Annotated in this window: 52 protein-coding genes and 1 pseudogene (2 of these 53 only partly in view); 28 read left to right on the top strand and 25 right to left on the bottom strand. The window is 56.0% G+C overall.

Features of this window, described 5'->3' with window-relative positions:
- The 8 genes in view from AC2TCY_RS10005 to AC2TCY_RS09970 are tightly spaced (at most 52 nt apart) and all read right to left on the bottom strand, a layout consistent with a single transcriptional unit that may run on beyond the window.
- Positions 1–675, bottom strand: partial view of an aldolase/citrate lyase family protein gene (locus AC2TCY_RS10005; protein WP_480847191.1) — the 5' portion only. The gene continues 381 nt to the left of window position 1, outside the view; only the first 675 of its 1056 coding nucleotides appear in the window; its start codon is at positions 673–675; its stop codon lies off the left edge, out of view.
- A 12-nt stretch (positions 676–687) separates the two neighbouring features.
- Positions 688–1488 carry a 2-oxo-hept-4-ene-1,7-dioate hydratase gene (gene hpaH / locus AC2TCY_RS10000; protein WP_480847189.1) on the bottom strand — a complete coding sequence of 267 codons (801 nt, stop codon included), beginning with the start codon at positions 1486–1488 and terminating at the stop codon, positions 688–690.
- Positions 1485–2339 carry a fumarylacetoacetate hydrolase family protein gene (locus AC2TCY_RS09995; RefSeq protein ID WP_480847188.1) on the bottom strand — a complete coding sequence of 285 codons (855 nt, stop codon included), beginning with the start codon at positions 2337–2339 and terminating at the stop codon, positions 1485–1487. Before AC2TCY_RS09995 ends, hpaH begins: the two co-directional genes overlap by 4 nt.
- Positions 2339–3811, bottom strand: coding sequence for an NAD-dependent succinate-semialdehyde dehydrogenase (locus AC2TCY_RS09990; RefSeq protein ID WP_480847186.1), 1473 nt, complete (start codon positions 3809–3811; stop codon positions 2339–2341). Before AC2TCY_RS09990 ends, AC2TCY_RS09995 begins: the two co-directional genes overlap by 1 nt.
- A 9-nt stretch (positions 3812–3820) precedes the next feature.
- Positions 3821–4804, bottom strand: a complete 984-nt coding sequence (gene hpaD / locus AC2TCY_RS09985) for a 3,4-dihydroxyphenylacetate 2,3-dioxygenase (RefSeq protein WP_480847185.1) — start codon at positions 4802–4804, stop codon at positions 3821–3823.
- Between the two features lie 12 nt (positions 4805–4816).
- Positions 4817–5668: a 3,4-dihydroxyphenylacetate 2,3-dioxygenase gene (gene hpaD / locus AC2TCY_RS09980; RefSeq protein ID WP_480847184.1), complete on the bottom strand. Its 852-nt coding sequence runs from the start codon at positions 5666–5668 to the stop codon at positions 4817–4819.
- Between the two features lie 52 nt (positions 5669–5720).
- The gene (gene hpaE / locus AC2TCY_RS09975; RefSeq protein ID WP_480847183.1) at positions 5721–7232 is read right to left on the bottom strand and encodes a 5-carboxymethyl-2-hydroxymuconate semialdehyde dehydrogenase; all 1512 of its coding nucleotides are present in this window, start codon (positions 7230–7232) and stop codon (positions 5721–5723) included.
- Between the two features lie 3 nt (positions 7233–7235).
- Entirely contained in the window at positions 7236–7634 is a 399-nt protein-coding gene (locus AC2TCY_RS09970) for a 5-carboxymethyl-2-hydroxymuconate Delta-isomerase (RefSeq protein ID WP_480847182.1), read from the bottom strand.
- A gap of 105 nt (positions 7635–7739) precedes the next feature.
- Here AC2TCY_RS09970 and hpaR point away from each other — a divergent pair, with 105 nt between their 5' ends.
- A complete protein-coding gene (gene hpaR, locus AC2TCY_RS09965) occupies positions 7740–8180 on the top strand; it encodes a homoprotocatechuate degradation operon regulator HpaR (RefSeq protein ID WP_480847180.1) in 441 nt (146 codons plus the stop codon).
- A gap of 33 nt (positions 8181–8213) precedes the next feature.
- Here the strand turns inward: hpaR and AC2TCY_RS09960 are convergent, their stop codons facing one another.
- Positions 8214–9566, bottom strand: a complete 1353-nt coding sequence (locus tag AC2TCY_RS09960; protein WP_480847179.1) for an aminotransferase class III-fold pyridoxal phosphate-dependent enzyme — start codon at positions 9564–9566, stop codon at positions 8214–8216.
- Positions 9567–9601: 35 nt separating this feature from the next.
- Complete coding sequence (locus AC2TCY_RS09955) at positions 9602–10381, bottom strand: IclR family transcriptional regulator (protein WP_480847178.1); 780 nt, start codon at positions 10379–10381, stop codon at positions 9602–9604.
- 106 nt (positions 10382–10487) lie between these two features.
- Between AC2TCY_RS09955 and AC2TCY_RS09950 the strand changes: the two genes are divergently transcribed.
- The 7 genes from AC2TCY_RS09950 to AC2TCY_RS09920 are packed head-to-tail and all read left to right on the top strand — an operon-like array spanning position 10488 to position 18523.
- On the top strand, positions 10488–11417 hold the full coding sequence (locus AC2TCY_RS09950) for a tripartite tricarboxylate transporter substrate binding protein (protein WP_480847177.1): 930 nt from the start codon (positions 10488–10490) through the stop codon (positions 11415–11417).
- Between the two features lie 59 nt (positions 11418–11476).
- Complete coding sequence (locus tag AC2TCY_RS09945; RefSeq protein ID WP_480847176.1) at positions 11477–12013, top strand: tripartite tricarboxylate transporter TctB family protein; 537 nt, start codon at positions 11477–11479, stop codon at positions 12011–12013.
- A 7-nt stretch (positions 12014–12020) separates the two neighbouring features.
- The gene (locus tag AC2TCY_RS09940; RefSeq protein ID WP_480847174.1) at positions 12021–13541 is read left to right on the top strand and encodes a tripartite tricarboxylate transporter permease; all 1521 of its coding nucleotides are present in this window, start codon (positions 12021–12023) and stop codon (positions 13539–13541) included.
- A 5-nt stretch (positions 13542–13546) separates the two neighbouring features.
- Positions 13547–15031 carry an aldehyde dehydrogenase gene (locus AC2TCY_RS09935; protein WP_480847173.1) on the top strand — a complete coding sequence of 495 codons (1485 nt, stop codon included), beginning with the start codon at positions 13547–13549 and terminating at the stop codon, positions 15029–15031.
- A gap of 13 nt (positions 15032–15044) precedes the next feature.
- Positions 15045–16340 (top strand): aspartate aminotransferase family protein, encoded by a 1296-nt coding sequence (locus AC2TCY_RS09930; protein ID WP_480847172.1) that lies wholly within the window; start codon positions 15045–15047, stop codon positions 16338–16340.
- Positions 16337–17269, top strand: a complete 933-nt coding sequence (locus AC2TCY_RS09925) for a phosphotransferase enzyme family protein (RefSeq protein WP_480847170.1) — start codon at positions 16337–16339, stop codon at positions 17267–17269. The genes AC2TCY_RS09930 and AC2TCY_RS09925 overlap by 4 nt, the downstream gene beginning before the upstream one ends.
- 21 nt (positions 17270–17290) lie before the next feature.
- A complete protein-coding gene (locus tag AC2TCY_RS09920) occupies positions 17291–18523 on the top strand; it encodes a Tm-1-like ATP-binding domain-containing protein (RefSeq protein ID WP_480847169.1) in 1233 nt (410 codons plus the stop codon).
- A 667-nt stretch (positions 18524–19190) separates the two neighbouring features.
- Here AC2TCY_RS09920 and AC2TCY_RS09915 read toward each other — a convergent pair.
- Positions 19191–19454: a LysR substrate-binding domain-containing protein gene (locus AC2TCY_RS09915; protein WP_480847167.1), complete on the bottom strand. Its 264-nt coding sequence runs from the start codon at positions 19452–19454 to the stop codon at positions 19191–19193.
- A 419-nt stretch (positions 19455–19873) separates the two neighbouring features.
- Here AC2TCY_RS09915 and AC2TCY_RS09910 point away from each other — a divergent pair, with 419 nt between their 5' ends.
- From AC2TCY_RS09910 to AC2TCY_RS09895, 4 genes are all read left to right on the top strand, one after another.
- Complete coding sequence (locus tag AC2TCY_RS09910; protein WP_480847165.1) at positions 19874–20230, top strand: sulfatase-like hydrolase/transferase; 357 nt, start codon at positions 19874–19876, stop codon at positions 20228–20230.
- Between the two features lie 5 nt (positions 20231–20235).
- Positions 20236–20361: a hypothetical protein gene (locus AC2TCY_RS09905; protein WP_480847164.1), complete on the top strand. Its 126-nt coding sequence runs from the start codon at positions 20236–20238 to the stop codon at positions 20359–20361.
- Positions 20362–20468: 107 nt separating this feature from the next.
- Positions 20469–20924 (top strand): sulfatase-like hydrolase/transferase, encoded by a 456-nt coding sequence (locus tag AC2TCY_RS09900; protein WP_480847163.1) that lies wholly within the window; start codon positions 20469–20471, stop codon positions 20922–20924.
- 36 nt (positions 20925–20960) lie between these two features.
- Positions 20961–21293: a hypothetical protein gene (locus tag AC2TCY_RS09895; protein WP_480847161.1), complete on the top strand. Its 333-nt coding sequence runs from the start codon at positions 20961–20963 to the stop codon at positions 21291–21293.
- A 169-nt stretch (positions 21294–21462) separates the two neighbouring features.
- On the opposite strand, the gene AC2TCY_RS09890 is transcribed toward AC2TCY_RS09895, so the two are convergent.
- The 5 genes from AC2TCY_RS09890 to AC2TCY_RS09870 form a co-directional block, all read right to left on the bottom strand.
- Positions 21463–23493, bottom strand: a complete 2031-nt coding sequence (locus AC2TCY_RS09890; protein ID WP_480847160.1) for a DEAD/DEAH box helicase — start codon at positions 23491–23493, stop codon at positions 21463–21465.
- Positions 23494–23994: 501 nt separating this feature from the next.
- Positions 23995–24240, bottom strand: a complete 246-nt coding sequence (locus AC2TCY_RS09885) for a hypothetical protein (RefSeq protein WP_480847159.1) — start codon at positions 24238–24240, stop codon at positions 23995–23997.
- Positions 24237–24794, bottom strand: coding sequence for a Gfo/Idh/MocA family protein (locus tag AC2TCY_RS09880; RefSeq protein ID WP_480847158.1), 558 nt, complete (start codon positions 24792–24794; stop codon positions 24237–24239). Before AC2TCY_RS09880 ends, AC2TCY_RS09885 begins: the two co-directional genes overlap by 4 nt.
- A gap of 59 nt (positions 24795–24853) precedes the next feature.
- Complete coding sequence (locus AC2TCY_RS09875; protein WP_480847157.1) at positions 24854–24985, bottom strand: hypothetical protein; 132 nt, start codon at positions 24983–24985, stop codon at positions 24854–24856.
- A gap of 119 nt (positions 24986–25104) precedes the next feature.
- A complete protein-coding gene (locus AC2TCY_RS09870; RefSeq protein ID WP_480847156.1) occupies positions 25105–25407 on the bottom strand; it encodes an ATP-binding cassette domain-containing protein in 303 nt (100 codons plus the stop codon).
- A gap of 369 nt (positions 25408–25776) precedes the next feature.
- Here AC2TCY_RS09870 and AC2TCY_RS09865 point away from each other — a divergent pair, with 369 nt between their 5' ends.
- Positions 25777–26067 (top strand): LacI family DNA-binding transcriptional regulator, encoded by a 291-nt coding sequence (locus AC2TCY_RS09865; protein ID WP_480847154.1) that lies wholly within the window; start codon positions 25777–25779, stop codon positions 26065–26067.
- Positions 25953–26759, top strand: a pseudogene (locus AC2TCY_RS09860) (substrate-binding domain-containing protein); the annotation flags it as partial. The gene AC2TCY_RS09865 and the pseudogene AC2TCY_RS09860, both read left to right, overlap by 115 nt.
- A gap of 116 nt (positions 26760–26875) precedes the next feature.
- On the opposite strand, the gene AC2TCY_RS09855 reads toward AC2TCY_RS09860, so the two are convergent.
- From AC2TCY_RS09855 to AC2TCY_RS09845, 3 genes are read right to left on the bottom strand one after another with little or no spacing between them, the layout of a single operon-like run.
- A complete protein-coding gene (locus tag AC2TCY_RS09855) occupies positions 26876–27607 on the bottom strand; it encodes an amino acid ABC transporter ATP-binding protein (RefSeq protein WP_480847153.1) in 732 nt (243 codons plus the stop codon).
- Positions 27607–28440 carry an amino acid ABC transporter permease gene (locus tag AC2TCY_RS09850; RefSeq protein ID WP_480847151.1) on the bottom strand — a complete coding sequence of 278 codons (834 nt, stop codon included), beginning with the start codon at positions 28438–28440 and terminating at the stop codon, positions 27607–27609. The genes AC2TCY_RS09855 and AC2TCY_RS09850 overlap by 1 nt, the downstream gene beginning before the upstream one ends.
- A 1-nt stretch (position 28441) precedes the next feature.
- The gene (locus tag AC2TCY_RS09845) at positions 28442–29254 is read right to left on the bottom strand and encodes an ABC transporter substrate-binding protein (protein WP_480847150.1); all 813 of its coding nucleotides are present in this window, start codon (positions 29252–29254) and stop codon (positions 28442–28444) included.
- A 645-nt stretch (positions 29255–29899) separates the two neighbouring features.
- Here AC2TCY_RS09845 and AC2TCY_RS09840 point away from each other — a divergent pair.
- Complete coding sequence (locus tag AC2TCY_RS09840) at positions 29900–31624, top strand: type I secretion system permease/ATPase (protein ID WP_480847148.1); 1725 nt, start codon at positions 29900–29902, stop codon at positions 31622–31624.
- Positions 31621–32931 carry an HlyD family type I secretion periplasmic adaptor subunit gene (locus AC2TCY_RS09835; RefSeq protein WP_480847146.1) on the top strand — a complete coding sequence of 437 codons (1311 nt, stop codon included), beginning with the start codon at positions 31621–31623 and terminating at the stop codon, positions 32929–32931. Before AC2TCY_RS09840 ends, AC2TCY_RS09835 begins: the two co-directional genes overlap by 4 nt.
- 18 nt (positions 32932–32949) lie before the next feature.
- On the opposite strand, the gene AC2TCY_RS09830 is transcribed toward AC2TCY_RS09835, so the two are convergent.
- Positions 32950–34995 (bottom strand): dockerin type I domain-containing protein, encoded by a 2046-nt coding sequence (locus AC2TCY_RS09830; protein ID WP_480847144.1) that lies wholly within the window; start codon positions 34993–34995, stop codon positions 32950–32952.
- Between the two features lie 222 nt (positions 34996–35217).
- On the opposite strand from AC2TCY_RS09830, the gene AC2TCY_RS09825 reads away from it, so the two are divergent.
- The 6 genes from AC2TCY_RS09825 (at position 35218) to AC2TCY_RS09800 (ending at position 44708) form a co-directional block, all read left to right on the top strand.
- Positions 35218–36363, top strand: coding sequence for a hypothetical protein (locus AC2TCY_RS09825; protein WP_480847143.1), 1146 nt, complete (start codon positions 35218–35220; stop codon positions 36361–36363).
- 23 nt (positions 36364–36386) lie between these two features.
- Positions 36387–39074, top strand: a complete 2688-nt coding sequence (locus AC2TCY_RS09820) for a beta strand repeat-containing protein (protein ID WP_480847142.1) — start codon at positions 36387–36389, stop codon at positions 39072–39074.
- 65 nt (positions 39075–39139) lie between these two features.
- Positions 39140–39961 (top strand): SapC family protein, encoded by an 822-nt coding sequence (locus tag AC2TCY_RS09815; RefSeq protein ID WP_480847140.1) that lies wholly within the window; start codon positions 39140–39142, stop codon positions 39959–39961.
- Positions 39962–39977: 16 nt separating this feature from the next.
- Positions 39978–41291 carry a TolC family protein gene (locus tag AC2TCY_RS09810; RefSeq protein ID WP_480847139.1) on the top strand — a complete coding sequence of 438 codons (1314 nt, stop codon included), beginning with the start codon at positions 39978–39980 and terminating at the stop codon, positions 41289–41291.
- Entirely contained in the window at positions 41288–43414 is a 2127-nt protein-coding gene (locus AC2TCY_RS09805) for a type I secretion system permease/ATPase (protein ID WP_480847137.1), read from the top strand. The genes AC2TCY_RS09810 and AC2TCY_RS09805 overlap by 4 nt, the downstream gene beginning before the upstream one ends.
- Entirely contained in the window at positions 43398–44708 is a 1311-nt protein-coding gene (locus tag AC2TCY_RS09800) for an HlyD family type I secretion periplasmic adaptor subunit (RefSeq protein ID WP_480847136.1), read from the top strand. Before AC2TCY_RS09805 ends, AC2TCY_RS09800 begins: the two co-directional genes overlap by 17 nt.
- A gap of 86 nt (positions 44709–44794) precedes the next feature.
- Here the strand turns inward: AC2TCY_RS09800 and AC2TCY_RS09795 are convergent, their stop codons facing one another.
- From AC2TCY_RS09795 to aspT, 4 genes are read right to left on the bottom strand one after another with little or no spacing between them, the layout of a single operon-like run.
- Complete coding sequence (locus tag AC2TCY_RS09795; protein ID WP_480847135.1) at positions 44795–45499, bottom strand: response regulator transcription factor; 705 nt, start codon at positions 45497–45499, stop codon at positions 44795–44797.
- Positions 45499–47415, bottom strand: a complete 1917-nt coding sequence (locus AC2TCY_RS09790; RefSeq protein ID WP_480847133.1) for a PAS-domain containing protein — start codon at positions 47413–47415, stop codon at positions 45499–45501. Before AC2TCY_RS09790 ends, AC2TCY_RS09795 begins: the two co-directional genes overlap by 1 nt.
- Before the next feature lie 38 nt (positions 47416–47453).
- Positions 47454–49070: a bifunctional aspartate transaminase/aspartate 4-decarboxylase gene (locus AC2TCY_RS09785; protein WP_480847132.1), complete on the bottom strand. Its 1617-nt coding sequence runs from the start codon at positions 49068–49070 to the stop codon at positions 47454–47456.
- An 18-nt stretch (positions 49071–49088) separates the two neighbouring features.
- Positions 49089–50774 carry an aspartate-alanine antiporter gene (aspT, locus tag AC2TCY_RS09780; protein ID WP_480847130.1) on the bottom strand — a complete coding sequence of 562 codons (1686 nt, stop codon included), beginning with the start codon at positions 50772–50774 and terminating at the stop codon, positions 49089–49091.
- A gap of 276 nt (positions 50775–51050) precedes the next feature.
- Here aspT and AC2TCY_RS09775 point away from each other — a divergent pair, with 276 nt between their 5' ends.
- From AC2TCY_RS09775 to AC2TCY_RS09760, 4 genes are read left to right on the top strand one after another with little or no spacing between them, the layout of a single operon-like run.
- Positions 51051–52175, top strand: a complete 1125-nt coding sequence (locus tag AC2TCY_RS09775) for an MlaE family lipid ABC transporter permease subunit (RefSeq protein ID WP_480847129.1) — start codon at positions 51051–51053, stop codon at positions 52173–52175.
- A 1-nt stretch (position 52176) separates the two neighbouring features.
- Complete coding sequence (locus AC2TCY_RS09770) at positions 52177–52992, top strand: ABC transporter ATP-binding protein (RefSeq protein WP_480847127.1); 816 nt, start codon at positions 52177–52179, stop codon at positions 52990–52992.
- Between the two features lie 5 nt (positions 52993–52997).
- Entirely contained in the window at positions 52998–54314 is a 1317-nt protein-coding gene (locus AC2TCY_RS09765; protein WP_480847126.1) for an MlaD family protein, read from the top strand.
- The gene (locus AC2TCY_RS09760) at positions 54311–54967 is read left to right on the top strand and encodes an ABC-type transport auxiliary lipoprotein family protein (RefSeq protein WP_480847124.1); all 657 of its coding nucleotides are present in this window, start codon (positions 54311–54313) and stop codon (positions 54965–54967) included. The genes AC2TCY_RS09765 and AC2TCY_RS09760 overlap by 4 nt, the downstream gene beginning before the upstream one ends.
- Positions 54968–55019: 52 nt before the next feature.
- Here AC2TCY_RS09760 and AC2TCY_RS09755 read toward each other — a convergent pair whose 3' ends face one another.
- Positions 55020–56600 carry an FMN-binding glutamate synthase family protein gene (locus AC2TCY_RS09755; protein ID WP_480847123.1) on the bottom strand — a complete coding sequence of 527 codons (1581 nt, stop codon included), beginning with the start codon at positions 56598–56600 and terminating at the stop codon, positions 55020–55022.
- A gap of 224 nt (positions 56601–56824) precedes the next feature.
- Between AC2TCY_RS09755 and AC2TCY_RS09750 the strand changes: the two genes are divergently transcribed.
- Both AC2TCY_RS09750 and crcB read left to right on the top strand, forming a co-directional pair.
- Complete coding sequence (locus AC2TCY_RS09750; RefSeq protein WP_480847121.1) at positions 56825–57232, top strand: fluoride efflux transporter FluC; 408 nt, start codon at positions 56825–56827, stop codon at positions 57230–57232.
- Positions 57229–57519: the 5' portion of a fluoride efflux transporter CrcB gene (gene crcB, locus AC2TCY_RS09745; RefSeq protein ID WP_480847120.1), read on the top strand. The gene runs 81 nt beyond the window's last position; the window shows 291 of its 372 coding nt (coding positions 1–291); it begins with the start codon at positions 57229–57231; its stop codon lies beyond the right edge, outside the window. Before AC2TCY_RS09750 ends, crcB begins: the two co-directional genes overlap by 4 nt.

Genomic DNA, 57519 nt, shown 5'->3' with positions numbered 1-57519 from the left:
CAGACATTTCCGCTGCATTGCAGGGTCCAGCGTCAGGATACCCGCCGCTTTGCCGGCAGCGACGATCCGTGTCAGCGCTTCTAATACCGCTTCGACCACTTCGGGGTGACCAGCATTACCGATGTGACCCATATCTGCGGCCAGATCTGACGGCCCGATAAAAACACCATCCACATCGGTGGCAAGAATATCATCCAGGGCTTCCAGTCCCAGCCTGTTTTCAACCTGAACCAGTAAACAGACTTCTTTATCCGCCGTAGTCAGATAATCCGGAATCGCCGCGAAACGCGAGGCGCGCGCCAAGGCAGATCCTACTCCGCGTACGCCATGTGGCGGATACTGAACAGCCCGGACCAAATCCCGCGCCTGATCCCCGCTTTCGACCATGGGGACCAAAATGCTCTGAACGCCAGCGTCAAGGTATTGCTTGATCATCCACGTCTCGCCGATGGGCAGGCGCGCAACCGGATGACTGCCGGTGCCTTCGATAACCCGTACCTGTTCCAGAATCGAACGCAGATCGTTCGGCGCATGTTCACCATCGACCAGCAGCCAATCGAACCCAGAGGTCGAGGCTATTTCAGCCGCATAGGCGTCGGCCATTCCGATCCAGCAACCAACCTGAGGCTTCCCGGCTTTCAACGCAGCCTTGAACGCGTTTATGGGGGCGGGCATGGGCACGCTCCTTTAAGCAAATTTGATATTGACCGATCCGAACGATCCGAAATCAGTGTGGATTTGGGTGCCCGAAGGGCATTCGATGGGCCGGATAAAACTGCCCGACAGGATCACCTGACCCGGTTCGATACTCTGACCATACTGCGCCATGCGGCGGGCTAGCCAGACGACGCTCTCAACCGGGTCGTTCAGCACACCTGCTCCCAGGCCTGTTTCCTCAATCTCGCCATTGCGGAAAGTCATTGCACCGACCCATCGTAAATCGAAGGCATCGACCGCATGACGGTCTGCGCCCAGCACGATGCCGGCATTGGCGGCATTATCGCTGATCGTGTCAAAAACGGTACGCGCCTTGCCGGTTTCAGGGTCAACCCGTTGAATACGGGTATCAAGGATTTCGATGGCCGGAGCAACGTAATCCGTAGCTCCGATGATATCCTCGCGGGTGACATTTTCACCACCCACCGGCGCCTTCATGACAAAGGCAATCTCAGCCTCAATCCGCGGTTGGATAAAGCGGCCTGCCGGAACGGTACCTCCGTTGTCAAAGACCATGTCATCAAACAATATCCCGCTGTCAGGAATGTCGATGTTCAGCGCATATTGCATTGCCTTCGAAGTCAACCCGATCTTCCATCCGATCACTTGGCGTCCCTCGGCCAGCTTCTGGCGGTAGATGGCATTCTGCACCTCATACGCGTCATCCATTCCAATTTCGGGATGGCGCAGGGTTAGCAACCCGATCTGTTTCCGCGAGCGTTCAGCCTGAAGCAAGTCGGCCGCGGCGCGTGCGTGATCCTCGGGTGTCATACCTGTTCATCCTGGATGCTGTTGCGCAAGGTCCCGATACCTTCAACCGATATTTCCACCACGTCTCCCGGAACCAGATATTTTGGCGGATCGAACCGCGCACCTGCGCCTGTCGGCGTACCCGTGACGATGATGTCCCCGGGCTGAAGGGTCATGAAGGTTGAGATGTATTCGATCTCGCGCCGGATCGGGAACATCATGCGGTTGAGCGTGTCGTCCTGGCGAAGTTCACCGTTCACACGGGTCTGAATGCGGGCGTCATCCAATTGTGCTGCATTGGTGAAGGGCACCAGCCATGGGCCGATCGCACCCGAATTGTCCCAGTTTTTGCCTTGTGTGACGTTGAACTTGGCGTGGCGCACCCAATCGCGGATCGTGCCTTCATTGCATAAGGTCAGCGCGGCAATATGGTCATAAGCGTCAGCCTGCGAAATTCGGCGACCTGCCTTGCCGATAACGATGGCCACCTCTCCTTCGTAATCCAATGTGTGGTTTTCCGGAGGGCGGATCAGTGGGCAGTCATGGCCTGTGAAACCACTGGCAAAGCGCGGAAACAGAGACATGTATTTTGGCTGCGCACTGCCATCCTTATATTCCGCATTACGGTCCGGAAAATTCACGCCGACGCATAGAATGCGGCGGGCATCCGGCATCACCATCTCGTAGGTGAAGTCCGTATGCGATATGGGCTTTCCGTTGGCGACCTTGGTCAGCTGGTCGAACTTACCGGCAGCAATCACCTCAAACAGGGTGTCGTGATCCGGGAAATCGCCGTTCAGTGCAATCGCGCCCTCGTCGGTGATCGCACCGAAAAAGGATTCACCATTGGCGTTGAATGTTGCAAAGCGCATTATGCCTCCTCGTCGGCGTTTATACCGCCCATGCACAGGTATTTGAGTTCCATGAAGTCATCGAGCCCGTAGCGCGAGCCTTCGCGGCCGAGGCCGGACATCTTGACGCCGCCAAATGGCGCCTCGGCGGTTGAGATCAGCCCGGTGTTGATGCCGACCATGCCATAATCCAACGCCTCGGATACCCGCCAGACCCGCGCCATGTCGCGCGAGTAGAAGTATGAGGCGAGGCCGAACTCGGTATCGTTGGCGGCGGCCACAACCTCGCTTTCGGTGTCGAACCGGAACAACGGGGCGACGGGGCCAAAGGTTTCCTCGGTCGCCACCGCCATCTTCGAGGTGACCCCGGTCAGGATGGTTGGCTCGAAGAACGTGCCGCCCAGTTCGTGTGCCTTGCCGCCCAGAGTGACCTCGGCCCCTTTGGAGGTGGCGTCCGAGATATGTTCGGCCACTTTCTCCACCGCCGCCTGGTCGATCAGCGGGCCAAAGACGATGCCCTCGTCAAAGCCGTTGCCGGCGGGCAGCGTTGCCACCTTGTCGCGCAGCCTGGCCGCAAAAGCGTCATAGACCCCGGACTGCACATAGATCCGGTTGGCGCAGACGCAGGTCTGGCCGTTGTTGCGGAACTTGGCGATCACCGCGCCTTCGACAGCGGCGTCCAGATCAGCATCTTCGAACACGATGAAGGGCGCGTTGCCGCCCAACTCCAGGCCCAGCTTCTTGATCGTCGGTGCGCATTGCGCATAAAGCAGCGCGCCGATCTCGGTCGAGCCGGTAAAGGTCAGCTTCTGTACCGTCGGGTTGCCGGTCATCTCGCCGCCAATGCCGCGGGCCGAGCCGGTCACAACCGAGAACAAGCCCGCAGGCAATCCGGCGCGTTCGGCCAGAACCGCCAGCGCGATGGCCGAGAACGGTGTCTGGCTGGCCGGTTTCAGAACCATCGAGCAACCCGCCGCCAATGCAGGGCCCGCCTTGCGGGTAATCATCGCGTTGGGGAAGTTCCACGGTGTGATCGCGGCAACAACGCCGATCGGTTGCTTGATCGTCACGATCCGCTTGTCTGGCGCGTGGCCAGGGGTGACGTCACCATAGGCGCGGCGGGCCTCTTCAGCAAACCACTCGATGAAGCTGGCGCCATAGGCGATCTCGCCCTTGGCCTCGGCCAGCGGCTTGCCCTGTTCGGCGGTCAGGATGGTGCCCAGATCGTCCTGGTTCTCCATCATCAGCTCATACCAGCGGCGCAGAATCTGGCTGCGCTCTTTCGCGGTGCGTTTGGCCCAGCTGTGGCGCGCGGTCTCGGCGGCGGCAATGGCCTCGGCGGTCTCGGTGGCGCCCAGATTGGGCACATAGCCAATGACCTCCCCCGTGGCCGGGTTGGTGACGGCCAGACCAGAGGCCGGATCAGCTTCAATCCAGCGCTTACCCACCAGCGCGGCCTCGCGCAGCAATCCAGGGTCTTTTAGTGTGATCATGTCCACCCCTTACGGTGCAATGATGGGTGAAGCAGCCAATTCGGCCTCATTCACGTCAACACCTACAAAGGATGTGCCGTGTTCGAACCAGCTGCGTGGCGCAGGCGCGCCCCAAAGTGTCTGGCGCTGCGGGTCTTTGAGATCCCATTTGATCGGCTCCAGATCAGGGTCAACAGTCTGGTAATCCGAGCAATAGATCTCGATCCGGTGACCGTCGGGATCAAGGATATACAGGAAGAATGCATTGGAAATACCATGCCGCCCGGGCCCGCGTTCGATGTTGTCGACATATCCAGTGGTCGACATCAAATCGAGCAGGTCGATGATGTTCAGCGGTGTTGGCACCCAGAAGGCTACGTGATGCATGCGCGGGCCTTTGCCATTGGTAAAGGCCATGTCATGCACGCCACCTTTTCGGTGCATCCAAGCAGCCCACAGGCGCTTACTGTCTTCGTCTTCGGTGTATTCCGTCACGCGGAAGCCAAAGTCGCTGTAGAAGGCCACACTGTCATCAACACTGGTCGAAAAACAGTTGAAATGGTCGATCCGCAGCGGCTTTACCCCGCGATAGAGCGCGTATTTCTGATGGATCGGCTCAAGCCGATCCATCTTGTGATAGAATTCCAACGGAATCCCCATGTTATCCGAGGTCAGCAGCGTTCGTCCCTGATAGGGGCGCTCGACCCATTCGGTTGAGCGTCCTTTAGACTGGAAATATGCCTCGGCCCGGTCCAGGTCCCCTTCGTCGAAGGTCTTGAACCCCATCACCTCAACAGTGCCCGGCTGATCGGATTTCTGCAGGATAACGCAGTGGTGGCCGCGTTCCTCCATCGCGCGCAAATAGACATGACTGTCACTTTCATCCGAAACCTGAAGGCCCAGTACGTCGGAATAGAATTTGCGCGAGGCAGCCAGGTCACTTACATTCAGACAGACATGGCTCAGCCGGATGGTATTGAAATCGGGGTACAAATTGGGAGCTGGAACGGGCATCTAAGCCTCCTGCTATACTGGGAAAATGACGTTGGTCTGGCCAGTGCCCGAGCTGGGAAAATACTCGGTCACGACCTCGCATTTCTTGTTGTAGGCGTCCCAACCCAGCGCTCCGTACAGCATCGACGTGTCATGCATCGAGCCTTCGCCGCAGCAGAAGTTGGCATAATCGCCCAGCATCTTGAGAAAGGTAGCATGATCGCCGTTCTTCCACATCTCAAGCACATGCAGATCCATCTGGCGATTGAATTCAGAGCTGATGGTGAAGGTGCCGTTATTGGCGGCATAGTCCTTATTCGCCCAGATCTTGTGCGACAGCGAGCCTGAGGCAACCAAGAGCACCTTTTCATCGCTGGCTTCAACCGCCTCGCGTATCGCCTCACCCACAATGCGACTTTCATCGTGGCTGTGCACTGTGGCCCAGGCAGCAATCGAGACGACCTTCATGTCGTGCTCGCGGCTCATGAACCGCATCGGAACCAACGTGCCGTATTCCAGTTCCAGACTGTCGAGGTGATGCGCCAGAGTATGAACGCCCTTATCCGACGCGATTTTCGCAATCGCGTCGCCCATGTCCGGATTGCCCTGATAGGAATAAGGCAAATCCTGAATGAACTGCGGGAATTCGTTTGAGGTGAACAGACCTTCGAATTTTTTATTGGCGTTGATGTGAAAGCCTGCGTTGATCACCCAGTGTGTGTCGCAGATGATCACCGTTGTGGCACCCAGCTCTTTCGCACGGCGGGCAATTTCCCGATGGCCATCAATGGCCGGTTGGCGCGTGCCTTTGATCGGTCCCTCCTGCTCGGACATGAGCAGGGTGGGCACGTGGGTCATCTTGGCAGCAAGGACGATTTCTCCCATGGTCTCCTCCTGGAGTTAGAGTTTCTCGCGCGTTTTTTCGAAGGGTCAGCAGTTATAGCTTGCCCAATTGCATGATCTTGTGCTGACCGGTGGCAAAGCCGATGTGCTTTTGCTCCATGTAGAACTCAAAGCTCCAGTCACCGCCGTCGCGACCGATGCCCGAGGCTTTGACGCCGCCAAACGGTGTCGGCAGGTGACGAACGTTTTCCGAGTTTACCCAGATCATCCCGGCCTCAAGCTTTTCGGTGAAGCGCAACGCTCGCGTTAGGTCGTTGGTCCAGACATAGCCGGTCAGGCCATAAGGTGTGTCATTGGCAACCTGCAACGCCTCCTCCTCGGTCGAGAACGGTATGGCGGTCAGAACCGGGCCAAAAATCTCTTCACGCGCGATGCGCATGTCGTTGTTGGCATTGGTGAACAGGGTCGGACGAATGAAGTAGCCTTCATCGCCAATGTTTACACCACCAGCCGCGATGGTCGCGCCATCCTCTTTGGCGATGTCGAAATAACTGGTGACCTTGTTGTAATGCTCTTCGGTCACCAGCGGGCCAATCTCTGTGGCAGGATCCAGAGGGTGGCCAACTTTAATGTTGTTCACACGCTCGATCAGCTTAGTCTCGAACTCTTCCTTGATCGTGTCTTGAACCAACAGGCGCGAGGACGAGGTACAGCGTTCGCCATTGATCGAATAGATCATAAAGATCACTGCATCCAGCGCCCGGTCCAGATCGGCGTCGTCAAAGACGATGACCGGGTTTTTGCCGCCCAGCTCCAGATGGTTGCGTTTGTGTGTGTCCGCTCCCTGTTTGACGATCAGGCTTCCCGTGCGGCTTTCGCCAACAAAAGCGATAGCCTTGATCAGGGGGTGCTCGCACAGCGCCTTACCCGCGTCCGGGCCGAAGCCATTCACCGTGTTCAACACGCCCTTGGGCAAACCGGCCTCTTCAGCGATCTCAACCAGCAATCGGGCCGATAGCGGAGAATCCTCGGCTGGCTTGTGGACCACGGTGCATCCAGCTGCCAGCGCCGGGGCGATCTTCCAGGTCGACAGCATGAACGGAGTGTTCCAAGGGGTGATCACGCCAACCGGGCCAATTGGCATACGAGAGGTGACGTTCATCAAAGTCGGCGATTTCAAATGCTGACCGTCGCGCGCCTGCACGACCTGATCGGCAAAGTACCGGAAATTCTCTGCCCCTCGCAGGGCGGCTTTGGCCATGAAACGTAGTGTCTGACCGGTATCCCAGCATTCGCACAGCGCGATTTCTTCGGCACGGGCTTCGATAGCATCAGCGACATTCAAAAGGATACGGCGACGCTCGGTTGCAGGCATGTCACGCCACTCGGCGAATGCAGCATGTGCCGCAATTGCGGCCGCGTCGATGTCGTCTGCCGTGCCATGGGCGACGTCGCAAATCACGGATTTGTCCACCGGCGAGGTGGATTGAAACACACCTGCGGTACCATCCCGGTCCTCACCGGCGATGCGGTTCTTGATCCCCTTGTCTTTGAACCGTGCCAGAAAACCCGTCAGTTTCTCGATATTGGTGTCCAGAGCGCTCATTCTTCAGGTCTCCTGCGTGGTCGTGCCCAAGTGGTCCCGGATCGTGCCGGTCTTGGGCGAAAGGTCTGGGTCTATGTCACGCATCTCAAGCGAGAGCGCGATGGAATGCTTTGAGAAGGCCGGGGCCAGATACGTCTTTACGGCATCAAAGATACGCTGAGTGGCATCCTGCTTAACGTCGTCAGGACGCCCAGCCCGCAAGCGGATCGAGATGTCGATAAAACCATGCTCCGTGTTGCCGTCGGCAATGGCATAGTGATCAACACGCGTCGCGCGCACACGAATGCCTGGCATTGGAAAGGTTTCGATCTCTGCCGCTTTTGCCCGGATGCACTCGCACAAATCACCCATGTCGATCCGATCTTCTAGATTACTGGAATACTCGACGTGAAAATGCGGCATGCTACCCTCTCCTTTGGTTAACATGTTTAGTATTCTGAAATCAGAGTGTCAAGAACTTGCTTTGTTAATCTTTGCAATTTCCCAAATCGCACTCTAGAAGACAGCATGAACACTCAAAGCCATACCAAAAGCACCTCTCGCTCGCTTCCGATTGCGCTGTTGCGCGCCCGAGAAACAGTGATGGCGCCCATTCGAGAAATGCTGCAGGGCATTCACCTGACCGAGCAGAAGTGGCGCATTTTGCGCGTACTAGACGAGCTGGGCGAAGTGGAACAAAGTGCCATAGCCAACGAGGCCTGCCTGCTGCTGCCCAGTCTCACGCGAATCTTGCGCACGATGGAGGCCGAAGGTCAGATCACCCGTCGTCAGGACAGTCACGACAAGCGCCGGACCAAGGTTAAAATCACGGATGAGGGTCGTCGCATTCTTGAAGAAAACCTAGTGAACTCGCTGGCGATCTCAAACAACATCGAGGCTCAGATGGGTCGGGAAAAGCTGGATCACTTGCTGGACCTGCTCGAAGAATTACAAGCCGTCAAAGTCTGACCCCATTCAAAAAGAACGGGGTCAAAACGGTCTTCAAAGGCTCGCCAGACCTGTATCCAATGCAGACAGTATTTTGGCCACGTCATCTGATGTGAGAACCAGAGGCGGCGAAAGGATGATGTTATTGCCGGAAACGCGGACCATCACACCATCCTCATAGGCTGCCTTCTGAACCTGCAGCGGCAGGTGCTTGGCAATGGGCGTTTTCGTCTCGCGGTCCGAGACAAGTTCCAACGCGCACATCAAGCCCTCACCACCGCGCACATCTCCGATCGCGTCATGCTTGTCGGCCAGTTTTTGCAGTCCGGCATACAACTCATCGCCACGAACGGCTGCATTTTCCCAGACTCGCAAACGGTTGATCTCTGACAACGCTGCCAATGCGGCAGCTGCACCTACCGGATGGCCGGAATAGGTATACCCCTGATCGACGGAGGCCTTGCCAGTTGTATCGCTTTCGAACACTTCTGCCACTGCGCCGGAAATCATTGCGGCCCCGAACGGGAAATAGCCATTGGTGATAGCCTTGGCCGTTGTCATGATATCGGGCTGCACACCCCAATGCCGCGCGCCGCTTTCGCTGCCGGTCCGGCCGAAGGCGGTGATGATTTCGTCCGAGATCAGCAGAACGCCGTGTTTCGTGCAAACCTCGCGGACCATAGGCATGAACGTTTTGTGCGGCGGGATTACGCCCCCTGCCCCCAAGACGGGCTCCATAATGAACGCAGCGACAGTGTTCGCACCCTGGAATGCAATCTCGGCTTCCAGCGCCTTAACGCAGAGCTGAGCCAGTCGCTCCGGATCAGTCTCGTCGAATGGATTGCGATAGGTCCAGGGCGCTGGCACGTGGAAACAACCGGGCATCATCGGCTCATATGCCGTGCGGAACTTCTGATTCCCATTGACTGAAGCGGCGGCAAAGTGGGTGCCGTGATAGCCTTGCTTCAGACTGATAAACTTCGTGCGCCCTTCCTGACCACGAACCTTGTGATACTGGCGCGCCAGCTTCAGCGCAATCTCGACCGAATCCGAACCGCCAGAAGTAAAGAAGGCCCGTGTTAACCCGTCGGGTTCGAAGAACTGCGCCAACTCGTAAGACAGCTCAATTGCCTTGTCATTGCTGGTGCCGCGGAACGTTGAATAATAAGGAAGCGCGTTTAACTGATCGGTAATGGCCTGTTTCACCGGGTCACAGGAATAGCCCAGATTGACATTCCAAAGCCCGCCGACAGCATCCAGCGCTTTGTGACCATCGATATCAATGATACTGACACCTTCGCCTCCGGTCAAAATGGTTGGGGGGTTGTTTTTGCTGTCGGCCGGGTGCGCCATGGGGTGCCAGAAATGGCGGGCATTGTTTTCTTTGAGAAAGTTAGAGTCTTTCATGTCGCGGGTCTCCGGCGGTTGATTCAGCCAATCGGTCAGGGCTGAAACTCAGTTGGAAAATTTACGGGGCGCTGGCCGCCAAAAATCGCGGTCAGCTCGTGCGAGAGGGTCTGTAATGACGTCAGAATCAGAGGCAGGCGCGCTTCGGTCGCGCGAATCTCAGGTACCGCAATCGCAATCGTACCGAGCGCCACCTGATCGATACCAAAGACAGGCGCGGCGAACCCGTAGACACCGTCTTCGAAACCGCCATTACTATTCGACCAGCCCTTTTTCCTGATCTGCGCAACGCGTTCTACGATCTGATCCGAAGTCGTGAGTGTATTTTTTGTGAAGGGCTTCAGCGACCGTGTGTCCAGGTTTTCCAGCAGGAAGGCCGGACCAAAACTCAGCATGCAAAGACCCGAGGCCGTTGCATTTACCGGCAAAATTTCTGCAGGATCTAAACTGACCCGCACAGTATGCTGCGTCGTTTCGACTACTAGAGAGGTCTGGAGAATGCCTTTTTCAAGAAGCGAAAGATGCAGGCTCTCACCGACTGTTTGCATGACGGCTTGCATCTTTAGGCGCGCTCCTTCCAGGCCTGGCTTGGCAATTTCGCGCAAGGCGGCAAGACGCAGAGCTGCCGGTCCAATAGCATAGGATTTTGTGAGCGGGTTCTGTTCGATCAAACCGAAATCTTCCAGCGCACGAAGATGGCGCAAAGCAGTTGCTTTGTTCAATCCGGACCGCCGGGCAATACCGCTCAGGCCGATTTCCGGTTGCGAGCTTGAAAACAAATCAAGCAACTTCAATGCATTAATTGCAGTTCCCATTCTCCGCCTCTCCTTTCGTCATGTAATACTTGACAGAATGAACTTAACAAAGCAACATTAATAATGTTACTTTGGTTCATTTATTGAACCATTATGGGAGGCGTAAATGAAAAAATTTTTAACAGCAGCTGCCTTTGCAGCGACTTCAACCGCTGCACTGGCTGAGTATCCTGAAAAGCCCGTTACCTTTGTGGTTCCGTGGCCTCCGGGCGATCTGGAAGACGTGCTGACTCGTCTGATCGCGGATGAATTCCAGGCGATGTATGGGGTACCTGCTGCGGTAGTTAACAAGCCCGGTGGCGGCGGTGGACCATTCCCCGGTGCAGTCGAGGTCGCAACCGCTCCGGCTGACGGGTATACGATCGGGTCATTTGTAATTGGCGTGCCGGTAATCGGACCCGAAATCGGCATCCCCGAACTCAATCCGAACCCATTCGATCCAATCGGTATCTTCCTGACCTATCCGTTCGTGATTGCATCGAGCAAAGATGCGCCATTCTCGAATTGGGAAGAACTGGTAGCCCACGGCAAGGACAATGACCTGGCGCTTGGCCATTTCGGCTCGGTTCTTCCGCCCACGCAGGTCACCTTTGCGGCTGCAGTCAGCAGCGGGTTCGACTTTGCAAGCGAAGCCGCATTTGACGCGCTGGATTGCAACACGCTGGCTTCGGGCGACGTGGATGTCATCAACACCACGCTGCAACTTGTGCTTCCTTGCCTCGATCAGGTGAATGTTCTGGCCAGCATCGGTTCCGAGCGAATTTCTTTGGTGCCGGACACACCGACAATTGTCGAACTGAACCCGGACCTGCCATTGGCGCTGTGGAATGGTTTGTTCGTTCACAAGGACACACCAGCCGATGCCCGAGCAAAGATCACTGCTGCTGCACAAAAGGCACTGCAGTCCGACAAAGCCAAAGAGCTTGGAGAGGAAACCGGGGCTCTGATTTACTGGCAAGACCCAGACGCATCCAATGCGCAGATCGAACAGGACAAAGCCTCTTTCGCAAAAATCGAAGAGATTCTGGGCGAATGAGCATCTGACAGGGCGCAGGTGAACAACCAGCGTCCTGTCGTATTCTGGGGAGGAACACGATGATCGCCAAAACGCTGCAAGACATGTTCCGGCGATACCGTCGACCCGGGGATATCGTTTTTGCCATCCTGTTCTTTGCGTTTGCTCTTTTTCTGCTGACTCAGATCAGCGTCGAAACCAAAGTGGTCAAGCGTACCAAGTGGTTCGCACAACCCTCGCTGTGGCCAACAATTGCCATCTGGGGCATGGTGATATTCAGCGGCTTGCACTTGCTAAGCTCGGTCGTGTCACCCCGCATTCCCGGTCGCTGGAGAGAGCTCACCTTCTGGGTGAAGTCCCTCGAATACGTCATCTATTTCCTGATTTATGTGGTGGCCGTTCCGTGGCTTGGCTATCTGCCTTCGACCATGTTGTTCTCGGCCTTTCTGGCAGTGCGCACCGGGTTCAGATCGCCAGCTTTAATAGGCATCGCACTTCTGTTCGGAGCGGTTGTTGCCGTCGTTTTTCGGGCGCTTCTTCAGGTCAATATACCTGCGGGCCGCGTGTACGAAGCTCTACCGGACGCCGTGCGCGTCTTTGCTTTAACCTATCTGTGAGGCCGTTATGGACAACCTGATATCCGGCTTCGCTATTCTTTCGCAGTGGCAGGTCATCGTCGCCCTGTTCATTGGATCAATCGGAGGGGTCATCATCGGAGCCCTGCCCGGCGTCGGTGCCGCCGTAGCCATCGCCATTCTGCTACCCGCCACTTTCGCATTTGAACCCATTGTGGGCCTGACGCTACTGTTGGGGATATACGGATCATCAATGTATGGCGGTGCGATCCCGGCCATTCTGATCAATACGCCCGGCACGGCAGTCAATGCACTGACCACCTATGACGGCTACCCCATGACCAAACGTGGCGAAGGCCATCGTGCCTTGTCGCTGGCCTATTCCGCGTCTTTCTTTGGCGGGATCTTCTCGATCCTGTGCCTGATCATCCTGTCCCCTGTCCTGGCCTGGGTCGCGCCGCATTTCGGCAGCAGAGAGATTTTCCTGGCCGCGTTCATGGGGGTCTTGCTGGTGATCCTTGCCCATCGTGGCCAGATCTTTTCCGCGGCAATGCTCGCATTTTTCGGGATCTTTCTGAACACGGTCGGGCTTGAACCGGTCAAATACACCAAGCGCTTCACTTTTGACCAAAGCTGGCTGACTTCGGGGGTTGATCTAATTGTGGTGGTTCTGGGCCTCTTCGCAATCAGTCAGGCACTTTTGCTGCTGGTAGACAAGGAACACGCCCCGGGCGAGGCACATGTACGCGGTAATATCTTTGCCGGCCTCAAAGAGCTGCTAGGTATTAAGCGCATTGCCACAGTATCGTCTTCGCTGGGCGTGCTGATGGGCATGATCCCGGGCACGGGTGAGTTCACCTCGCAGTTCCTGTCCTACACTTACGCACAAAAAACGTCGAAAGATCCCGATGCATTCGGCAAAGGCTCGCCGGAAGGGCTTGTCGCATCTGAGGCTGCCAACAACGCGGTCCCGGGCGCGGCGATGATCCCGCTGCTGGCGTTGGGTATCCCGGGTGAGGCACTGACCGCCATGATGTTGTCCGTGTTCTACGTGCACAACGTGATCCCGGGCCCGCAGCTGTTTGCGGACCAGATGGACTTCGTCATGGCGCTCTATATGTCGTTGATCCTGTTGAACGTGATTGTGCTGGTCTTTCTGCTGTTTTCGACCAACCTGCTGCTGAAAATCATTCAGATCCCAACGCGGTTTCTGGGCATAATGATCCTGACACTGTCATTTGTCGGCGTGTTCAGCCTGCGCAACTCAATCTCGGACTGCGCCATCGCCGCTGGTTTCGGGGTTTTCGGCCTGATCCTGAAGCGCCTGAACCTGCCGATTGTGCCGATCATTCTGGGCATGGTTCTGGGCGGGATCATGGAAGTCAAATTGCGCAGCGCGATGGCGCGGGTCCAAACGCCGCTCGATTTCATCGACCGTCCGATTGCCGCAATCCTGTTCGTAATGATCCTTGGCATCATCGCATTGCATATCCGCACGCTGGTTCAGGAACATCGGGAACGGATTAAACCGCAGCCAACAGGCGAAGAAGAATCTACGCAGCAAGGATGAACTAAATGGATCAATCCACGATTGACGCACTGCGCGCGCAGGAACTCTCACCCCGCGGCCATTTCATAAACGGAGCTTTCCATTCCGGAGAAACGGGTGCCCAGGCCGAGGTTCTGTCGCCGATCGATGGCCAACCTCTGGCCCGAATCGCCGAAGGCAACTCGACCGACGTTGATAACGCTGTGCGTGCCGCACGGGTGGCGTTCGAAGACGGCCGTTGGTCACGCAGGGCTCCTGCAGGGCGGAAAAAAGTTCTGCTGAAACTGGCTGAGTTGATCGAAACTCAAGCTTTGGAAATCGCGGTTCTGGGCGTGCGTGACAACGGTACCGAAATAAGCATGGCCTATAAGGCCGAGGCTCTGTCGGCAGCTGCGACCTTTCGGTATTATGCCGAAGCTATTGACAAAATCTATGGGCAGATCGCTCCAACCAACCATGACATTTTGGGTTTGGTGCATCACGCCCCTGTCGGTGTCGTGGGTGCGATCGTTCCGTGGAACTTCCCGCTGATGATCGGCAGCTGGAAGATTGCGCCTGCACTGGCGGCGGGCAACTCCATCGTTTTAAAACCGGCGGAAAGCGCTTCGCTTAGCTTGCTGAAAATTGCCGAGTTGGCAGCCGAGGCCGGGCTACCGGATGGCGTACTCAATGTGGTTACCGGGCGCGGTTCAGTCGTCGGTGAAGCGCTGGCCTTGTCCATGGACGTGGATATCATGGTCTTTACCGGCTCGGGCGCGACGGGTCGCCGGCTGCTTGAATACTCCGCCCGCTCGAACCTCAAGCGCTGCTATCTGGAGCTTGGTGGGAAATCCCCCAACATCGTCTTCGCCGACGCACCCGATCTTGCCGAAGCAGCTAAGGTTTCTGCCGCCGGTATCTTTCGCAATTCAGGTCAGGTCTGTGTCGCAGGTTCGCGCCTGTTGGTTGAGGAAGAAATCTACGAGGATTTTGTCTCTGAGATTACACGCCACGCCGAAAGCTTTCGCGTCGGAGACCCGCTGGACCTGAACAGCCAAATCGGGGCCGTCCACAGCCTGACCGAGTTGGAAGCCAACTTGGACTTCGCTACCAAGGCTGAGGTCGAGGGGGCTGAGCGCCGCACCGGCGGCGAACGCATCCTGACCGAAACCGGCGGCTATTACATGGCTCCTACGGTCATGGCAGGGGTCAAGGAAACTGACAACCTGTTCCAAAACGAGGTGTTCGGGCCGGTTCTGGCCGTTACACCTTTTAAGGGCGAGGATGAGGCAATCCGACTGGCCAATGCCACTGTCTATGGATTGGCTGGTGGTGTCTGGACTTCAAACCTCAGCCGCGCGCACCGCATGGTGTCAGCGGTGCGCACCGGGGTCGTGCATGTGAATACCTATGGCGGCGCCGACCTTACCGTTCCGCTGGGCGGCGTTGGACAGTCGGGCAACGGGCACGACAAATCCCTGCATGCGTTCGAGAAATATTTCGATCTCAAAACCGCTTGGATCAAGCTTTGAACAAGGCATCGACGTGACCCTTTCCCCAAGATCCGTAGACCTGATCAAACGCCGCACTCGGTTTCTGGGCCCCAATGTCTCGACCTTTTATGACGAGCCCCTTCACATCGTGAAGGGCGAAGGGGTCTGGCTATGGGATGCGGATGGGCGCAAGTATCTGGATTGCTACAACAATGTCCCTCATGTCGGCCATTGCAACCCGCGCGTTGTCGAAGCGATCTGTCGTCAAGCAAGTATACTCAATACTCACACCAGATACCTGCATGAGGAGATTCTGGAATATGTGGAAAAACTGACCGGAACAACTGACGCTTCATTGGATACTGCGATCCTGACCTGCACGGGGTCCGAAGCCAACGACGTTGCGCTGCGCATGGCCGAAGGTATGACTGGCAAGCGTGGTCTCATCGCAACGGATGCGACCTATCACGGCAATACCTCGCTGGTCAGCCAGCTCAGCAAATCAAACGCCCCAAGCGTCGGCTTTGGGTTGGACCAGTATTTCCGCTTTGTAGAGGCGCCCGACAGCTATCGCGATCCCGATCCGGACGGTACGAAATTCGCAGATAGCGTCGCCGAACAGATCGCCGCACATGAAAAGTCCGGTGTTGGATTCGCGGCCTTGGTCGTCTGCCCATATTTCCTGAACGAGGGTTTCCCGGACCAACCCGATGGTTGGCTGAAACCCGCGGCCGAGGTTGTTCGTAAGGCCGGAGGTCTGCTGATCTGCGACGAAGTACAATCAGGTTTCGGTCGCACCGGCACTCATATGTGGGCGCATCAAAAAATGGGTGTGGTACCCGACGTCATGACCTTGGGTAAACCAATGGCCAACGGTCACCCGGTGGGCGGAGTTGTGACCCGTGCAGAAATCCTGGCGACTTTCAGAAGAGGCTACCGCTACTTCAACACATTTGGCGGTAACCCAGTTTCATGCGCCGCGGCCAAGGCTGTGCTGGAGGAAATCGAAGACAAACAGCTGATTGCAAACGCCAGAATAGTCGGTGATCACGCCCGCAAACGGATGAACACGCTTAAAGAGAAATACGATTTCATCGGCGATGTGCGGGGTTCAGGCCTTATCTTCGGTGCCGAATTTGTTGCGGACCGCGACAGTAAGGAACCCGCCAGCGCACTCACAGATCAGGTCATCAATGAAATGCGGCAGCGCGGGATCATTCATTCGAAACTTGGGCGTCACAAGAACACTCTGAAAATCCGACCGCCAATGCCATTCTCAATCGAAAACGCGGATCTGCTGTTTGACACGTTGGATACGGTTCTGGCTGAAACCCAGGCATCCGCATGAGGAAAACCGTAGATCAGGCGCTTGCCCTCTGGGGGTTTCAGAACTCGAAATGTGAATTGGTTGCCGCCCGAGAAAACCATGTCTACCGCGTTCAGGCGGGCAAACGCAGCTATGCGCTGCGTCTGCACCGTCATGGTTATCGAACGAATGAAGAGCTGTGGTCCGAATTGCAATGGATGGAGGCGCTGGCCGCCAATTGTGTCAGAATGCCTGCGCCTATAGCCAGCGCAACGGGAGACTACTTGCACGTTATTGACGAAATTCAGGTCGATGTTCTGACCTGGCTGCCGGGACGTCCGTTGGGCGAAACCACGTCTGGGATCAACCATGAGGATCGGGTTGGCGTCTTCTTTGCGCTTGGGCTAGAAATGGCCCGTCTGCATTCAATCAGCGACAACTGGCAACAACCGGCTGGGTTTTCACGCTGGTCATGGGATCGCCGCGGATTGGTAGGTTCAGGCCCGGTTTGGGGCCGCTTTTGGGAAAACCCGACCCTCAGCGAAGACGACCGCACGCTGTTCGAACGATTCCGCGATACCGCAAATCAGGACCTGAGACAGCTTGAGCCGGAACTGGATTACGGGCTGATTCACGCCGATCTTGTACGCGAAAACGTTGTTATCGACGGCGACAAAGTATCGTTGATCGACTTCGACGATTCAGGCTTTGGTTTTCGCCTTTTCGAGATCGCGACAACCTTGATCAAAAACATGAATGAGCCAGACTTCAATCAGCTGCAAGCAGCGCTTACGACTGGTTACCGGTCGCAACGCCCAATTGATACTACACACCTTGAGTTGTTTATGGCTTTGCGGGCAGCAACATATGTCGGATGGGTTTCGACCCGCATGCAGGAAGACGGCTCGAAAATTCGCAACCAACGGTTCGTTGCTACCGCCCGAAAACTGGTAAGCCAATATCTTAGGTAAGCTGCACTACAAGGAGGAAAAATGGCGACGAAAGTAATCCTGCTGATCGGCACCTATGACACCAAGGAACCCGAGATGCGGTTTCTTGAACAGACAATCCGCGAACAGGGCGCCGACGTACTGACCATGGACGTCTCGGTCCTGGGCGACCCGAAGACGCCAACTGACATTTCAAAGCATGACGTGACTGCAGCCGAGGGACTGACCATCGATCAGGTGATCGCCCTGGGCGATGAAAACAAGGCGTTTCGCGTGATGTCCGCAGGGGCCGCCAAAGTGGTGGCACAAGCTTATGCGGATGGGCGGCTCGACGGTATGCTGGCCACAGGTGGCACGATGGGCACGGATCTGGCGCTGGACTGTGCGCAGGCGCTGCCCATGGGCGTGCCGAAATACATCGTGTCGACCGTAAGTTTCTCATCCCTGATCCCACCGCACCGTCTGGCGCCGGACATACAGATGATCCTGTGGGCCGGCGGTCTTTATGGTATGAATTCGATTTGCAAATCCTCCCTCAGTCAGGCGGCCGGTGGTGTCGTCGGAGCGACCAACGCAACCATCGCGCCAGATCGCAGCAAGCCGCTGATTGGGATGACCAGCCTGGGCTCCTCTTGCTTGCGCTACATGAAAACACTCAAACCAGCTTTGGAAGATCGCGGTTTTGAAGTGGCTGTATTCCATTCCACTGGCATGGGCGGCATGGCGTTTGAAAAACTGGCGAGCGAGGGTGCGTTTGCCTGCGTCATGGATTTCTGCATGCAGGAATTCGGCAACCTGATGGCAGGTTCCGTTGTGTCAAGCGGCGACGACCGTGTAACCAATGCCGGACGTGTGGGCACACCTCAGATGGTCGCGCCCGGCGCGCTGGATCTGCTGGATTTCGCCGGATGGCAAGACATACCAGAGCAATACGCCAACCGTCCATTTCACGAACATAACCGGCTGATCAAAAGCTCGGTCTTTAACGGAGAGGAGCGTCGTGCCTGGATTCGCGAACTAGCCAACCGGTTGGAAGCGGCAACTGGTCCTGTACATTTCTTTCTGCCCGTTCAGGGCGTCGAAGCCTGGGACAAAGAGGGCGAGGAAGCGTATGACCCTAATGCACTTGCCGACATGGTCGACGAGGCAAGAATGGTCATGCCCGGGCGCATTCCAATGACTGAGTTGGACGCCCATATCAATGATGACGCGTTTTGCGATGCGGTATTGGCCCAATTTGACGCTTGGGTGCAGGATGGGTCCGTAAGAACTTGAACCACCCCAACTGCCATTCAAAGCGCTGTATGCTCGCCGACAACATGACCGCGGACGCTGATCGTGTGGACCGGTTTCTAGACATTGTTCTAAAACGTGGACAGCGACGAGCTTTGAAACGGCAACGCCAGATGGTGTCGACGTCGCCAACATGATCGGAAAACGGCGATACTCATGCACAACGACATCTGGATTTCGACTATTTTCTGAAACAGCAGGATAGGTGTGACCGGTGTTTTGTTAAACCTGAAAGCCCGCAAAAGCTTGCGAAGCAGGCTGGTTCGGTCTGGCTGGTCAGGGTCAGGAGGATCCGAATTGCTCGCGGACGTGCAACCAGAAGCGATCGAGAGCGCAAAACCCATGTCCTTGCGCCGGGGCGCACAAATACTCCACGTAAGCGTTTAGGTGGTTTCGATTTCTTTAAGCAAACCTAAAGCGGCGTGTTGTGCAAAGTCTGCCTGCATACAACCACAAATCAATTCCGTTTTGCTGCAAGGTCGACAACCAGAGAAAAATCGTCACTTTCAATCTGAGGCAGGCGATCCACGATTTGCCAAGCAGCTTGCTCACTGCCCAGAATTGTCGCTATTGCCGCTCGCCAATGCCGGTGAAGATGCGCAGTCACAAATGGGCTGCGAAACACGTCAGCCACGCTTACCGGGCTGCATTAGTGAAAAGGGTGTTCGGGGCGTGCCCAGAAAGATACCGTTTCATTACAAAGAACCTGAATATCCAGATCACTCGGATCAGGGGTATGGGTCAGATCACAAACTGCCACATCGAGCTTTCCCATGCGCAGCGCCTCTAGGGGTTCCTTAGTTGCTCGGACGTCGATCCTTGCTCGCAAATCCGGCATTTCTTGCAGCAATTGGGCCAGTATCGGAGTAATGACTTTGCGCGTCGCCAAGGGCCCACAGCCGATGTTCAGCAAATCAGGACCTGTGGAACGAAGCCTTTCGACGTCGGCCTCGAACTGGCTGGTGCCTAGTTTAGCGAATCGAGCAGTTTCAGAAAGCTCTGTCCTGATCGGGACAGGGAAACGCCCTTGCCGCTGCGTTCGAACTAAGCATGACCAACATAGGATTCAACTTGCTGGATGTAGCGTGAAAAGCTGGCCGCGACGTGCCAAGCGCATCTGCGCCTGCCCTAAAATTTCCGTGCTTGGTCCAAGACCGCACTGCAGCTGCAATCTTGGCGTCAAACAACGGTATGCCTCATCTCATTTATTGGAACACGTGAACCGATATCTGAAACGCACGCGTTCTACTATAGCTCGACTGACAATTTACTGAGAAAAAGCAAGGCAGTGGGCACTTCGCCTAGGAAACGCGCAATGAGCGGAGGACCTGTATGGTTCCGATAAGGTTACTTTTTGCACTAATTAGTACGGCGGCGATTTCAGCAGCTTCAGTCGCGGCTGAAACCGACGACAACCGGCCCAACATACTAATACTTATTGCAGACGACATGGGCTTTTCCGACGTCGGCGCTTTTGGCGGCGAGATCGAAACTCCGACCATCGACCAGTTGGCCGAACAGGGCATGCTATTCACCAATTTTCATGTTGGCGCCTCTTTTTCACCTACCCGTACCATGTTGATCAGCGGAATTGACAATCACCTGGCGGGCTTGGGGAACATATTGGAAATCCAAGCTGACAACCAATTCGAAAACCGGGCTATGAGGGTCACCCGAACGATAATGTAGTCGCTTTGCCACGACTGCTTCGCGACGCGGGTAACCACATCTACATGACCGGCAAATGGCATCTCGGCCACGAACCCGAAACCATTGCTCATGCCCGCGGTTTCGAGAAGCCCTTCATGCTGGATGAGTGAGCGGCCGACAATTGTGTGGCGCAGCCTTATGCATCTTTTCATGAGCCGCGGCATTTGCCGAATTAGGAAAACTGGCAGAGGAGAAGAAAGCATTTAATGCGCGGAGGATGCAGACCCATGCCGGTATGCCCGACAATTTGGACGTCAATATTGGCAGGCTGCTGACCTATCTCGACGACAAAGGTATCACAGACAATACGATCGTGATTTTCCTTGCCATCAATGGCCCGAACCCGAACCAGCTGCCGCTCTCAGAGGCATACCGCGCCTGGTCCAAGGCCAACTACCACAAGGTCTACATGGAAGATTTCGAAGGCGGCTTTACCGATATGGGCCAAAATGGCGTTTGCGCTGACTATGGTCCCGGCTGGGCGGCGGCAGCGGCGGTTCCTGGCAGCTACTTCAAGACGTTTTCCACCGAAGGCGGATTGCGCGTCCCACTGATCGTACGCTTTCCGGGTGTCGTCGAGCCAGGCGCACAGATCGACAAATTCGCCTTTGTACGTGATATAGTCCCAACGCTTTTGGATGCGGCAGGCGTAGAAATACCGGGTTCCATCTAAAAAGGGCGAGAGATTTATGCTCCGGACGGTATCAGTATGATGCCCGTCCTCAAAGGTGAAGCATTGACGGTTCGGGGAGACGGCAATCCCGTTGGATACGAATTAGCAGGTTCTTCTACGGTGTTCGACGGGCGCTATAAGCTGATGCAAAACTTGCCCCCGAAAGGCACTGGTGAATGGGAACTATACGACATCGAGGACGATCCGTCGGAACTTCATGATCCGGCCACCGAAATGCCGGAACGCGTAGCAAAAATGAAAACCTTTTTCGAAAGCTATACCAAGGAGGTAAATCTCGTTCCGGTTCCCGAAGGCTACAACCCTTTGGAACAGACTATCACCAACGCGAAACGTGGTAACGGGCACTAAAAGCGAAATCGCGCCGCCTCGGCAACGGGGCGGCGATATGGCGGTCGTGTTAATCTCCTCACAGTTCGGTTTGCTCCAAAATGCGTGCCGGGCAGCAATGCGCTATCCGCGTTGCAATACCATAGATCGAGGCCATGGCTGACCTGGACCGAGAGCAGACAAACCAAGGCTATGTCTTCCGTCGTTTTGGTACCGCCTCTCCGCCCTTGGCAACCTTTGCAGCAGCGGCACGTGCGCGGTTTTTCTTGCTGCTGGGTTTGCCCTTGGGCGGTGGCGGGCCTTTTCGGGAATCGCCACTGGATTTGAGATCGCCGCCTTTGCGTACACCATCGCGAGCCTTGCGGCCTTGTTTCTTGGCGCCCGTTGCTTTGAATTTGACATCCGGCTCCCCTTTGGAGGCCACGGCCGAGGGGGATTGGCGACGCTTAGGGGCATCCGCGTGATCGGTCGAGCGATCCGCTTTGGATCCCTTCTCTTTCGATTTTCGGGGCTTTCGATCCTCGGGTTTCGGTTTGCGGTGACGGGGTACTGGTTCGTCGTTCCAATCAATGGGGGTTGTGTCCCCTTTGGATGGGCGCGAACTACCCTTGGCTACGCGCTTGGATTTCGACCGTTCAAACGCTGGTAGGTCCGGCGCTCTGTCCTGTCGCACAAGATCCTTTGAGCCTTCAATTTTCATGTCGGGACCAACAGCTGCCAGAAAACCCTCAACACTGGCTTCACGGATTTCGACATAAGACACGTCATCGGCAATTCGGATAGCACCGATATCGTCTTTGGTAAGGTTGCCTGCCTTGCACACCATAGGTAGCAAATGGCGCGGAGACGCATTTTGGTTGCGCCCTTCAGACAACGAAAACCAAACACTGGGGCCAAAGGCGGCGCGTGGCTTTGGGCTCTCCGATTTTACCGCAGCCAGCTCTTCGGGGGCGGAATGGCGCAAATTGTACTGGCGGAGGTAAGCTGCCGCGATTTGTTCGGGGGTGAACTCCTCAACCAGTTGGTCAACTGCCGCGCGTTCACTTTCGGTGATCTCTACCTGCCAGTCATCAGATGCAAACATCCTGGCCTGATCGCGCTCTTGCACCTCATCAGCTGACGGAGCGGACCCCCAGTCCGCAGTTAGTTTGGCGAACTTCAGAATACGTTCCGCCTTTTTTCGCGATGACGGCGGCACAACCAATGCGCTGACGCCCTTGCGCCCTGCACGACCTGTTCGGCCGGAACGATGCAACAGGGTCTCATGGCTGTTTGGCAGTTCGGCGTGCACCACCAAATCGAGGTTCGGCAAGTCGATTCCACGCGCTGCCACATCTGTCGCCACACAAACCCGAGCCCGACCATCACGCATCGCTTGTAATGCATTGGATCGTTCGCTTTGGGTCAACTCGCCGGACAGAGCCACAACCGAAAACCCCCGGTTCGACAGGCGCGTAGTCAGGCGCGATACCATCATTCGAGTATTGCAGAACACGATGGCATTGGGCGCTTCATAATAGCGCAAAACATTGATAATCGCGTTTTCACCATCGCGCGGGGCCACTGCCATGGCACGGTAGTCAATATCGGCGTGTTGGGTTTGTTCGCTAACCGTACTGACACGTTCTGCATCGCGCTGATACCGCGTCGCCAGATTGGCAATTGCGCGCGGCACAGTGGCAGAAAACAGCAATGTCTGACGTTCTGCAGGCGTTTCGTCGAGAATGAATTCCAGATCCTCACGGAACCCAAGGTCAAGCATTTCGTCGGCTTCATCCAGAACCACAGCTCGGATCGCGGTCAGATCAATCGAGCCCCGCATGATATGATCACGTAGCCTGCCCGGAGTAGCGACTACGATATGTGCACCACGTGCCAGTGCACGTCGTTCGTCGCGCATATCCATACCACCGACGCACGACGCCAGAAACGCACCTGCATCGGAATAGAGCCAGCCAAGTTCACGCTTTACCTGCAGCGCCAGCTCCCGTGTCGGCGCGACGACCAAGGCCAATGGGGCGCCGGACGTCCCGAACGTGTCGCCGTCGCCCAGCAACGTAGGCGCAATCGCCAGACCAAACCCGATGGTTTTTCCTGATCCGGTTTGCGCTGATACCAGCATGTCGCGCCCATCCAATTCAGGCTGGGTCACGGCCTGTTGGACTTGTGTCAATGTATCATAACCCTTGCGGGCAAGCGCGTTTGCGATGGTTTGCTTCACGGTGACGGTTCTTTGTATCGGCCAGGTGATGTGAGCCGCGCGGTATTGCAGTCAGCGCATCATCCAAAGTTAAAGGAAGCCTCTTAACTTGAGTCACCGGCATTGTATAGCCACGGCCTATCTTTCACATTGCGAAAACTGGTTTATACTTCAAACTCCGAAGTAGAGCGCGAACCCGCGGGTTTTCTGTAGGCACGGGTGGGTAGCTTAAGTCCGGTTTTATAACAGCTGAAAACTGATCAATCAGCGATGTTGGATTGGCTGACGTTCGGAGAAACCGGGGCCGTCGGAGAGTTCTAACTGGCTTATTGCCCCGGGAAAACGATACCATTCGCAGTTGGACGGCTCGCAATACACTCACAAGCTTCGTTGATCGTACAAATGAGCTGAGAATATTGGACCGAGTTGGCTCGAAACCAGATAGGCTGTCAGAGTTGTCGCCTGATTTTCCGCCCCGAGGTCATTTAATCGTTGCCAACCAAGCAGGTAACCCTTGCAGCTTTAGCTTTTAATGGCCTCCCAAACCGTGTTTCCGGCTGACGAACGCAAACAAGCTTCCACAACGGCCATCCCGTGCACACCCTCTTCCAAGCTGGTGAACAACAATTCCGGATCAGGTTGCAGGCCGCCCTGATGTGACCGGATCGCGTGTGCAGTCGAAGTGTAATTCGTCGCAAAGGCTTCCAAATACCCTTCGGGATGGCACCGAGCACCCGTGTGACCGCATTGGCCGCCGTCTTGGCTCATTCGCCACCTCGGGTTAGCAGCTGCTTGCGTTCTCCGAAAGGTGTGTACCACAATCGATAGGGATCTTCCTGTTTCCATTCCATGCCGCCCTTGTCGCCACAAACCCGCAGAGACAATTCGTTTTCGTTGCCTGGCGCGATTTGGCTAGCCCAAAGCATACTCTTCGCGCCATCGGAATAACGCAATAGAACCGCGACATTATCATCTACCCAGCGCTCAGGCATAAATGCCGTTAAGCCCGCCGCAACTTGGGTCGCCCGTTGTCCTTTGACAAAGCACACCAATTGACATGCGTACGCACCAATGTCCCCCAACTCACCCGCTGCCCCTGACTTCAATGGATCGGTGCGCCATTTGGCCTGCTTGTTGCCATCAGGGGCGGGCTCGGTAAGCCAATCCTGCACATATTCCACGTGTATATGGCGCGCTTGCCGAACCATCGGAGTGCCCCGATAATTGTGGGTCAGTATGAACAACACACCAGTCTGTTCCTGCTCCGCAAAAAAGGCGCGAGCTTCCCACGCGGACGTCGTCAGAGGCTTGTCGCAAAACACATAAATGCCCCGATGGCAGGCCAGTGATTTTCTCTGCTCTCGGCGTCCTAGTACCCGTTTTAGCCAGGGCCGTGCAAGTCATCCACCAGTTGGAACAAAAGCTTACATTTCGCTTCGTTCAGCGCAACGGTCGGTTCATCCATAACGATGACCTTGGCGTTCAGTGACAAAGCCTTCGTGATTTCAACCATCTGCCGCTGCGCGGCGTCCAACTCCCCGCCAGCGTGCCGGGTCCGAACCTATGGCGGTCACCAAACAAGGCCAGAATGTCCGAAGTCTCCGACCGCATCCGTTCAGCATCCAAAAACCCCTATCCCCAAACGGGCTCACGTCCCAGAAAGATTTTCTCGGCAACTGTCCGGTCGGGCAATAGGGAAAACTCCTGATAAATCACGCTCACACCTTGGGCGAGCGATTCAAGCGGGTGCTGAAACCGAACCTTCTGACCGTGCAGGTAGATCTCGCCCTCTTCCGCCTGACAGACCCGGGACAGAAACTTCATCAGCTTGGATTTGCCTGCACCGTTCTCGCCGGCGAGCGCGTGAGCCTCCCCGGCCCACGCCCTAAAACTGCCGGAATCCAGCGCGGTTGCACAATACAGGATCCAATCCAAATGATCGAACCTGCGGGCACGAATTTCCGGTTATGCACTGGTCGGGTTCGCATTTGGGTCAGGAACGATGGAAGCGCACGTCCGCTCCAGCCCTATCGCATCTAGCTCCCTGGCTAACCAGGCGCGATGATGTGGCGTTCCATCGAGAACAGGAATTTCGACGCCATCAAAGCCCTCTTGCGCAGCCAGACCTCAGTGCTCCGAGCGCTCCTTGCCGATCAATCCACCCACGCAAAGCAAGTTTACGCCCAACTTCATGTCCCCGCCCCGGAAGATCGAAGTATTCATGGCCGCGCGCCTTATGAAATCGTTTCATTCTTATTTTAACCCATTACAAATTGACTTTTTCGCTGCCACGAATGTGGCAGTATGACCAAGAACCCTCAAAAAAGACCGACAATCCGGGACGTCACACGAGTTGCGGGCGCGTCCACGACAACGGTAAGCCGCGCCCTGCAATTCCCTGATATTGTTTCAGAAACCACCCGAAATCTGTATTCGACGCCGTCACTGCAACAGGTTACAGCGTCAATACGACCGCTCAGATGTTACGGCGAAACCGGTCCGGCACGGTTTTGGTCATTCTGCCCGACATCGCAGACCCTTTCTTTTCCAAATTCCCGTCCGGGATCGAAGAGGTCGCCACTCGCGCGAAACTGACAATCTTGGTCGGCAATACCAATGGCAACGACAAAAAATATGCCAGCATTCTCGAAAACCTGCGCAACGGACGCGCGGATGGCGCCTTAATTCTGAACGGCACTGCGCCACCGCAAGGGCATACACCTGATGATGTTCCAATCGTATCTATTTCTGAACGCATAGAGAGCAGCACCGTGCCGCACGTTGGAACGGACAATAAAAAGGCGGCCTATGACGCCACCAATTACCTTTTGTCCCTGGGGCACAGCGCCATTGTGCACGTTAGCGGACCCGAAAGTAACACGCTGACCGAAGACAGATTGGCCGGATATACCAAAGCTATGACAGATGCGGGACTGCAGGCCAACATCGCAATGATACCCGGCGGATTTACTTTTCAGGACGGTCAAAAGGCAACCGAAGTTCTTCTGAAGCAGCACACTGCGGCGACGGCTGTTTTTTGTGCGAACGATGAATCAGCTATGGGTTTCGTTCGCAGCCTTCAAGCCTCGGGATTTTCCGTTCCCGAACAAATTTCGGTTATGGGTTTCGACGACATTCCGTTCTCGCGCGTTTTCCACCCTGAACTTACAACTACGCATCAGGCGCGAAACTTGATTGGACAACGCGCGATGGAAACGCTTCTGTCTTTACTGGAGAACCATTCGGCGCCTACCGGCCCGCTATTCCTGCCTCATGACGTGGTTGTTCGAAAAAGTACGGCACCTCCGCGCGGCTACGGCTCTCGCCGATTGTCGCTGAAACTGACGGCTCCTGTAAATTGCGATAAACGCTTGCGCCTTGACGAAATCAAAGGTTTGTTAGCCTACTTCAAGGCCCTAGCCAGAAACCTGCGTGTTGGCTCGTGCGCCGGCGTTTCGAACAGAACCTCAGGCGGGCCTTCTTCTATGATGCGACCGTCTTTCAGAAAACACACTTTATCCGCGGCCTCGCGCGCAAAACCCATTTCGTGCGTGGCCATTACCATAGTCATGCCCTGCCTTTTCAGCATCAGGAGGACATCCAACACTTCTCCAACCAGTTGCGGGTCGAGCGCTGACGTAATTTCGTCAAACAGCATGACTTCTGGCTGCATCGCAAGCGCGCGGACAATAGCAACGCGCTGCTGCTGTCCGCCCGATAGTTGATCGGGGTAGTTGTACATCTTGTCCCCAAGCCCAAACCGGTCGAACAGAGCTTCGACATCCGGCTGAAGCTCCGCCCGCGACAATCCACGTACACGGCGCGGCGCAAGCAGCACGTTCTCAAGCGCATTCATGTGCGGGAACAAATTGAAGCTCTGAAAGACTATTCCAATACGCGCCCGGACAGATTGTGGGTCACGACCGGGGACCGAGATATCCTCGCCATCCAGGAATATTGCCCCATCCTCGATCGGCTCAAGCAGGTTGATGCAGCGCAAGAGGGTAGACTTACCTCCACCTGACGCTCCGATCAGGCAAACCATCTGCCCTTCTTCGACAGAGAGATCAATTCCATCACACACAGTGCGATCTCCAAAGCGCTTGACCACGCCTTGCAGTTCAAGTTTAGCCATCAGCTGCGCTCTCGCATTTGTCGTGCCATCAGATGATCCGCATAGCGTGTTGCCGGGATCGTTACGATCAGAAAGATGATGGCCGCTCCGACATATGGGGTGAAGTTGGCCAGAAGTGATTTGAAAACCCCGGCCTGACGGAAGATCTCCACTGGCCCGATAAAGCTCAGCAGCGAAACGTCTTTTTGCAATGCAATCAGCATGTTCATCTGCGAAGGAACCACGTTGCGTATCGCCTGAGGAAGCACCACGTCGCGCATCACCTGCCGCTCGGACAAGCCCAAGGACAAGGCTGCGGCCCGTTGGCTGTGGTGGACGCTATCGATCCCTGCGCGGAAAATCTCGGCCACATAGGCCGAGTATGTCAGGATCAGAGCCAATGACCCCCAGATATAAGGTGAATTCCACGGGCGCGGCAATCCCAGACCCGGAATCCCGAACCCGATCAGGTAAACAGTCAGGATAACGGGCACACCCCGGAAAATATCCGTGAAGGCAGCACCGAAAATACGCAGAGGGAACAGTGCAGGTGATTTTGCATCACGGGCCAGCGCGATGAGAAGGCCGAGAACGGCAATTGCAGGTGCCGACCACGCAAAGATCATTACGTTGACACGAAAGGCTTCCAGCAGCTTGGGAAAGGTCTTGACCAGCACCGCGCCATTGAAAAAGCTTTGCTGCACCTTTGCCCAGCCAGGTGACAACGGCACCAGGAAATAAAAAGCGGCGATCACGGTGACAGTGCTTGTTGCAGCGATCACCATGGACCGGCGCCTCTGCTGCGCCTCATAGAGTTCGCGGCGGGTCATCCCCGCCGCATTGGGCTTACTCATATTACTTGATCAATGGAACACCCGTGGTGTCCTGCAGCCATTTAGCCTCAATCTCTGCCAGCTTGCCGCTTGCGGTCAAACTCGCAAGCGCGTCATCGATGCAGGATTTCAATGGATTTCCTTCCTCCAACAACATACCGAACTGATCGGGGTTGTCGCTCTGATCCGGCGCGAATTGGCCAATGACTTTAGAGCCTTCGATCATCACCGCGCTCAGGAACAAGGCAGTCGGCAAGTCGAAAAGCGCGGCGTCGATCTGGTTTGCAATCATCGCCGCATTCACATCCGCGTTGTCGCCGTAAAGAAGGGGGTCAACGTCCGGCTGTATGATGGCCGCCAGTTTCGGCACGGCCGTCGTCGATCCAACAGCGCCCCATTGCAGACCTTTCAACGCATCCAGCGTCGGAGCGGTGTCGGTTGCATTCGGGCTGACCAGAACGGCCATCGGAGCCGTATAGTAGGGTGCCGAGAAATCGACCACTTGATCTCGTTCAGGCGTAATCGAGTATTGCTGCATATTGACGTCAAATTCCTTTGCGCCAGGCTGAATCGCCTCATCAAAGGACGATCTTATCCATACGACGTCGGCAGCGGCAAAACCCATCTCCTCGGCCACGGCAATGGCTACGGCGGCCTCAAACCCCTCACCTTTTTCTGGCGCGTCATCCAGTACCCAAGGATAGTAAGCAGGGTTCCCGGTTGCCACGGTGAATTTCCCGTCTGTAAGAGTTTTACCAGCGGCGCAATTCCCTTCGGCAAAAGCTGCGGTTGAGAACGCTAATGACGCTGCAGTGATCGCAAGTATCTTGGACATCAAGTGAAACCTCCTGTTAGGCAGTTTTGCAGCAGGGTAGTTCCGCCTCTAGACACTGTCCAGCAGGTTACATCGACTGACACTGGAGCATCATCGTCCCTCAAGTTTTGGAACACCGCGCCATTTTGTGAGCGTAGTCGGCATCCGGTTTGCGCTGCATGAAGGAAAAATGCACATGGGTGCGAGTCGCGAAGGCAGGTTACCAAATCGGAAAAGGAGCCATATCTAAGCGTTCATGCGGAGCGCAGTTCTGAGTTTCGTTAAACAGCGATCTATCCCTACGACTGGCGTGATGTTGCTGATCGCGGTTGCTGGCCTGGGACACGCTGACTTCACTTAGCTCCAAACGGTCGGAACAGTTTCAAATGGCGGAGATTTTCTGCGTTATCGCCGTCCTGTTGCGTATTTAGAAGTGAGACGACGAAACATCTTTTTCTCATGTACACTCGGCGTGTTTTTGCTGGAAATCCACGTTCAGGACTATACAACTGGCTCATCTATTAAGGCGAGATTACAAACCCCCGTTGTTCGTGTTGAGCGCGCCGATATACAGTGTTGAGATGTCGAGCAACAATTGGGTCGTCACCACCGGTCGGGCTCAGCTGGGGATAATAAGGACCAACAGTCGTGATTTTTAGAAATCGTATGCCCGCACCGCGGCGACAGGAATTGCTGAATGTGGGCAATCAGGGGATCGTGTTCTTATCCCTCGCATTTCTGTTCAGCATCTTCGTGAACCTGTTGATGCTGACAGGACCGCTGTTCATGTTGCAGATTTACGACCGGGTTCTTGGATCACGTTCGGTTGAAACACTGACCGCGCTGTTTTTGCTGGTTGCGCTGCTGTACGCATTGATGGCGATGCTGGATTACGCCCGCGGCCGGATCATGGCGCGATTTGGGGCTCGGTTCCAATCCATGCTTGACGAAAGGGTGTTCGAAGCGACCATGCGCCGGTCGCTCTTCCCGCAAGTCAGGTCGGCACCAGCAACCGCTTTGCGCGATCTGGAAACGATCCGCTCATTACTCGCATCTCCTGTTTTCCTTGCGGTGATGGACATTCCATGGACGCCAATTTTCTTAGCAGCGATCTTTTTGTTTCACCCGCTGCTAGGATGGCTTGCCGTCGCTGGCGGCGCGCTTCTGATCGCTATTGCCGCGCTGAACCAAGCCATGACTCACCGCAAGGTGGCCGAGGCGCAGGGCGCGTCAGCACAGGCAAATTCCTTTGCCGAACACGCGCGGCAGGCGGCCGAAGTCGTACGTTCACAGGGGATGCAAAAGGATGTGACGACACGTTGGCTGAAACAGCGCACCGCGGCACTCTCGCAAACCATCGCCGCAAATGACTGGACTGGCAGCTTCACTTCTCTGACCAAATCGCTGAGGCTTTTCCTGCAATCTGCGATGCTGGCGTTGGGGGCATTGCTTGTACTACGCAACGAGATGACACCAGGCGCAATGATTGCCGGTTCGATCCTGCTAGGACGGGCGCTGGCGCCTGTGGAAATGGCAGTAGGCCAATGGGCGCTGGTTGAGCGCGCCCGCACGGGCTGGCTCTCTCTGAACAAATTCCTCGACTCGACTCCGCCCGAGCAACCGCGAACTAAACTGCCGGTTCCGACCGGCCGACTTGTAGCCAAGGGCCTGACCGTCATCCCGCCCGGAATAAAAACGCCGACATTGCGCAACGCGTCATTGAATCTTGAACCGGGTCGGGCGCTTGGCGTGATCGGGAAAAGTGGTTCCGGGAAAACCACCTTGGCCAAAGCTTTGCTGGGTCTGTGGATCCCCGCAGCGGGTGAAATTCGTTTGGGCGGCGCAACACTGGATCAATACGATTCCGACGATCTGGGAAATCACATCGGATACCTGCCGCAGCAAGTAACCCTGTTCAACGGAACCGTTGCTGAAAACATCGCCCGGATGTCAGAGACACCGGATGCCGAAGCCGTTGTTGCCGCAGCAAAGAAGGCCAACGCGCACGAGATGATCCTGAGTCTGGAAAAAGGGTATGACACGTTCCTTGAGGGCAATGACAGCCAGTTGTCGGGCGGGCAGAAACAGCGGATCGCGCTGGCGCGTGCGCTATATGGCGACCCGGTTCTTTTGATCCTCGACGAACCGAACTCTGCCCTTGACGCCGAAGGGACTGAAGCATTGAACGCGGCTGTTCGCGGTTTCAAGACTGCCGGAAAGGCAGCGATTATCATGACACACAGGCCGCAGGCTATTTCGGAATGTGATGATCTGGTTGTTGTCGAAAAAGGTCAAATCGTCAAATCCGGCGCTCGGGACGAGGTTCTCAATTCAATGGTGCAAAACGCAAATGTCATCAAACGGCACCTGAACAAGGTGGGTGAGAAATGATGGGATCCACTGAACGCCCAGCCTGGAACATCACGGTTCCGGCTATCATTGGTTTCTCGGCTTTGGCCATTCTTGTCATCGGATTAGGTGTGTGGAGCATTCGAACCAAATTGGCAGGGGCAGTCATCTCGCAAGGTATCGTCGAGGTGCAAAGCAACCGGCAGGTGATTGAACACCCCGACGGTGGCGTTGTCGGCGAAATCTTCGTACGCGACGGAGATTCTGTGGTGCGCGGCGAATTGCTTTTGCGGCTGGACGATACTTTTTTGGCTTCGGAGAATACGATAGTCGAATCCCAACTCTTCGAACTCCTGTCCCGCAAGGCCCGGCTAGAGGCCGAACGCGATGACGAAGATGATCAGGGTCTGGCCACTAGGCTGCAGGAATTGCAAAGCCAGGAGGAGATTGCTCCTGAGCTGTTGGAAGGACAATTACGCTTGTTCTCTGCGCGCCTGGACACCTTGAACCAGAAAACCGAGCAGCTGGGAAAACAGCGTATCCAAATCGAAAGCGAGATCGAGGGAACGCAGGCGCAGCTGGTATCCCAACGGACTCAGCTGGAGTTGATCGCGAATGAGTTGACCGATCAGGAGGGGCTGCTGAAACGCGGCCTGACCCAGGCCAGCCGGGTTTCTGCTTTGCAACGCGAGCAGGCGAGCCTAACGGGTGAAATCGGCCGTCTCGAAGCCTCAGTCGCGCGCTTGAAAGGGCAAATCGCAACGACCGAAATCCAGATCGTTGAATTGCAAGCGACACGCAGAGAAGAGGCCATCACCGAGCTGCGCGATGTCGAGGCACGGGTGGTTGAACTGTCGGAACAGCGATTGTCACTAACCGAGCGGATGTCGCGGCTGGACATTCGCGCCCCAGTGGCCGGTACGGTTTACGACAGCCAGGTCTTTGCAGTGCAGTCCGTGATCCGGCCTGCCGAACCAATGATGTATGTGGTGCCGCAGGACACCCCTCTGGTCGTGGCGGCAAAGGTGGATGCGCTGCATGTCGACCAGTTGCATCGGGGTCAGGAAGTTGCGCTGCGGTTTCCTGCCTTCAACCAACGCGAAACACCCGAACTCTATGGCCACGTTATTAACGTTTCGGCAGATACATTCACTGACGAAAGCACCGGATTCACGTTCTACCGGGCCGAAGTCGTGCCCGATGACGGTCAGCTTGAACGGCTCAACGATCAGGAGTTGCTGCCGGGTATGCCAGTTGAGGCAATGATCAAGACCGATGAGCGCACACCGCTTTCTTATCTGGTAAAACCGATGTCGGACTATTTCTACCGGGCGTTTCGCGAAAAATGAGGCGAACCTGCAGGACCGTCAGACGGCCTCGACATTGCCCAGCAGGATCGAGGTCATGTCTGCGGTTACCGCCCCATCAACGACGGTGACGGAAACACCAGTATCATATGCGACTTTGGATTTGGTGATCCCTGACAAATCGGCTGCAGCATCTAGAAACACCCATTCAGCATCATGGGCAGTAGGTTGGCGGACGGCAACCTGCAGGATTGCCAAGGCGTCAAGCGCATTGACCGTTCCATCGCGGGTAATGTCTGCCGCTATCAGGTTTTCCGCCGTGGCAGGACCGAAAGTCGGGTCTAGCCCCACCGCAATCCGCAGAACCTGCAACGCATCCAGTGCAGTGATCTCTCCACTGGCCGTGGAATAGGATTTTACGATATCCAAGTCGCCGGGGTATGTGCCCGGCGGTATGCCCAAGTGGAATTCTCCCTGATCATTGGCCTGTGCGGTTATGGTCGACCCGCCGTCCGGTGTGAATTGAACTTCAGCCCCTTGCAGAGCCGGGTTTGCCGTATCGGAATCCAAGGCCACGGCACCCAGAACGCCGGGCAACGCATTGTTGTCCGGAACATTACTGAAGTTAACGGGAATATGGTCCGGGCCATCGAATCCTGCGCCAAAGATATCGGAACTGCTCAAAGACCCGCCAGAGGCCGAGACAACATCGATCGTCTCGTCACGATATTGAATGCGCGCACCTTGGGCAGTGCTGGTGAAATTCAGTTGCGCCGGAGACCGCAGAAACGGCAAGTCAGACAGGTCCAATCGATCTGTCCCCGCCAGGAAATCGGTGATCGTTGTCGGGCCGCTGCCTTCGCGCACTACAAAAGTATCCGCCCCTGCGCCCCCGGTCATGGTTGTAGCACTGGTGCCGGTGATCAGGATGTCGTCGCCTGCACCGCCTTTCAATACTGTGTCCAGAACCCCTCCACTCAGCATATCGTCCTGCGCCGTACCGGTAACGGTGCCATATCCCTGCCGGACGTCACCCAGATCCGAGACGTCGATGCTCAGCTGTGTCAAACCGGCATCCTGTTGTGATGCGGCAAAAACTTGCAGCTGATCACCGACCTGAGCAACGCTCAGCGATTCCACATTCTGAAGTCCGCTGGACAGCGTGTCAGCGAAGCTGTCCATATGGACCAACTGGCCATCCGGCGTCAGTGTGAACAGGGTAACCCCGTCGTCCCCACCGCCCGCAACTACGAACACGCGCCCCGCGACCTCGACCAGTGACATATCCTGAACGGATCCAAATCGGGTGTGCAATGTATCCAGGACGTGGTCCGTCGCAGTCAATCGACCATCGCTGCCCAACTTCATGACGCTTAGCGAATTGCTGCCGGCCGCCGCTACGACCACCCACGATTCACCATAGGCCTGGGCGACCTCTACAGCTGTGGGAGCGTTGATTCCCAGGGTTTGAATGGCGCTGTTACCAGTGATTTCTGTGAGGTCGCCGGTACTCGGTTCGACGGAAAAGGTTGTGATGGCGTTACTCGTCGTGTCAGCGGCAATAACGAACTGGCCGGCACCTGATTGCAGTGTTTGCAGCATACCCGCCTGCATCATCACCGAATCGGTAGCCGTTAGGGAACCATCATTGTTGATGTGATAGGTTCTGATTTGCCCTGTATCCGAATGGGCCAGAGCCAGCAGATCAACCGCACCGAACGAGACCTGCACTGCTGCCGAAACATCCCCGCCGCCGATCAGGCCTCCGGTTTCGCGCAATGCACCGATGTTGCCGTCAGAATTAAGATCGTAACTGACAAGTCCGGTTGCTCTATCTACATCCAGAAGCAATTGGTCGCTGCCCGCCAGCGTCACAGGGACACCACTGCGGCCAACTTGCTGGCTGATGGTAACGTCGTAGTACTGCTGATCCTGAATGACCGGCGCGGCTCCGTCTACCAAATGCCATGAGACTACGCCTCCGCCGATCCCGGTCATACTGAAGAGATACGTTTCATCGTTAAACGTTTTTAAAGCCGTATCGCCGATACCTGAATCGAGCGCCGCGGTCCCCGTTGCCACCACACTTTCGAATTGAAGCATCATCACACTCACCCCTAGCCACCCTTGGTCGTGACAACAGGTTGAGCGGATGCCCAGGCCGAAACCAGAGCAGGAATGTGGTGAAAACGAGGAGTTCGGTTTCAGTTTAACTCAAGTTTTTCCGGTTCGACTGCATGGGTCACCCGGCCGCAAGACTGACTGACAAATCCCTGCGATTTCCGGGGCATATCCCGGCAGATTGCAACCGATAAATGTGAGGGCATCATGACCAAAAAACCCGTTTCGACGACCAACGAGACTTCGGAAAACCTTCCTGAAAGAGGGCGCAATCGTCATGTCCGCAAGTGGATCAATGGCAAGCTTCAAAAATGGGCCGGGCGAGGATTGGCCGGTGGGCTGGGTTCGACGCTGATGGCCCTACCCGCGCTGGCACAAGCCACGGATGCCGAGCTGGCCACCTATCAGTTTGCAGAATCGATCCCGGGCGTTCGCTCGGTCAAGCTGCTGTCCAACGGAGATCTGCAGCTGAAAATGGCGGATGGTCGAACACTGATCGTAGCCGCCGAGAACGTTCAGGTCCTTGAAAACGGAGCAATCATGATTGCCGACGCCGCCGTTGGCGAGATTGTGGAATTCAGCGCAGTCGCCGAGGCGGGCGGTGCCGCCGCAACCGGTGGCGTAAGTGGCATCGGCGCTGTTCTGGGCGGCGTTGGTTTGGCAGGTGCCGCAGCAGCGGGAGGGGGTGGCGGCAGCGATGATTCCGACAATGGGGGCGACACGAACAATGGGGGCGACACTGGGGTCATTCCTCCTGCTCCAAAACTGCCAAGCCTAAGTCTCGCCGGATTGCAAGCGAACGCGCTGAACAACAACAGCGCCAATCTTACCGTCCCAGAGGGCACGGCTTCGGTCGAAATCACTATCGGGTCTCTGACAAAGGTTGTTACGCCAGACGCTGATGGAAACTGGAGCCTGTCTTTGACTGAGGTCGAGGCAGCGGGTCTTTCGCAAGGGGTTTCGACCGTTACAATTCGGAATCTGGACGACAGTGGCGGCGAAATATCTGTTGAAACAGTAGAGTACGTCGTTGACACAATTCCCCCGACGCTCAGCATTTCTGAATTCTCAGCAGGGGCAATTCTGAATGCCGTGGAGCAAGGCTCAGACCTGAATATCTCAGGGACGACGGATGCTGAAAACGGACAGAATGTCTCGGTGACGATCAACGGGCAGACCTACACAGGTACAGTCACCAACGGTGAGTGGACCGTCGCCGTGCCAACAGCGGACCTGACCTCTTTGCCCGATGCTTCTACGATCTCCGTGACCGCTGATGTCTCTGACTTCGCCGGCAATCCGCCGATCAGGCAAGTAGCAGTTTTGAAACGGATTTCAGTGCGCCCGCTGTAACGTTGGATACCGTGGCCGGCGGCTTGATCGACCTTTTGGATGTGGGCAGCGATCTGGTTCTAACAGGAACAACAACTGCCGAAGATGGTCAGACCGTCACCGTGACATTTGATGGCCAAGATTACACTGGTACCGCTTCGGGTGGCGGTTGGAGTGTAACGGTCCCAAGCGCCGATTTAGCAAGCCTGTCGACAGGCACCCCGGCTACGATCAGTGTGATGGTCAGCGATACGTCAGGCAACCCAGCCATTCCGGCCTCCGTTTCCGTACCGGTTGATCTGACCGGACCTACGATCGCGATCACACCTCTGTCTGTGGGTGTAGCCATCAACGCAGTTGAAGTTGGCGCTGACTTGGTCATCAGCGGGATGACCGGCAATGTAACTGATGGTCAACAGGTCACTGTAACTTTCGATGGGCAGACATACACTGGCACTGTTTCCGGCAACAGCTGGTCGGTAACCGTTCCCAGTGCCGATCTGGGTGCCTTGACTGACGGCGGAAATTTCACCGTGACTGCGGATGTCTCGGACACCGATGGGCTCTCTGCCCCACAAGCCAACGTTGCGGTTTCCAAAGACGTAACAGCCCCGGCTCTGAGTATCGACAATTTCTCGGACGGCGCCGTGATGAACGCAGTAGAGCAGGGTACAGAGCTGATCATTTCCGGTTCAACCACAGCAGAGGACGGTCAGATTGTAACGGTTGCCCTGAATGGTCAAACCTATTCCGGCACAGCAACCGGCGGTGGGTGGACTGTAACTGTCCCTTCTACTGACCTGAGCGCATTGTCGGATGCAGCTACACTTACTGCAACGGCGGATGTATCGGACGCTGCAGGAAACCCAGCAGCGCAAGCGTCAGGCAGTTTCGACACCGATTTTACTGCCCCCACTCTGAGCATTTCCTCATTGTCTGACGGTGCAATCATGAATGCAGCGGAGCAGTCGACGGATCTGGTTGTGACGGGCGCTTCGGACGCCCCTGACGGCACGGTTGTTTCAATCGAAATTGTCCGCCCCGATGGTACGGTAGATGTAAACGGTACCGCAACAGTAACCGGTGGTGCTTGGGTATACACCGCCCCTGCCGCTTCGCTGAGCAGTTTGCAAGACGGCGAAACCTACGATGTTAGTGCCATTGTTTCGGATGCGGCGGGTAACAGTGCCAGCGCATCGGCAAGGTTTGGGACAGACTTCAATTCGCCTTCAATAACGGTCGACCCATTACCGATAGGCCCCGTGTTGGACATCGGAGAACAAGGGGCGGATCTGACCGTAACCGGCACGACCACGGCAGAAGACGGACAGATTGTGACTGTTAACCTGGGAGGGCAAAACTACACGGCTACGGTTTCTGGCGGTTCCTGGGTCGCGACGGTTCCATCGGCGGATCTGGCAACTTTGGCAGATAGCAGCAACTATACAGTCACGGCATCCGTGCAGGACATTGCCGGAAACGCTGCTCCGGACGCGACAGGATCTCTGACCACCGATTTCAGGCCGACCCTGAGCATTGACCCAGTTGGAACAAACGAAACTGTCGCGCTGAGCGATGCCCAGCTCGGCGGTTTGACGGTAACCGGCTCTTCGGCTGGTCTAGCGGCAGGCCAATCAGTGGATGTGACGCTCAATTCTGTTTCCGTAGGAAGCGCAACCATTGCTGCGGACGGCAGTTGGAGCTTGAGCTTGCCGGCTTCGGATTTCGCAGGGCTTGTTGCCGGGGACGCGATGAATTTCGAAGCTCAGGCAGCGGTCTCTGGTGGACCTGACCCCGACCCTGCATCAGATCATGTGACCGCACATTCACCTGCGGCCTACATCATTACCCAAGCGGATCAAACCGGTGCGACGATAACATTCGAAGTGTACGCCGACGCGGATCGGGACATCTCCAGTGGCCTGGCCGTAACCGCTGATCTTGGCTTTGACCCGTCGGTTGTTTCGTATGACAATGGATCAGACACAGAAAACGGCGATTTCGACCTGTTTCTCGCAAGTCCTGCTGGTCCGTCTACCATCAGCTTTGCGGGTGCTGCGACAAGTTATGGCGACCTGTCTCAACCCATTGTCACCTTTACCATGACGGTTCAGGATTCGACGAAGCCAATCGAACTGACAATCACAACCCCTGATGGTGGCCCATCACAATTTCTTTTGGGCACCAGCGGCGATGACAGTCTGACTGGGTCAGATATCGACGACGTTGTCCGCGGAGGGGATGGGGACGACACCATCGACATATCCGGTGCAGGCCGGGATGTTGTAGTGTTTGAGGCTGCACCAGCGGACAATGGCGTGGATACCATCAGCGGATTCACGTTGGGTTCTGCAGAGGACGTCTCCGATGCACTGATATTCCACGGGCTGGACGTTGCATCGTTGCGAGGGAACGGTACTGGCGTAGAAACCTTGATCGTCGGGGATACCCTGGGAACCAATACCGGGTTTGTCGGGCTTCAGACTACGCTCGCAGATTTGACCGTCGACACGATTGCGACCGCTGTAGAAGGGCTAGCAGGTGCAAAATCCGGCGACGAGATTTACGTCATGGCAACCAACGGAACCGACGGTGTACTGGTCAAGGTCGATTTCACGACACCAAGCACTGCTTCTGTTGAAACACTTGCCCAGTTCGACGGGCTCTCTGATCTTAGCGGGCTGAGCTCCGACAACATCCTACATACTGACCCCACAGGCGCATCAGCCTGAACCACGAGTGCGAACACTGGCGATGCGGCCTGATCGCATCGCCCCAACGAACACGAAGGGTTAGCATGGCACAGAATGGCCTTTTCCCGGTAAGCATCGATCGCCATCGTGATCGCTACTGGCGTCGTTACACCTCATATGAATTTGCGCAGGGCTTAAATGAATGCCTCCTAGTCAAAGCTGAGCTTTTATTGGCGGCAGCAGCGTTTCCCGTCGTATTTCGAAAAGAGGCGGAAAGAGTCTACCCAGTCGCTTTGTTAGCAATGGACAGCAGCGCCGGAACTCCTTTTGTATCGCCAAGCGGAAGCTGGCTGGCAAGTTACGTCCCCTCCGCGCTGCGGTGTTACCCTTTCCTGGCTGACCCAGTGGATAAGACAACACCGTGCGGTGTCAGCCAGTCCCGTTTGTACGTCAACGAGGCGTCTGGCCTGGTAACAACGGATAACCGTGATCAGGCATTCTTTGCCAATGACGGCAGACTGACTTCCGAACTGCGCGACATTCTCAGGTTTTTTCAGAACCGCCAATTCACGTTGTCTGAAGCGCGCAAACTTTGTTTGATCCTTGAAGAGATGAACCTGTTCACGCCGCTGCAGGAGTATGACGGCAACCCCCTTCCCAATGGCCTGCTCGGAATTGACGGGTCGCGGCTGGAGCGCCTGCCACAGTCTCATATATCGGTCCTCTTCAACAGCGGGGCCATGCAGATGATCCACGCACACCAGGTCTCTCTTTCACACTGCAACTGGCTGGCACGGGCTCATCAACGCGCTTCCCTGACGCCTCAAACCACTGAACCCACTGCAGAGCTGAGCGGGTTCATCACAGCACTGGCCATGGACTCCGCCGTAGAGCATTCAGATTGGGAGATCGCCCATGCAGTTTAGGTGCCTCATCAGAGTTATGACTGCCCTGGGATTGGTGTTGCAACTCACTGCCTGCACGCGTGCACCGGATTTGTCGGCGGTCGAGATGTCGTTTTCGGAAGGCAGCACCGGATCCGGAGCTGTTCAAGCATCAAGCCGAATTACTGATAGTTCGTTTGGGAAACGAGTGCGATTAGCGGTGCAGGACAGCCCTAACCTTACTCAAAGCGACACGCGATTGGATATTGCACAAGCTGAAAGGGATGCTGCACAAGGGGCGTTTCTCCCGAAGGTTTCGTTGGGTGTGAATGCGAGATCTGAACGCATAGACTCTGATGTCGCGGATGTTTCTCCATATCTTCGTGTTTCCCAGTTGGTCTACGACGGAGGCGCGGCACAAGGTGATCTGGTCGCTGCCCAAGCGCGTCTTCTGGAAAGTCGCGGAGACCAGATACAGACTGCGGCGGCGACAGCGCTGGCCGCCATTGAAACATATGTTCTGGTTCTGGATCGTCGGGAAATCCTGGAGATCACAAGAGAGAACGTCGAAGTACATGAAGAGATCGAACAGCAGATCGCTGACCGCGTTTCGGGTGGCTTGGGGTCCAATGCGGACGTACTGACGGCTAGGTCCCGTGTCGCAGACGCCAGAACCAGATTCGCAGATGCTCGAGCCCGGACAGATCGGGCCGAAGCGCGGTTTCGTGAAGTTTTTGGTGCAGCGCCAGGCGGTTTATCTCCACCTGTTGCGGCACCGGATCTGAACCGCAGCAACACACAGATCGTCATGGACAGCCCACAAGTCCGGCGGGCAGACGCCAGCCTGATGGCTGCCAAGGCGGAATGGGCAGCTGCGCAAGCACGACGCCAACCTGACATACGTGTTGCGGCTTTTGCCAACCAAGACGACAGCAGGGACACAAATTTTGGCGTCGATTTGTCCTTAAATTACGAGTTGGACAGTACAGGCCAACGTCGCGCTGCCATTGCAGCGGCCGAGGCCCGTGTAAAGGAAGCCGAAGCCAACCGCGAAGCATTGGTTCGAGAAATCAGGCGCGAATTGGATTTCATTCGCTCGGACCAAAAGGCCGGTGCTGAACGGTTGCGCGATGCACGAGTCGCAATGCGCGCTAATGCAGACAGTGTGGCCGCGGCCCGCGCACAGTTTTCGATTGGCCGCCGCAGCCTGATCGAAATTCTGGATGCGCAACGGGATTTCGTGAACGCGCAAGAGCGTCTCATTCTGGCGGAACAAAGTTTCTTTCTGACGAACTATGCAGCACTGAGCCTGACAGGCGACATTCTGGATCTGTTCGGCATCACGCTCAACCAATGGATCGATCTACGATGACCGACATGCGATTGACTGATCTGGAAGCCTGCGTGCTCCATGTGGCCACCACACTCGAACGTCCCATGACGGTTGCTGCTCTGCACGCGGTCCAATCAGGAAAGGGTAGCGACATTTCCGTCCGCGATGCGATTGCCGCGGCGAACCGAGTCGGGCTTCAGGCGGGTTTCGGAGCGCGACAACTTCGATTATTCGATGCCGCCCTGGTCCCGGCGATTTTGCTGTTGGAAAATAACAGAGCCGTTGTCTATCACGGCCGCTCGCAAACAGGAGATTTGCTGATTTATGATCCGGCAATCGGAGACGGTATCGGCGAACTGAAAGAAGACCAACTGAGCGAAAGATACACCGGCTATGCGCTGCTGTTTCGGCGCGAACACCGTGAAACTTCTGCGCCCGGATCAACGGAACAAAGCGGTCACTGGTTTTGGTCAGCTCTGGCAGCGAACCGCTGGTCCTACACCCAGGTCGCGTTGGCGGCTGCATTGGCAAATGTACTGGGATTGTCCACCTCGGTTTTCATAATGATCGTGTATGACAAAGTTCTTCCCAATGAGGCGACCGAGTCTTTGATTGCCTTAACAACCGGCGTCTGCCTGGCCTTGGTTTTTGACTTTATTCTCAAGATATTACGCGCTGACTTCATTGATCGCGCCGGCCAGAGCGCAGATCTGTTCATGGGTCGGCGTGTCTTCGACCAATTGTTGAACATCCGCATGACCTCCCGCACCGGATCAACCGGTGCGATGGCCAGCACTGTGCGTGAATTCGAAACGTTACGTGAGTTTTTCACATCGGCCACGCTGGTTGCAGTTGTTGATCTGCCTTTCATCGGTCTGTTTATCTTTGTGATCCATATGGTTGGCGGTTCTTTGGCGATGATACCGGCCTTGGCCGTACCCGTGGTATTGCTGACTGGACTGGCAATTCAACCGTTGTTGTCACGGTTGGCTGAAAAAAGCTTTGCGGACGGCCAATCAAAACAGTCCGTACTTGTCGAAGCAGTCACTGGTCTTGAAACCATCAAGACCACAGCTGCTGGTCAACAAATGCGAAGCCGCTGGGAAGAGGCAATCGAGCGTCAATCGGACCACGGAATGCGAAGCAGGGCCGTGACCCAGCTTGCGTTGAACCTGACCGGATTTACGCAACAAGCAGCTCAGGTCTTGATTGTGTTCTACGGTGTATTTCTGATCGCAGATGGCAAGGCAAGCATGGGAGCGCTTGTTGCCTCCGTCATGTTGACCGGGCGGGCACTAGCACCTCTGGGACAGTTAGCACAGACTTTAACCCGCATAAATCAGGCGCGCAGCGCCTATCGAAACCTGGACGCCATGATGCGTGCCGAAAGTGAGCGCCCTGAAGGGCGCAACTGGATCAGCCGCTCCAGTTTCGATGGTGGAATCACCTTCAACAATGTCCACTTCGCCTATCCCGACCAGGTGGAGGACGCCCTGAAAGGCGTATCGTTCACCGTTGCGCCCGGGGAAAAGGTGGCAATCCTCGGTCGCATAGGTTCGGGCAAAAGTACGGTCGCCCGACTGTTGCTGGGACTTTACCAGCCACGCGTGGGATCGGTGATGTTGGACGGCCTGGATATCAGGCAAATAGATCCGGGCGACCTTCGGCGCAACATAGGGTCGGTGTTACAGGACGTCTGGCTATTTTCCGGATCGGTGCGAGACAATATCAGCGCTGGCACCGTTCGCCCCAGCGACGAAGCCCTGATCCGGGCGGGTCGGATTGCCGGTGTCGAAGAGTTCGTCGCCCGGCACCCCAGCGGATATGACCTGCGGCTGGAGGAACGAGGGGAAGGTCTTTCCGGCGGCCAGAGACAGGCCATCACTCTGGCACGGGCACTGATCGGCTGCCCTCCGGTCTTGCTGCTGGACGAACCTACCAGTGCGATGGACGTAAAGAATGAGGCCGAAGTCATCGCACGGCTAAAAGAAGCAACAAGAAACACGACAATGGTGATTGTGACGCATCGCACCAGCCTATTGGAACTGGTCGACAGGGTCATTGTTATCGAGAACGGCAAGGTTGGCGCGGATGGGCCCAAAAGCCTGTTGACCAGAAATGCAGACAAATCCAGGAGGCATCTGAATGTCGCGGCATCCTGATCTGGACACTCTGGCGCGCGAGATGCGGGGGCGTGCCCCGTTGCGTGGATCGCTGCTGTTGTTGGTGATCCTGGGATGCCTGTTGACGGCGGGTCTTTGGGCCAACTTCACGGAACTGGATGATGTTGTGCGGGCGGACGGGCGCATCGTGCCTTCGGGCGACATTCAAATGATCGAGGCGACCGAACCTGGCGTTCTGCAGACCTTGCACGTGCGCGAAGGGCAAATCGTCGACGCCGGCACTTTGTTGATGGAGTTCGATGCAACCCAGATTGACAGCGAGTTGAGCCAGGAACAACAGCGCGCATTTGGGCTGATGGCTCGGGCTCAGCGACTACAGGCGGAAATAGACAAAACGCATCTTGCTTTTGAACCGCGGCTAATCCGGGGGGCTCCTGATGTTGTTCGATCGGAAACAGCGTTGTATCAGGGACGGCAAGCTGAGCTGATGGCCGAAATAGCCATCCTGGAACGCCAACGGCAGCAACGGCAACAGGAACTCGAAGAAGGCTTGGTTGATCAGGTCATGGAGCATGAGACATTATTAGTTCTGGCCGAAGAACGAGCAATCATGGCGCCGCTTGTCGAGCAGCGTATGGAACCAACTACAACTCTGCTTGATCTGCGCCGCAACGAGGCGGAATGGAAAGGCCGCAAAGTCAGGGCTGAGGCGGTGATCACGCGACTAAAATCAGGCTTGGACGAGGTCGACGATCGGATTAAGTCCGTCCGCAGTCGATTTCGCAGCGCCGCGCTCACCGATTTGGCGGTGGTCACGGCAGAGCTGGCAGCGCTTCAACCTGCCCTGCCCGCGCTGCGTAGTCGCGCCGATCGGGCACAAGTTCGCACACCGGTCCGTGGAGTGGTTAACAGGATTCACCGCTCAACCATCGGCGGGCTGGCCCGCAGCGGTGAAGAATTGATTGAAGTCGTCCCGCTGGATGATTCATTGCTGGTCGAGGCTTATGTCCGGCCAGATGATATTGGGTTTCTGCATTCTGGTCAGCGTGTAAAGGTCAAGATCACGGCATATGATTTTGCAAGATATGGCGGCCTGCAAGGTGAGATTATTCGCATCGGGGCCAACACCGTCACACGATCGGAACGTAACGAAGAAGAGGTCTTCATTGTTGAAATCCGCACTGAGAACACAATGCTGGATGCAGGTGGAATCGCCGTCGAGATCATCCCAGGCATGATTGCTGAGGTCGATATCCTGTCGGGGCGTAAAACAGTTCTTGAATACCTGATTCAACCAGTTCTCAAGATAAAGGACCAAGCTTTACGCGAATAAAGTCAGCTGCAAAACAGAACTTGTTCCACATTTTATGGTATCAGGTTCCGGCGGCGCATCCTTTAAAAAACGGCCCGGGCATTAGATCAATGTCGCCACTCCACATCCCCGAGGAAAATATAACCGGCACCGTATATCGTTTTGATCAATCTTGGGTTTTTAGGGTCTTCTCCGAGCTTTGTGCGCAGCCGCGATATGCGAACATCCATCGCGCGGTCGAAACTGTCACCGGCGCCGCCGCCCAGCATCTCCTGCATACGGGCACGGCTTATCAAGCGCTTTGGACTTTCGAGGAACAATCGCAGAACCTCTCCTTCCGCGTGGCTAAACGGGGTTTCTGAACCCTCAGAGTCAATCAATACGTAGCGATCAAACTGCGCGGTCCATCCGTTGAATTTTGCCACATCTGAAGCCTGCACTCCGCTCCGGGGCGCGCGCAGGCGGGCACGGATCCTTGCCACCACCTCAGCCGGATCAAACGGCTTGGTGATGTAATCGTCGGCCCCGAGTTCAAGCCCAGTTACCCGATCCTGCACTTGTGCCCGACCCGAAATGATGATGACTGCGGCCCCCTGCTCCAGTGCCAGACGATGTACTAGCGCCAGCCCATCTGTGTCGGGCAACGACAGGTCAACCAGGCAGACATCCGGTGTGACCCGTTTCAGTGAGGCTTCAAACTCGCGCGCACGGGAAAAGCTCTGAGTGCGAAATCCTGCCTCCTCCAGAGTATCGGTCAGGATTTGTCGGATTTCCGGTTCATCATCAAGGATTGTAACCAACGGTTGGGTCATCAGGAGGCCTCGGTTCTGATCAGCGCGGACAATTGCGCTTTGGTAAACGGCTTGTGCAGCACTGGCGCCACAGCAAGCGCCTGGACGTGCAATGGATCGGAATAGGGCAGCGACGTCATTAAGATGCAAGGCACTGCACCGTTCAGGCGTTCAATCAGGTCGAGTCCGGTATCCTCAGCCTGAAGGCGAATATCCGAAAGTACCATCGCAATGTCCTCGATATCGGCGGTCAGCGCCATCGCTTCATCAACCGAAGCAGCCTCAATGACAGTACACCCCAGATCGACCAGCATATCGCGGAACTGGCTACGCAGATCGTCCTGGTCCTCGACCAACAGCACAAGGCCAGATTGGGCAGGAGGTGCTGGCCGGTAGGGTAAACGCAAAACCACAGACGCGCCCGACGGCGTGTTGCGCAACTGCAGGTCCCCACCCGCCAGTTTGACCGTGTCATAAACCATTGGAAGGCCCAGCCCGGATCCGTCGCTGCCCTTGGTTGTGAAGAACGGGTTAAGTGCTTTTTCCTGCGCTTCAGCAGAGAAACCCGGACCGGTGTCCGAGACGGTAATTTCCGCCCAAATCTGGCCTATGGCGTGGGCACTGATGGTTATCTGGCCGGAGGCTCCACATGCGTCACGCGCGTTCAATACAAGGTTCAACAGTGCATCTTGCACCATGCCGGGATCCAGCATTAACGCCTTTTCGGGCAAAGTATTGATCACCGAAAGCCCCATCCCACGTGGTAATGAAGGAGAGGCAAGCGTGCGCAGATCCTCAAGCAAGGCCCGCATATCGGTGGCCTGCGGCTGCGGTGTTCGGTGTCCGGTCATGTCCGCAATTCGGTTCAGCAGCTGTCCGCCACGGCGCGCAGTCTGTTGGGTCGCAGCAACCAACGTGCCGGCCTCATCCGGCAGACCCATCTTGGCCAGTTTAGACTGCATCCCCAGAATGATCGTCAGCAGATTCGAGAAATCATGCGCCAATCCGCTGGTCATTTGAGCCGCCATTTCACGACGGCGGGTTTGCTGCAGGGCGACACGCGTCTGCGTCTCTTCGGTGATATCCACTGACATCACATAGACGCCACCTGACCCATCTGGCGTGAACGAAACCCGAATGCGGCGTTGATCCTGATCCTCGGTGAACTCAAATACCGAAGTTTGGCCGTCATAGGCCTTGTCCAGATGCGGTTTGACTCGCTCAAAAGCCGCCGCACCAAGAGCCTGCGAGATGTGCAGTCCCAGAATATCCGATGGGCGGCCGGGCATGACCGCACTGAGGCGACGATTGGAATAATCATACCGCGCATCCGCATCGAGATGGGCGATATGCGCCGGCATCATCTCGGTTGTCATGCGCGTTCGGGCTTCGATTTCAGTGAGCTGCCGCTTGGCCTCTTCCAATGCAGTAATGGTTGCGGCCAGTTTCCGGTTGGAGGCCGAAAGTTCTTCCGCCCTGTCCAACAGTTGGCCGGACAGCTCCTCGGATCGGGCACGCAACAAGTCCTCGGCCTGTTTCGTTCGGGTAATGTCCGTGTAAACAGCCACCCAGCCGCCCGTAGGCAAAGGCGCGCCTTCAACGGAAATTACCTGACCATTGGGGCGAGTGCGCTCCATGTAGTGTGGTTCGAATGCCAGTGCTTGATCAACGCGCTGCGATACCATCTCGTCGACGTCAGCCAATTCACCATACTCACCACGACTGGCCAGAAAATGAATTGTGTCGTGGAACCGAGCGCCTGGCTGTGCCAGATCGTCGGGCAGGTCAAACATTTCCTGAAACCGCAAGTTGCAAAGAACCAGCCGCAACTGGCTGTCGTAAATCGACAAGGCCTGACCGATCAAGTTCAGGCCGGCCGTGGTCATTGCCTTGATGCGCTGTTCGCTAACGTTCAAATCATTCTCTCCTGCGCCCATGGGTAGCACCAGTTCAGGCGCAGGTGTAGGGGTCTGGTTCAGCCGTGAAGTGGTTGATTGTTCGCCGCGCGATAGGCCTGAACATAACCCCTTGCAACCGAACGTACCGCAGTGCCGATCTGGGTGTATGCTTCGTCAGGAAGGTTGGCAAACGACACCCGGGCCGACCAGTCAGGCGCATCAAAGCCGCTGCCGTTGAGCAGCACAATTCCGTAGTCCTCGGCCAGTTTGAAGGCGATATCCAGCGGGTGCACGTTCTTCTTGATCCACTCCACCACCTCTTCGCCCACATATTTGCGCAACCAGTACTCAAAATCGATGATACCGTAATAGGCATCATAGTGCTCACCCGATTTGACCTCGATACCCATAGCGTCGGTTAGCAATTGGAAACGGCGATGGACCAACTCCATACAAGCGGTTTGATACGCCTTTTTCGTGTCCACCAGTTCGCACAGAGAAAACAGTGTCATCATCACCTGCTGAGGCAGCGACAGTCCCGCAGTGTGATTCAGTGCCACGTCGCGGCTGTCGGCCACCAGTCTGTCTATGAAGCGGATGTCTCGTGGCGTCAGGCTGAGTGTGCCATAGCGTTTGTCGAGCGTCTGTTTGATTTCCTCCGGGTGGTCGGCAAGTTTGAGGTCAAAGATATTGTCCTGCGCCACTGCGATCACGCCAAGTCGCCAGCCTGTGCAGCCGAAGTATTTGGAATAGGAATACACCCCGATCGTGTTGCGCGGCAGATGCCCCATGACTGAAGTAAAGTCATGAACGAAAGTGCCATAAACATCATCGGTCAGAACGATTAGATCGGGGCGATGATTTTCCACCAGATCGGCCAGTTTCCGCAATGACGCCGTGCTCAGCGCGACCGAAGAGGGGTTACCTGGATTGACCAGAAAGAACGCCTTGACCTTTGGGTCCTTCAGTTTCTCCACCGCCGCATCCGTCAGTTGGAATCCGTCCTCTTCGTCGGTCTCCACGTGGACAGACTCCAAGCTGTAATCCTCGAGCTCGGGCATTTCCAGATACGGGGTGAAGATAGGGGTACACAGGGCTATTGTGTCGCCCGGGTTCAGCAGTCGGTTGGCTTTAAGTGTCTTGAAAATATAGCACATCGCGGCGGTACCGCCTTCGACGGCGAACAGATCAAATACCGTATCCGGGCGGTGACCCCGGCACATAGCCCACATCAGGTATTCATGCGCAATGACGGCGTTGTGTTTCAGGATCCGATCAGGAACCGGGTAATTGTCGCCAATGACGGAATCTGTCAGCTCGTGTACGAACTCATCTGCATCAAACTCGAAGGCCGCGATGGCATGTCCAATGACATCGACCAAGGTGTCGACGCCGGGCATTTTGGCATTCTCTGCCGCCCAATCCTGTAAGCGGGCATGGCATCCTTTCATTGCAGGCATCCCGCCCAGCCCGGCAGGATGGCTCATCACCCGTTTGGATTCCGTAATCGCAAACTGACCCAGAGCAAAAAAAGCCTCGCGTGGGCGCGTGGCTATCCAATTGGGATTGCCTCGCCCGGCGTTCAGAAAAGCACTGTTGGCCTTTCGTGATTCAGCCGAGGCTAGCTGGATCAGCTCATCCTTGATTTGAAATGGGCTGAGCGCTTCGTAGTCGTGTAACTTCACTCTATCCATTGATAAAACCTTTCCAAATCAACTGAGGATCAGAACAACGACCATGCCAAAGATGGTCAACAGCGTGTTGCCGATGGCATAGGGCATGCCATAGCCAAGGGCGGGAATGCGACTTTGTGCGGCTTCCTGGATCATTCCAAGAGCAGCCGTGGTCGTGCGCGCCCCGGCGCAGGCGCCGAAAAGGATGGCAGGGTGGAATTTAAACACGTAATGACCGACATAGACTGAAAAGATCATCGGCAGCGTTGTCGCGACGATACCCCACAGCAGAAGCGCCACACCCGCCTGCTGTAACCCAGCGACAAAACTCGGCCCTGCGGTGATTCCAATCACCGCAATAAAAACGTTCAGACCCAGCGTGTTCATCAACCAGAGCGACGGCCCGGGAATGCGCCCAAAGGTCGGATGCACGGTCCGCAACCAACCCAAGACCAGCCCTGACAACAGGGCGCCCCCGGTCGTCGACAGGCTTATGGGAAAGCCGCCCATCATGATGGCCAGCGTTCCAACAATGCCGCCAATAAAAATACCCCAGCCGACAAAGGCCAGATCGGTCGTGTCCACGGGCCGATCCGCATAACCGATTTCGGCGATTGCGGCCTCGACGTGGCGCTTACTGCCTTGCAATGTCAGAATATCCCCGCGATGGACAACCGTACCGGGCAACAATGGCAACTCGACCATGTTTCGCATCAGTTTCGACAGGTATACCCCCCGTGCAATCGACATCTTGCTGAGGTCTTTCAGAGTCTTGCCATGCACTTGCTTACTGGTGACAAGAACATCCAATTTTTCCGACGGGATACTGAGCAGATCCGGTGCATCCGCCTCTTTTAGATTGGTCTCAAGTAGCCCAACCAAATCGGCGCGTCGGCCCGAGAACATCACGACATCGCCGGCCGCCAGCAAAGTATCGCCGTCCACTTCGATGATCTGGTCGCCACGACGGAGCCGTTCCGCATAGATGCGAACACCCGGCAACAAATCCTTGACCGGCTGCCCCAACAGATCGCTGCCTTCCGGAATTTCAAAGGCCCGGGCTTCAATCGCGCGATAGGCCGAAACGATACCTTCGCCGGTATCGACAGCAGTTCCGCCACCCAGCTTGGCTTCGTATTCCTTGCAAGCGGCAACTAGATCAACACCGATCAGACGAGGGCCGATCTTGGCCAGAATGATAGCGGAACCGATAGTGCCATAGATATAAGTAACCGCGTAAGCGACAGGAATCTGGTTGGCGTAGGTCTTGGTCTGCTCGGCCGACAAGCCCAGCTGGTCTATCTGGTCAGTGGCCACGCCTATCGCGGCCGATATCGTCTGTGAACCAGCATAAAGGCCTGCGGCATAACCCAGCTCGAGCCCGGCCACCTTGGCTGCCACCAATGGAATGATCAGGCAAAGAGCCAGAACGCTGAGCGCGAAAAAAACTTCCCGTGCCCCATCGACCTTGAGGCCGCGTATGAATTGCGGGCCGACGCCATAACCAACGGCGAAAATGAACATTATGAAAAAGGTAGATTTGACCGCGGAATCGATGTCGATATGCGCTTGTCCGATTACAACGGCCGCCAGCAGGGTTGCAGTGACGGTTCCGAGACTGAAGCCCATCAACCTCCAGGGGCCAACCAGGAACCCGATGCCGATGGAAAGAAAAACCGCAAGTTCCGGGTAAGTTTGCAGAATATTCACAAACCAATTGATCATGAAATTCCTCCTAAGCGCAGACGTGCAACAGGTCGGATGAAACGTCGACGGGTAGGTCCTTTGATGGCCCCTTCATTTGCCTGACGCCACTCAATCAAAACTAGAAATCTTCGTGGCAACGATACCTTTAGTATCTCGTTTGTCTACATTTTTTGGAATATGTCCCGGCTCGACACGCTCGCCCCACTGTAACCGCAGCGCACCCTGAACCTAAAAATTCCAACAGGTTGGCACAAACACGTTGCAGCAATCTGGTGTTTCACTTCACATATGCTCATGACGCGACCCACAATAACCTCGGACAGCGATGCAACTGGTGTTTGCATACGGATTACCGGCGACTTGCTGACCCAATCGCTCGAGTTTGTCGAGGACGGGTTCAAGGCGGTCAAACCCGCTGGCGGAGCGGTTGTTCTGGACATGTCAGAGGTTCAGGCTCTGGACACAGGCGGCGCCTGGCTGATCGCCAAACTAGAGCAACGTCTGACCTCGGGTGGCGCCGACGTGCAAATCAAAGGCGTCCAGCCTGCGCACTCCACATTGATCGACACGGTTGCACGCAATATCCCCAAAGCAGTCGGTGAACAGGCTCCTCCGGGCGGGATCGTCAACTGGATCGCGCGTCTGGGCGAGCGAACAGCAAGCGGGTGGCAGGACACGCTATCCATACTCGAGTTTCTGGGTCTGACGCTCCACCGGCTGGCACGAACGATGATCATGCCTTGGCGCCTACGCCGTGCAGCGCTGGTGTCGCAGATGGAGCAAGCCGGGTTCAAAGCGCTGCCCATCGTCTCGTTGATGGGGTTTCTGATCGGCGTTGTTTTGGCCTTTCAGGGAGCGACACAGCTAAAGCAGTTCGGAGCCGAAATATTTGTGGTCGAGCTGATCTCGATATCGATCCTGCGTGAACTGGGCGTCTTGCTAACTGCAATCATCGTTGCGGGTCGGTCGGGATCGGCCTTTACCGCCTCGATCGGGTCGATGAAGGTGCAGGAAGAAATCGACGCTATGCGCACATTGGGCCTGGACCCGATCGAGGTGTTAGTCATCCCACGTGTTCTGGCCCTGCTGATCATGCTGCCTATTCTGGGTTTTGTGGCCGATATGGCAGGTCTGATCGGTGGCGCGTTGATGAGCTGGATCGATCTGGGTGTCAGCCCCGGCATGTTCGTCACCCGCCTGAAAGAAAACACCGATGTCTGGCAATTGGCGATTGGTTTGATCAAGGCACCGTTTTTTGCGCTGGTAATCGGTGTGATTGCCTGCTGGCAGGCAATGCAGGTCAAGGGCTCGTCCGAAAGCGTGGGGCAAAGAACCACCGCGTCGGTTGTGCAATCCATCTTTATGGTCATCGCTATAGACGCGCTGTTCTCGATCTTCTTTTCCGAGCTTGGGGTCTGACATGGACGGAACCGCCCTGCAGGACACCGTCAAAACCGATGCACAGCGCGAGGCCGTAATCCGTGTGCGCAACCTGACCAATCGATTTGGCGAACAGGTGGTTCATGACGACCTGAACCTGGATGTCTGGCGAGGCGAAGTGCTGGGCGTCGTCGGCGGTTCAGGCACCGGAAAATCGGTATTATTGCGTACAATTGTCGGCCTGAACAAACCCGCAGCAGGCAGTATCGAAGTACTTGGTGTCGACGTGCTGAACGGGCCCGAAGAAGACCGCCAACGCATCGAAAAAAGCTGGGGTGTTGCGTTTCAGGACGGCGCGCTGTTTTCCTCGCTGACGGTGCTACAGAATGTGATGGCGCCCTTGCGCGAACATACAAGCATAAGTGAAAGCCTGATGGAAGCGCTTGGCGGGCTCAAGATCAGCCTCGTTGGGTTGCCGCAACTTAGTTGCAGCAAGTTCCCTTCTGAACTGTCAGGCGGTATGCGCAAACGGGCTGCTTTGGCGCGTGCCCTGTCGCTGGACCCCGAGATCGTGTTTCTGGACGAACCCACTGCCGGATTAGACCCGATCGGGGCCGCCGCCTATGATGATCTGATCGGAGAGTTGCAACAGGCGCTGGGATTGACTGTTTTCATGGTAACCCATGATCTGGACAGCCTTTATGCCATATGCGACCGCGTCGCAGTGCTTGCAGAAAAACGCGTGCTGGTTGAAGGTCCGATAGAAGAAATGACCAAGGTCGATCATCCTTGGGTGCAGGAATATTTCACAGGCCCCCGCGCCCGCGCGGCACAACAGAAGGGGCAAAGCAGGTAGAGGCGATGGAAACCCGAGCGAATTATATCTTGATCGGCGCGTTCACCCTTGCAGGTATTCTTGGGGTTTTCGGCTTTTTCCTATGGCTCGCCAAGTTCGAGGTGACCCGGCAATATGCCTATTACGAGGTTCTGTTCGACAATGTTTCAGGCCTGTCAGCCGCGGGTGGCGTGAATTACAACGGATTGCCAGTTGGACAGGTCATATCATTGAATTTGGATGACGACGATCCTTCCAAAGTCCGTGTTCGCATCGAAGTGGACGCCAACATCCCGATCACCAAGGACACCATTGCCCAATTGCAGTCATTGGGCGTGACCGGAGTTGCCTATATCGAATTGTCCGGCGGCTCACCCAAGGCTGAGCGCTTGTCGCAGAACAGCGTCATTCAAAGCAAGCGCAGCACGATCCAGTCATTGCTGGAGGGCGCCCCGCAAGTGCTTGATAAGGCCCTGACTCTGTTAGAAGATTTGAATAAGGTCGTCGATGAAGAGAACCGCAAATCCGTAACCGACATTCTCGACAATCTGGCATCTGCTTCGGGACGGCTGGACAAAACCCTGTCCGACTTTGAAACACTCTCCGGCGATCTGGGCGGTGCTGCGAAGGACATCGGAGCCTTTACCAAACGTCTGGATACGCTGGCCGACACCGCCGAGACGACACTGACCACCGGTACCGACACACTGAAAAGCCTAAAGGACGCCTCGGAATCCGCCAAAACCACGCTGGATACGGCAAACGAGACCCTGCAAACCGCCGAACAGGTTATTGCGCAGGAAATTCGCCCCTTCATCGAACGTGGCTCTAGGCTGGCGGATCACCTGATCGTCCTGTCCGAAGAAGGCAGCCTCACGCTTGGCACTGTCACCGAGACCTTTGCCAACGCGAACACGACTCTCGGGTCAATCAATTCGGCGATAGACACCGCCAAAGCCGCGCTGACGTCAGCGGAACGCGCCTTTGACTCGGCCAACCGGGTGATGGACGAGGACATTGCACCGGTTGCCGAAGATGTGCGCAAGGCAGCAAACCAAGTGACCGAAACCGTATCAAATATCACCGCCAAGATCGACCAGGTTTCGGATGATATCCTGAGCGCATCTCAATCAGCATCAGACCTGCTTGGAACCATCGACGGTATTGTTCAGGACAACCGCAGGCAGGTTTCGGACTTCCTTCGCGTGGGCCTGCCGCAATTCGTCCGGTTCATCGAGGAATCGCAGCGTCTGGTCATCAGTCTGGACCGGCTGGTCGACAAGGTCGAACGCGATCCGGCCCGCTTCCTACTCGGCACTCAAGCATCGGAGTTTCGCCAATGATCCGGCCTCTAATTATGACTCTGGTTCTGGCTTTTTTGGCTGGATGCACTGGGCTTGACACCTTGCGACAGGCGTCCAAACCGAACGACCTGTACCTTCTGACGCCGAAAAGCACGTTTTCACCGTCGCTGCCGCGCATAGGAAAGCAGATCGTCGTTGAAGAACCCACTGCTACGGCAGCAGTCAATACGGATCAAATCGCGGTTCAGCCCACGGCACTGCAAGTGCAATACCTGCCCCGAGCCCGTTGGGTGGACCGCGCACCCCTAATCGTGCAGGCCCTGATGGTCGAAAGTTACGAGAATTCCGGCAAGGTGGCGGCGGTGGGTCGGTCGACCGTCGGGTTGCGGGCCGACTACGTCATCGCGCCCGATTTGCGTGAGTTTCAGGGTATTGTGGTCAGTGAAACCGAAGACGCAAAAACCGTGCGTGTGGAAGTTCGCATCAACATCAAGATCATTGACGAGTACGAGGACAAGATTATCGCCTCCAGCTCGTTTCGGGAAAACGTGTTAGCTGTCAGCGATCAGACCCCCGATCTGGTCGAAGCCTTCGATGTAGCCCTTGGGAAAACCATGCGGGATGCTGTCGAGTGGAGCGTTCGCAGGATCCATACGCATTCGGCTAATAACCCTCGGGACTCGCGTTCTTAGTCGAGCCCCGAGAGCGATTTCGGCGCCCACTGTGACTTGGTTCTGCTAAAGATCAGAAATGAGCTGACGAAGCCCGGTTCCAATCCTCGGCATAGGTCGGCAGAACCTTATCCCCCAACAATGCGCCTTCATCGATAGACTCGTAGAGTTCGGCATAAGATCGTTCACGCTCGTCAGCTGTGCGGCGGCGAATATCCGAAGGACACAGTTCCGAGACTTTCTCTTTGCCCATTGCCCCCAGTAATTCGCGAAAGCTCTCCAGCGTGCTGTCATGGAAACGATGCACCCGCTGCCGTTTTTGCGGCACTTTTATCGCGCTTCCCCTGATTGGGTCTTGTGTGGCAACCCCTGAAGGGCATCGGTTGGTGTTGCAGTGCAACGCCTGAATACATCCGACCGCAAACATCATCGCCCGTGCGGCGTTGCACATATCCGCGCCCAAAGCGAATTTCTCGACCATATCGAATCCGGTTGCAACTTTGCCCGAGCAGATAATGCGGATCTTGTCCCGAACTCCTATACCGCGCAGGCAATTGTTCACGAAGATCAGTGCCTCATTCACTGGCATTCCAAGACGGTTGGTGAACTCGACCGGGGCTGCGCCGGTTCCGCCTTCCGCGCCATCCACAGTGATAAAATCGGGCAGGATACCCGTCTCAAGCATCGCCTTGCAAATCGCCATGAACTCGGAAGGGTTACCAATGCACAGTTTGAATCCAACGGGTTTTCCGCCCGACATTTCGCGCAGGTGCTGCACAAATTCCATCAACCCAGTCGGGCCCTCAAACGCCGAGTGGATCGGCGGCGAGATCACGTCCTGATGCTCGGGTACACCTCGGATCTCGGCAATCTCTTTGTCGACCTTTGCCGCTGGCAGCACGCCACCATGGGAAGGCTTTGCGCCCTGAGACAGCTTGATTTCGATGGCCTTGACAACATCCTTTTGCGCCTTTTCGGCAAACTTGTCCTTGTCGAACCCACCCTCGGGTGTTCGGCAGCCAAAATAGCCGGTGCCGATTTGCCAGATGATGTCTCCACCCTCGGCCAGATGGTGCGGCGACAGACCGCCCTCCCCAGTGTTGTGGGCGAAACCGCCGTCTTTGGCCCCGCCGTTCAATGCACGAATGGCATTGGCGCTGAGGGCGCCGAAACTCATGGCAGACACGTTCAACCGCGAAGCACTATAGGGTTTCGTACATTGTGGGCCGCCCAGCACCACGCGTTCTTCGCTAACGTCCACATCTTTTGGTGCCAGCGAGTGATTGGCGCGATGGTAGCCAACGGTCGTGATATCATATTGGGTGCCGAAAGCCTGCGTATCAACCTGCCCTTTCGCGCGCGAATAGACCAACCCGCGGATGATCCTGTTGAATGGTCGCCCGCTTTCATTTGTTTCCACAAAATACTGACGGATTTCGGGACTGACGAACTCCAGCATGTACCGGAAATGGCCTAGAACCGGATAATTGTTCAGAACATTGTGCTTGTTTGTTTTCAGGTCGTAGTAACCGATCAGCACATAAGGAACGACCAGCACCAGCAGCCAAAAAGCGTGCCCCCAGAACAACCCTAGCAAAACTGTCAGGGGCAGAATGAAAAAGGTGACTGCAAAATAGATCCTGCGAACAATCATCAATGATCTCCTTTTGGACGCGCCGAGCGCAGTTGCAGGCCCAGCCGGCCCGACCCTGGTTCAATCGTGAAACAGATAGGCCTTAGATTGCAAGTATTTGAAGCCCTTGTCGCGGAATCCTCCGGTTTGGCGACCGGTGGTTGATGACACCATCCAGACCGTTGATCCGCGCATGTGCAAACTGTATGGCAATAAGAACGCAGGCCAGAGCAGGATCAATCGCCGTGGCAAATTCAGCACGCAACGTCAGCGATCGCGCCCTGATGTACTGCGCCGTCTTTGTTGGCGGGGCAGCGGGATCGCTTCTGCGCGAAGCGTTTGCGCTGGAAGTCCCCGGCGCGCCTATGCTGACGGCCACTTTTGGCATTAACGTGGCAGCCTGTTTCATTCTGGGCTGGCTCTACGCAGTGCGTCACCGGATTCATGCCCATGTTTTGCATCTAGGCGCGGTTGGATTCTGTGGCGGCTTATCGACGTTTTCATCCTTCGTGGCCGAGTTGGAGCGGATTGCGGAAACCGACGGCTGGTCCGTCATTGCTGCAATCACTGCCGAGATCATCTTTGGTCTTGGCGCTGCCATTCTTGGCGAGGCGCTGGGTCGCCGATCCCGGATCGGGAGGGCCCGGGAATGACCGATCTCTATCTACACGCCATGTTCGGGCTGGGCGGAGGCCTGGGGGCTGTAATGCGTCACTGGCTTACGCGGCGGGTGACCCACGATCTGCCCTATTCAACACTGATCGTGAATATTGCGGGCAGCCTGTTGCTGGGCCTCTGGATAGGCTACCTTGGTGGCCCTGTCGAGATGGCAGAGGAAGAAAAACGATTGGTCTTTGGTTTCTGCGGAGGCTTCACAACCTTTTCCAGTTTTGCCTATCAATCGTTGGAACTGCACCGCAATCGCACAATTGTATTCGCA

This window comes from Ruegeria sp. HKCCD7181 (genome assembly GCF_057221055.1).
This window is presented reverse-complemented; position numbering and strand designations above follow the sequence as displayed.

Excerpts from the sequence above, each read along its gene's own strand:
- AC2TCY_RS09760 (WP_480847124.1), top strand. The coding sequence starts at position 54,311 with ATGATCCGGCCTCTAATTATGACTCTGGTTCTGGCTTTTTTGGCTGGA.
- hpaE (WP_480847183.1), bottom strand. The coding sequence starts at position 7,232 with ATGAGCGCTCTGGACACCAATATCGAGAAACTGACGGGTTTTCTGGCA.
- AC2TCY_RS09960 (WP_480847179.1), bottom strand. The coding sequence starts at position 9,566 with ATGAAAGACTCTAACTTTCTCAAAGAAAACAATGCCCGCCATTTCTGG.
- AC2TCY_RS09815 (WP_480847140.1), top strand. The coding sequence starts at position 39,140 with ATGGCACAGAATGGCCTTTTCCCGGTAAGCATCGATCGCCATCGTGAT.
- AC2TCY_RS09935 (WP_480847173.1), top strand. The coding sequence starts at position 13,547 with ATGGATCAATCCACGATTGACGCACTGCGCGCGCAGGAACTCTCACCC.
- AC2TCY_RS09945 (WP_480847176.1), top strand. The coding sequence starts at position 11,477 with ATGATCGCCAAAACGCTGCAAGACATGTTCCGGCGATACCGTCGACCC.
- AC2TCY_RS09770 (WP_480847127.1), top strand. The coding sequence starts at position 52,177 with ATGGACGGAACCGCCCTGCAGGACACCGTCAAAACCGATGCACAGCGC.
- AC2TCY_RS09845 (WP_480847150.1), bottom strand. The coding sequence starts at position 29,254 with ATGTCCAAGATACTTGCGATCACTGCAGCGTCATTAGCGTTCTCAACC.
- aspT (WP_480847130.1), bottom strand. The coding sequence starts at position 50,774 with ATGATCAATTGGTTTGTGAATATTCTGCAAACTTACCCGGAACTTGCG.
- hpaH (WP_480847189.1), bottom strand. The coding sequence starts at position 1,488 with ATGACACCCGAGGATCACGCACGCGCCGCGGCCGACTTGCTTCAGGCT.
- AC2TCY_RS09775 (WP_480847129.1), top strand. The coding sequence starts at position 51,051 with ATGACGCGACCCACAATAACCTCGGACAGCGATGCAACTGGTGTTTGC.
- AC2TCY_RS09920 (WP_480847169.1), top strand. The coding sequence starts at position 17,291 with ATGGCGACGAAAGTAATCCTGCTGATCGGCACCTATGACACCAAGGAA.
- AC2TCY_RS09800 (WP_480847136.1), top strand. The coding sequence starts at position 43,398 with ATGTCGCGGCATCCTGATCTGGACACTCTGGCGCGCGAGATGCGGGGG.
- hpaR (WP_480847180.1), top strand. The coding sequence starts at position 7,740 with ATGAACACTCAAAGCCATACCAAAAGCACCTCTCGCTCGCTTCCGATT.
- AC2TCY_RS09825 (WP_480847143.1), top strand. The coding sequence starts at position 35,218 with ATGACCAAAAAACCCGTTTCGACGACCAACGAGACTTCGGAAAACCTT.
- AC2TCY_RS09765 (WP_480847126.1), top strand. The coding sequence starts at position 52,998 with ATGGAAACCCGAGCGAATTATATCTTGATCGGCGCGTTCACCCTTGCA.
- AC2TCY_RS09910 (WP_480847165.1), top strand. The coding sequence starts at position 19,874 with ATGGTTCCGATAAGGTTACTTTTTGCACTAATTAGTACGGCGGCGATT.
- AC2TCY_RS09840 (WP_480847148.1), top strand. The coding sequence starts at position 29,900 with ATGCCCGCACCGCGGCGACAGGAATTGCTGAATGTGGGCAATCAGGGG.
- AC2TCY_RS09790 (WP_480847133.1), bottom strand. The coding sequence starts at position 47,415 with ATGGGCGCAGGAGAGAATGATTTGAACGTTAGCGAACAGCGCATCAAG.
- AC2TCY_RS09850 (WP_480847151.1), bottom strand. The coding sequence starts at position 28,440 with ATGAGTAAGCCCAATGCGGCGGGGATGACCCGCCGCGAACTCTATGAG.
- AC2TCY_RS09830 (WP_480847144.1), bottom strand. The coding sequence starts at position 34,995 with ATGATGCTTCAATTCGAAAGTGTGGTGGCAACGGGGACCGCGGCGCTC.
- AC2TCY_RS09970 (WP_480847182.1), bottom strand. The coding sequence starts at position 7,634 with ATGCCGCATTTTCACGTCGAGTATTCCAGTAATCTAGAAGATCGGATC.
- AC2TCY_RS09885 (WP_480847159.1), bottom strand. The coding sequence starts at position 24,240 with ATGAGCCAAGACGGCGGCCAATGCGGTCACACGGGTGCTCGGTGCCAT.
- AC2TCY_RS09835 (WP_480847146.1), top strand. The coding sequence starts at position 31,621 with ATGATGGGATCCACTGAACGCCCAGCCTGGAACATCACGGTTCCGGCT.
- AC2TCY_RS09895 (WP_480847161.1), top strand. The coding sequence starts at position 20,961 with ATGATGCCCGTCCTCAAAGGTGAAGCATTGACGGTTCGGGGAGACGGC.
- AC2TCY_RS09865 (WP_480847154.1), top strand. The coding sequence starts at position 25,777 with ATGACCAAGAACCCTCAAAAAAGACCGACAATCCGGGACGTCACACGA.
- AC2TCY_RS09990 (WP_480847186.1), bottom strand. The coding sequence starts at position 3,811 with ATGATCACACTAAAAGACCCTGGATTGCTGCGCGAGGCCGCGCTGGTG.
- AC2TCY_RS09805 (WP_480847137.1), top strand. The coding sequence starts at position 41,288 with ATGACCGACATGCGATTGACTGATCTGGAAGCCTGCGTGCTCCATGTG.
- AC2TCY_RS09900 (WP_480847163.1), top strand. The coding sequence starts at position 20,469 with ATGCAGACCCATGCCGGTATGCCCGACAATTTGGACGTCAATATTGGC.
- AC2TCY_RS09995 (WP_480847188.1), bottom strand. The coding sequence starts at position 2,339 with ATGCGCTTTGCAACATTCAACGCCAATGGTGAATCCTTTTTCGGTGCG.
- hpaD (WP_480847185.1), bottom strand. The coding sequence starts at position 4,804 with ATGCCCGTTCCAGCTCCCAATTTGTACCCCGATTTCAATACCATCCGG.
- AC2TCY_RS09810 (WP_480847139.1), top strand. The coding sequence starts at position 39,978 with ATGACTGCCCTGGGATTGGTGTTGCAACTCACTGCCTGCACGCGTGCA.
- AC2TCY_RS09795 (WP_480847135.1), bottom strand. The coding sequence starts at position 45,499 with ATGACCCAACCGTTGGTTACAATCCTTGATGATGAACCGGAAATCCGA.
- hpaD (WP_480847184.1), bottom strand. The coding sequence starts at position 5,668 with ATGGGAGAAATCGTCCTTGCTGCCAAGATGACCCACGTGCCCACCCTG.
- AC2TCY_RS09855 (WP_480847153.1), bottom strand. The coding sequence starts at position 27,607 with ATGGCTAAACTTGAACTGCAAGGCGTGGTCAAGCGCTTTGGAGATCGC.
- AC2TCY_RS09940 (WP_480847174.1), top strand. The coding sequence starts at position 12,021 with ATGGACAACCTGATATCCGGCTTCGCTATTCTTTCGCAGTGGCAGGTC.
- AC2TCY_RS09955 (WP_480847178.1), bottom strand. The coding sequence starts at position 10,381 with ATGGGAACTGCAATTAATGCATTGAAGTTGCTTGATTTGTTTTCAAGC.
- AC2TCY_RS09875 (WP_480847157.1), bottom strand. The coding sequence starts at position 24,985 with ATGGTTGAAATCACGAAGGCTTTGTCACTGAACGCCAAGGTCATCGTT.
- AC2TCY_RS09950 (WP_480847177.1), top strand. The coding sequence starts at position 10,488 with ATGAAAAAATTTTTAACAGCAGCTGCCTTTGCAGCGACTTCAACCGCT.
- AC2TCY_RS09755 (WP_480847123.1), bottom strand. The coding sequence starts at position 56,600 with ATGATTGTTCGCAGGATCTATTTTGCAGTCACCTTTTTCATTCTGCCC.
- AC2TCY_RS09925 (WP_480847170.1), top strand. The coding sequence starts at position 16,337 with ATGAGGAAAACCGTAGATCAGGCGCTTGCCCTCTGGGGGTTTCAGAAC.
- AC2TCY_RS09785 (WP_480847132.1), bottom strand. The coding sequence starts at position 49,070 with ATGGATAGAGTGAAGTTACACGACTACGAAGCGCTCAGCCCATTTCAA.